Raw genomic sequence first — 57,671 nt, 5'->3', positions numbered from 1 at the left:
GAGACAAATTCAACCTATGAAGACAAAGAAATAATCGTAACAGGTTATTTCCCTCAATTAATGAATGAAGATAGCTATCGTTTTACAGGACAAATAAAGCAACATCCGAAGTATGGAACACAATTTCAAGTGGAAACGTTTGCAAAAGACGTTCCTGAAACTGAACAAGGAATTATCCATTATTTATCGAGTGATCTATTCCATGGAATTGGTCGGAAAACGGCTGAAACCATTGTGAAGAAACTTGGCAAAGATGCAATTCGACTCATTTTAGATGACCCTGAAGCACTTGATGTAGTTCCACGGCTTGCCAAAGAAAAGAAAGAGACGATTCGCTATACTCTTGAACAAAATCTTGGCTTAGAGCGTGTCATGATTCAATTGAATGGATGGGGTTTCGGACCACAGCTCGCTATGCGAATTTACCAAACTTATCGTGAAGAAACGATTGACGTGTTAATGAAAAATCCTTTCCGTCTTATTGAAGATGTTGAAGGTGTTGGGTTTCACAGGGCGGACGAACTAGGTTCGAAATTAGGTCTTACTGGTAAACATCCTGATCGTATCAAAGCGGCGATTTTCCATTTATTAAATGCAGCATCTCTTAGTGACGGGCATGTGTACCTCCATGCAGAACATATTTTGCCGAACGTCAAGCAATTGCTCGAGTCTAGTCAATTTGAAGAAGTCCCTTTTGACGCGATTTCGACAGCGTGTATGGAACTAGTTGAAGAAGGGAAATTGGCGGGTGAAATGTCTCGTTTCTACTTACCTTCCTTGTATTATTCAGAGGTAGGAATCGCCTCAAAACTTGAAACATTACTAACTGAACAACAAGAAAGAACGGGTTTCCCGACTTCTGAAATAAGAAAAGCTTTGGGTGATGCGGAAGAACGTCTTGGCGTTACCTATGCAGAAACACAAATTGCTGCTATAGAACTTGGTATGAATGCTTCCGTTATGTTATTAACAGGAGGTCCAGGTACAGGGAAGACGACGGTTGTTCGTGGCCTGGTTGAAGTATACGCGGAATTACACGGCTTAACACTCGACCCAAAAGACTATGCGAAAAAGCAAGAACCTTTTCCAATTATTTTAGCGGCACCAACTGGTCGTGCTGCCAAGCGCCTAAATGAATCGACAGGTCTGCCATCCATGACAATACACCGGTTACTAGGCTTTACTGGGCAGGAAAAAGAAGAAGAATCTGAAAGAGATATTAAGGGCAAATTGATCATTATTGATGAAATGTCGATGGTCGATACATGGCTAGCACATCAATTATTAAAAGCCATTCCTGAAGGTGCTCAAGTTATTTTTGTTGGCGACCAAGATCAGTTGCCACCAGTTGGACCAGGTCAAGTATTGAAGGATCTACTTGCGTCTAAACGCATTCCAACAGTTGAACTGACGGATATTTATAGACAATCTGCAGGTTCGTCGATTATTGAACTAGCGCATCAAATGAAAAAGGGACAATTACCTCACAATATTACCGCTAAAACATCAGATCGCTCCTTTATACAAGCGGGACCGGACCAAATAGCGAAAGTCGTAGAACAAGTAATTAAAAGTGCTTTAGCAAAAGGTCACACGATTAAAGAATTGCAAGTACTGGCACCGATGTATAAAGGTCCTGCAGGTATTGATGCATTAAATAAAATGATACAACAGATGGTCAACCCAAATGACACAAAGAAGCGCAAAGAATTAGTGTTTGGCGAAACTACTTATCGGATTAACGATAAAGTGTTGCAACTTGTGAACCAACCGGAAAGCCAAGTGTATAACGGAGATATGGGTGAAGTGATTAGCATTTCTAAAGCGAATGAAAATGTTGAAAAACAAGACTTGATGATAGTTTCTTTCGAAGGCATAGAAGTGACCTACCAGCGCAATGATCTTGGACAACTAACGCTTGCCTATTGTTGCTCGATTCATAAATCACAAGGGAGCGAATTCCCTATTGTTATCATGCCAGTCGTCCGCAGTTACATGAAAATGCTGCGACGTAATTTGTTGTACACAGGAATTACACGTGCGAAGAATTTCTTGATTCTTTGTGGTGACGCAGATGTCTTTAAATTCGGAATTGAACGCAATGACGATTTAGCTCGATTAACCTCACTAAAAGAACGATTAAGTGAAGAAAATGTGCCTGTAACGGAACCAATTGTTGAGGATGAAAAAGCGAATGAAGATGAAGGGCCAGTGTCGTTGACTGCTAGCAATCATTTGAACATTCACCCGTTGGTAGGCATGAATGGAACAACACCTTATGATTTTTTAGAAGAAATCGCTAAATGAATAGATTGGACAAAAACACACGTTTATTTACATGTCATGTATTCAAACGTGTGTTTTTATTTTATAGATTTTGGTCGATAAAGGAAATGAAAGGGGTCTACTATGATAAAAGCAGTTATTTTCGATTTTGATGGACTAATTATTGATACAGAGACTGTGTGGTACGAAGCGTTTAGGGAAGCCTTGTACCAATTTGAAGTGGACTTGACCATTGAACAATTTGCGTTAGTTATTGGCACAGATGATGCGGTATTGGATAAATATATTTTGGACAATATAAAAGAGTCTTCAACTATTTCTGAGATTAAAGAATTGGCATCGAAACTATTTCACGAAAAGATTGGTCAGCCTATTTTAAGAGAGGGTGTGTTAGATTATTTAATCACAGCCAAAGAAGCGGGTATTAAAATAGGTTTGGCTTCTAGTTCAAAAAGGAATTGGGTAGAAAAATTCTTGATGCAACTTCACATCCTTCCTTATTTTGAGGTTATCAAAACAAGGGACGATGTAACGACTGTTAAGCCAGATCCAGAACTATACCTGCAAGCCATTAAAGCGTTAGGTGTGCAACCGGAAGAGGCAGTTGCTTTTGAAGACTCATTGAACGGGTTAAAGGCAGCTCGTGCGGCAGGTTTGAAATGTGTTATTTTCCCTAACCCGGTAACAACCAACTTAGCATTCGAAGATTTCAGTTTGAGGTTGTTTTCGATGGCAGAAAAACCTTTGGAGTTTATCCTTAAAGAGTTAAATAAATAGTTTTGTTGGAATAACGAAAGAAAACCGAGTAATTTCATATTCTTAACAAAAGAGAATTGACACACAGGCAATTATTTTTTATACTTCTAAACAAATGAATGAAAACGTTGATAGAGAAAGTACATCTTTGAAGCTTGTACAAGAAAAAGGTTCCTTGGCTGAAAGAACCTTCAAGTTTATGGATGGAAAGCTACTCTTGAGTGCAACTAATCACTGCCGTAAGCCGCGTTAAGGCATAATCGAGAGACAGCAGAGAACTTCTGCTGTAACTAGGGTGGTACCGCGAATTGAAGCCTTCGTCCCTTTTTTAGGGATGAGGGCTTTTTCTGTAAAAAATTATCTTTCTTTAAAGATAATTTATGTTTAGTTTCAAGCGATGGTGTCGAACTAAACGAACGCTTTACGCTTTTCTAACTTAAGGAGGAATTATTTATGAAAACAGCAGCACAAATTCGACGAATGTATTTAGACTTCTTTATTGAAAAAGGACATGCACTTGAACCAAGTGCGCCGCTTGTACCGATTAACGATAATTCTTTGCTTTGGATCAATAGTGGAGTCGCAACATTAAAAAAATATTTCGATGGGCGCGTGATTCCTGAAAATCCACGGATCACGAATGCTCAAAAATCTATTCGTACAAATGACATTGAAAATGTAGGGAAAACTGCTCGTCATCATACGTTTTTTGAGATGTTAGGAAACTTTTCGATTGGCGAATACTTCAAAAAAGAAGCAATTCATTGGGCGTGGGAATTTTTAACCGACAAAAAATGGATGGCTTTTGATCCAGAACTATTATCTATAACAGTCCATCCTGAAGACGAAGAAGCGTATGCAATTTGGCGAGATGAAATAGGGATTCCTGAAGAACGTATTATTCGTTTGGAAGGGAACTTCTGGGACATTGGCGAAGGTCCAAGTGGTCCAAACTCGGAAATTTTCTATGATCGAGGCGAGAGTTATGGCAATGACATAACGGATCCTGAAATGTATGCAGGTGGAGAAAATGACCGCTATTTAGAAATTTGGAACTTAGTGTTCTCTGAATTCAACCACAATCCGGATCACACATATACGCCACTTCCTAAGCAAAATATTGATACGGGAATGGGTCTTGAACGTATGACATGCGTCGTACAAAACGTACCTACGAACTTTGATACAGATTTATTTATGCCAATTATCAACCAAACACAAGAAGTCTCTGGTAAAGAATATGGTAACGGTAGTGAGGATGACCTTGCGTTTAAAATCATCGCAGATCATACGCGCACTGTTGCTTTTGCTATAGGAGACGGAGCACTTCCTTCCAATGAAGGTCGAGGATACGTGTTGCGTCGTTTATTACGTCGTGCTGTTCGTTTTGGTAAAAATTTAGGGATTGATCGTCCATTTATGTACACTTTAGTGCCGATTATTGGGGAAATAATGAAAGACTTTTACCCAGAAGTTAGTGCGAAACAAGAATTTATTATGCGTGTTATTAAAAATGAAGAAGAGCGTTTCCATGAAACTTTACAAGATGGTCTTGGGATATTATCAAATGTCATTTCAACACAACAAGCTGCAGGCTTAACTGTAATTCCAGGAAGCGACGCATTCCGTTTATACGATACGTATGGTTTCCCGGTAGAGTTAACTGAAGAATATGCAGAAGAAGCAGGAATGACAGTTGATCATGAAGGTTTTAAGAATTCGCTTGAAGCACAACGAACTCGTGCTAGATCTGCACGTAAAGATGTAGACTCTATGCAAGTACAGTCTGAAGTGCTAGGTAATATTAAAGAAACAAGTACTTTTATCGGCTACGACACAATCGTAAGTACTGCTAAAGTTTTAGTCATCGTAAAAGACGGAGAGCTTGTGGAACAAGCACAAGAAGGCGATGAAGTTAAAGTTATCCTAGATCAAACACCTTTCTATGCTGAGAGTGGTGGTCAAATTGCTGATCACGGTTGCATTGAAAACGACTTATTCAAAGCATTTGTCAAAGATGTTCAAAAAGCTCCGAATGGCCAAAATCTTCATACGATTATTATTGAGTCTGGAGAAATGACCGCTGGTGCAGAAGTAACGGCAAATGTGGATCAAATATTACGCAAATCAACAGTGAAAAATCATACTGCTACACATTTATTGCATCAAGCATTAAAAGACGTGTTAGGAACTCATGTAAACCAAGCTGGTTCGTATGTCGGTCCAGACCGTTTGCGATTTGACTTCTCACATTTTGGTCAAGTGACTAAAGAAGAACTTATGACAATCGAAAAACAAGTAAATGAGAAAATTTGGGAAGACATTCAAGTAGTTACTGGATTCCACGGAATTGATGAAGCAAAACAAATGGGCGCCATGGCACTATTTGGCGAAAAGTATGGGAAAATTGTACGTGTTGTTTCTATCGATCAGTATTCACTTGAACTTTGTGGAGGGTGTCACGTAACGAATACTTCACAAATTGGATTCTTTAAACTCGTAAGTGAAAGCGGGATTGGTGCTGGAACTCGTCGAATTGAAGCAGTAACTGGTAAAGCTGCTTATCAACTTGTTAAAGAAGTAGAAGGTGTATTAGAAGAGGCTTCAGCAACTTTAAAAGCTAATCCAAAAGAATTGGTTGCTCGCGTTCAAGGATTGCAACAAGAACTTCGTCAAGTTCAGCGTGAAAACGAATCACTATCAGCAAAAATTGCTAATAGCCAAGCTTCTTCTATTTTAGAACAGGCACAACAAATTGATGGTGTAACCGTTTTGGCAGCACGCGTACAAGTAAAAGATAATAACCAACTTCGTCAAATGATGGACGACTTGAAATCTAAGATGACTGAATCTGTCATAGTATTAGGTTCATCTGAAGGCGAAAAAGTCATGTTGATTGCTGGTGTAACAAATGACTTAAGTGGTGGAAAATATCATGCAGGAAATATTGTAAAACATGTTGCTGAACAATGTGATGGTAAAGGCGGCGGTCGTCCAGATATGGCTATGGCTGGTGCAAAAGATTCGTCGAAACTTGAAGCTGCGTTACATTCTGTGTATGATTATGTCGAATCCGTTTAATTAATAGTTGAAATCGGTTATACTTAACAAGTATTATAAATATGCTTGTACAAGACAATTAGATTTAACTCCGAAAGCGTGGTGCTGATCATGAATTCATTTGATAAAACGATGAAGTTTAATTTTCCGGAAGAGTCTATGGAACAAGAAGTAAAGCAAGTCATGCTTCATGTCCATTCGGCGCTTGAAGAGAAAGGGTATAACCCAATCAATCAAATAGTCGGTTACTTACTTTCGGGTGATCCGGCATATATTCCTCGCCATCAGGATGCAAGAAATTTAATCCGAAAGCTTGAGCGGGATGAAATCCTGGAAGAACTTGTTAAGTTTTACATCAAGAAGAATAACGAGGCATAGTGTATGAGAGTAATGGGATTAGATGTTGGGACGAAAACAGTAGGTGTTGCAATTAGCGATGCTTTCGGTTGGACAGCCCAAGGGATTGAGACTATCAAAATTGACGAAGCAAATGAAATATTTGGCATCGAACGAATTGCTGAACTTATGAAATTGCATGAAGTATCGTCTTTTGTAGTTGGATATCCAAAGAACATGAACAATTCGATTGGCCCGCGTGCTGAAGCATCAGAACGCTATGCGGAATTGTTACGTCAAACATTCGACAAACCAGTAGTTCTTTGGGACGAACGTTTAACTACATCGGCTGCGGAAAAAATGCTCATTAGTGCAGATGTCAGTCGAAAAAAACGAAAAGAAGTCATTGATAAAATGGCTGCAATGATGATTTTACAAGGCTATTTAGATAGTCAATCTATTAAGAGGTGATCGAACATGGACCACGGACAACAAAACATTACAGTAGTTGATGATAACGGTACTGAACAATTATGCGAGATACTATTTACTTTTGAATCAGAAGAATTCAGCAAATCTTATGTACTTTATTATCCAATAGGTGCTGAAGAAGATGAAAACGAAGAAATTGAAATTCATGCTTCTGCTTTTACTCCATCTGAAGACGGTAACGACGGTGAACTTATGCCGATCGAGTCTGACGAAGAGTGGGCAATGATCGAAGAAATGTTAAACACATTCTTAGAAGAAGAAGAAGAAGAAGAAGAAGAAAAATAATCTTAACCTAAAATAAGGCGGAATGATGACAAATCATTCCGCCTTTTTCTTTTTTGTAAAAATCTTGTATAATAAATGTCAGATAGAAGGGGGTAACCCATGGAAAAAGAATCAAAGAAAGACATTATGTTTAATCGAATGAAAGAAAAGAAAAAAGAGGTTAAAATCGTTAGACGTATCGTCCTTGTGATTGTACTAATTGTATTAATAGTTGGAGGAATTGCCGGCTACAGCGGATACACATATGTCAAAAGCGCATTGCAACCAGTCGACAAAAATGCAGAAGACACCATTCCTGTAAATGTCGAAATTGGGTCGAATCTCGATTCGATAGCAACGTTACTTGAGAAAAATGGAATCATTAAAGATGCTCGTGTCTTCAAGTATTATGCGAAGTTTAATAATGAATCAGATTTCCAAGCTGGTAAATATGATTTAGCTAAATCTATGACACTTGATGAGATAATGCAAAGTTTAAAAACCGGAAAAGTCTACCGAGAACCAATCTTTAGCATGACAATTCCTGAGGGACGAACTCTTGAAGAAATTTCGGTACGAGTGGAAGAAAAAACGTCGTATAGTGCAAAAGAATTTATGGATCTTGTAACAAACCAAGAATTTATCGATGAAATGATAGTTAAATATCCTGATCTATTAACTGATGAGATTAAAGGGAAAAGTTTGCGTCATGACTTAGAAGGATACTTATTCCCAGCAACTTATTCTTATTATGAAGAAAATCCTACTTTGGAATCTATTGTTGATGAAATGTTAAAAACAACATCTAAATCGATTACACCATATGTGGAAAAACTTGAAGAAAAAGAAAAATCAGTCCATTGGTTACTGACCTTCGCATCATTACTTGAAGAAGAAGCGACTGCAGATACAGACCGAGAGACTATCGCAAGTGTCTTTAATAACCGAATGAAAGCGGACATGCCTTTGCAAACAGATCCAACGGTTCTTTATGCACTAGGTGAACATAAGGATCGAGTACTGTATGATGACTTAGAAATTGACCATCCGTATAATACATACAAAATCCAAGGACTACCACCAGGTCCAATTTCAAATCCGGGAACAGCATCCATCGATGCGGTGTTAAATGCTTCAGACACTGATTATTTATTCTTCTTGGCTGATAAAAAAGGCAAAAACCATTTCTCCAAAAAATATGAAGAACATTTAGAGAAAATCGAAAAATATTTACGTTAAACAAACAGCATTGTCAGATCCAGAAGGGAAGCCTATCGCTTTCCTTCTTTTTTTATGATAAGATTGGGTGTAATTTTTGTGGATTAAAAGGAGTAAAAATGGACATGACAACTTCACATCCCTACATCACTACTTATATTAAGAAAAGGTCAGATTTTCTTTCTAATATGGAACAATTCGCTAAGGAGCAACACATTCCCATAATGGAACTCGTTGCGATTGAATCACTTTTGCAATTTTTACGAATGCAACAACCGAAATCTATTTTAGAAGTTGGTTCTGCGATTGGTTATTCAGCGATACGAATGGCATTAACATTACCTGAAGCTGTTATAACCACCATTGAAAAAAATGAAAGTCGTTTTCAGCTGGCTTCAACCTATTTGGACCAAGCTGGATTGACGGGCAGGATTCAAATAGTTCATGGCGATGCACTTGAAATTGATATGAATAATTTTAAGCTAAATCACTATGATGCTTTATTTATTGATGCTGCAAAAGGACAATATCAACGTTTTTTTGACAAGTTCTCACCACTCGTTCCAAGCGGTGGTGTTATTTATTGTGATAACATGCTCATGCATGGTTTTACAGAAATAGATATTAAAGAAGTACCAAGAAGAAAACGAACGATGGTCCGTAATCTGCAACAGTTTACACAGTGGCTTATGAACCATGAAGAATATGAAACAACATTCCTACCAATTGGTGATGGAATCACGATTAGTATAAAGAGGTGACAATCATGAAAAAACCAGAATTACTGGTAACACCACATTCTGTGGCCCATATGGAACAATTAATTGAGGCTGGTGCAGATGCTTTTTTAGTTGGGGAACAACAATTCGGATTACGTTTAGCAGGAGAATTTACAATAGCTGATATTGAAAAATTAGTTAAACTTGCTCATGCTTCGAACAAGAAAGTATATGTGGCAATGAACGCCCTCTATCATAACGATCATATCGATTTATTGAGTCCCTATATGGAAAAACTAGCTTCTTTCAAAGTGGATGGAATTACTTTTGGAGATCCAGCAGTGGTTATGGTTAAAAGAGAAGCCAACCTGGATATTCCGCTTCATTGGAACACAGAGATGACGGCTACAAATTGGTTCACTGCTAATTATTGGGGTAAGCGCGGTTCAAATCGTGCCGTTTTGGCTCGAGAATTAAGCATGGATGAAGTAATAGAGATTAAAGAAAACGCTGAAGTTGCTATTGAAGTACAAGTACATGGAATGACATGTATGTTTCAATCTAAACGTTCGTTAATAGGCAATTACTTTTTGTACCAAGATAAGGCAATGGAAATTGAGAATCGTACCAGTCAGAAAAACATGTTTTTACACGACAAAGAACGACACAATAAATACCCGATTTTTGAAGATGCAAATGGCACACATATTTTCAGTCCAAATGATATGTGTATGATTGACGAGTTAGGCGAGCTAATTGATGCTGGGATTGATTCCTTTAAAATAGATGGAGTATTGCAAGAGGCTAAATATGTGACGAAAGTAACGAATCTTTATAGACAAGCAATTGATGCTTATATGGAATCATCTGCAGTATATGATGAAATAAAAAGTGATTTATTAACGGAGATTGAAGAAATGCAACCGGAACTTCGCCCACTTGATACCGGATTCTTCTTCAAAGAAACCGTGTATTAAGGAAGGGAGAATTTAAATGGCAATGCTACAACATGACCGACTTAGTAAAATTATTGATGGCAAACGCGTTATAGTTAAAAAGCCAGAACTCCTCGCTCCTGCAGGAGACTTAGAGAAACTTAAAATTGCCGTTCATTATGGTGCAGACGCAGTCTTTATCGGAGGACGTGAATTTGGATTGCGTTCTAATGCAGGGAATTTCTCAATAGCAGAAATGCGTGAAGCAGTAGAATTTGCAAACAGTTATGATGCAAAAATTTATGTGACAACCAATATTTTTGCCCACAATGAAAATATGGACGGTTTAGCAGAATATTTAATGGATATTGAATCGGCTGGTGTGACTGGCATTATTGTGGCTGATCCATTAATTATCGAAACCTGTCGTAGTAACGCACCGAAACTTGAAATTCATTTAAGTACACAACAATCATTATCGAACTGGAAAGCGGTGCAATACTGGAAAGATGAAGGATTACACCGTGTCGTCCTTGCTCGTGAAACGAGTGGCGATGAAATTCAGGAAATGAAAGATAAAGTTGATATTGAAATTGAAGCTTTCATTCATGGAGCTATGTGTATTGCCTACAGTGGCCGCTGCACATTATCAAATCATATGACTGCTCGTGACTCAAATCGAGGTGGCTGCTGCCAATCTTGTCGTTGGGATTACGATTTGTATGAAGTGACAGACGGAGAACAAGATGCACTTTTTGCAGATGGAGACGCACCATTTGCTATGAGTCCGAAAGATTTAAAATTAGTTGAATCGATTCCTCGTATGATTGAACTCGGTATCGACTCGTTGAAAATCGAAGGGCGAATGAAATCGATTCATTACGTAGCTACTGTGGTAAGCGTATACCGAAAAGTAATTGACGAATATTGTGCAGATCCAGAAAACTTCCGCATCAAACGCGAATGGTTAGAAGAATTGGAAAAATGCGCAAACCGTGACGCAGCTAGCGCTTTCTTTGAAGGAGAACCTTCATATGAAGAACAGATGTATGGCATCCATGGTAGAAAAACATCCACTGACTTTATCGGTCTCGTGATGGATTATGATTATGAAACAAAAATGGTAACCCTTCAACAACGAAATTATTTTACAAAAGGTCAGGAAGTAGAATTTTTTGGACCTGGTATTGAAAATTTCCGCATGACCATTACAAATTTATGGGATGAAAAGGGGAACGACTTGGATGTAGCACGTCATCCTTTGCAAATTGTCCGTTTCAAATCCGATATCCCAGTACGACCAAATAACATGATGAGAAAGGAGCTTGTACGATGACATTTAAGCGCCCGATTGTTATTGGTATCGCTGGTGGCTCTGGTTCAGGGAAAACGAGTGTTACCAAGGCTATTTATGACGTATATAAAGAAAAATCAGTTGTAGTAATCGAACAGGATTACTATTATAAAGATCAAAGTCATTTGGAATTTGAGGAACGTCTCGCAACGAACTATGATCATCCTCATGCATTTGATAACGAACTACTTATAGAACATATACATCAACTTTTGAGCAGACATGCAATTGAAAAACCTGTATATAATTACGAAATTCATACACGTTCGTCCGAAAAAATTGTAATTGAACCACAAGATGTTATTATATTAGAAGGTATTTTGGTTTTAGATGATGAGCGCTTGCGCGAATTAATGGATATCAAATTATTTGTTGATACAGATTCTGATTTGCGTATTATTCGACGCATTATGAGAGACATCAATGAACGTGGCCGTTCCATTGAATCAGTAGTCGAACAATACCTATCAGTAGTGCGACCAATGCATAATCAGTTTATTGAACCAACAAAACGATACGCAGACATTATCATTCCTGAAGGTGGACAAAACCAAGTTGCGATAGATTTGATGGTTACAAAAATTAAAACAATTCTTGAATCTGATATCATTGTGTAATATGATGTGTAAAGACTGACAATATTATCTAAATAATATGCCTCATATTCAGACTCGACAAGGCATATTATTTTTATGAGCTAGCTAGCAAGTAGTTGAAGGAGTGAAAGTAATTGGCAACTGAAAAACAATATCCAATGACCGTTGCTGGAAAGCAAAAGTTAGCGGACGAATTAGATTTTTTAAAAACAGTTAAACGTAAAGAAGTAGTGGAACGTATCAAAGTTGCAAGAAGCTTCGGAGACTTATCGGAGAACTCTGAGTACGATTCTGCAAAAGAAGACCAAGCATTCGTTGAAGGGCGTATTGTAACCTTAGAATCTATGATTCGTAATGCGGTCATTATCGAAGGAAATGGGCAAGACAACGATATCGTATCTTTAGGAAAAACAGTTTCTTTTATTGAAGTTCCAGATGGCGAAGAAGAAACTTATACAATCGTAGGATCAGCAGAAGCAGACCCAATTGAAGGGTTAATTTCAAACGATTCTCCAATTGCAAAAAGCTTAATCGGCCGTTCAGTCGGAGATCAAGTAAAAGTGCTAACACCAGGCGGCGAAATGGACGTTAAGATTACGTCTATAAATTAATATGAATTTTAAATCCACTCCCTAATTGCTGGGAGTGGTTTTTTTCATTTTTACTTTTCTTGATATGCTCTTTTAAAGCATAGTATAATACGAGACTTAACTTTCCGACCATTCAACATGTGTTTCCGACCACTCACGGATAGTTTTCGACCATTCGCCTGGAGATAGACAGCAATCCTCTCCAGGAAGACATTAATTTCTATGTACATCGATTACATGGATTCAAAACCTTTTTCACACAAACTTTCATTAAAATGAAACATTTCTTTAATCTGTTCGTCTAATTTGTCATGACCATTTATGGTATCATGCTGTATATAAGGGGGAGTACGCAATGGAAAACACACAGCGTCGATATACCTCAAGAAGTAATCGACCAAATAAACCAAATCGAACGAACAAAATATTAAATGTACTTATAGGTATCGTTATTGTCCTAATTGTGATTACTAGTGGATTCATTTTCCTCGGTAATGATGATGCTGAACAAGCTAAATCACAAAAATCCGAGTTAGACGTTAGCCAGGCGCAAGATGAACCAGGAGCAACAGGTGTACCCGAGTCAGTTGAATCTTCAAAAGATGTAAGTTCTAAAGAAATTGGATCTGACGAAGATAAAACCGAAAAGAAATCTTCTAAAGAGGAAACTACTAAAAAAGATGCAACGACCGGAGGTACAGTTACTTCAAAACCTTCAGATGACCCAATCGTTGCTGAAAGAGTGGTAAATACCGCTTGGAAACCAGTTGGTACAGAACAAAGTGGTGAACATACATCTGTTTATAGTGAAGGGCATGTGGATTGGACGGAAAAAATAAACGCCATTGCATATACAACAGGCTTATCAGCGGATAAAATGATTGTATGGCGTATTCAAAATGGTGGAGATCCTCAAAAATCCATCGGTGTTGTTTCATCAGAAAATAAAGAAGATAAATATCGTGTGTATTTACAATGGGTAGACGGCGAAGGCTGGAAACCTGAAAAAATGGAAACTTTAAAAACATTAGACGGCGCCTATTGACTTTCGGCGCCGCTTTTATTATTTTTAGGGAAGTGTTTTTCCACCACAGTAAGTGGATAAAAATTATTCGAATATCAGTTTTTTAAAACATGGTCTGCACTGCTGATTGTGCAACTTATGTTTTCTAACCAGAAAAGAGGCGGACATAAATGAAAATAGCAGTTATTGGCGCGATGGAACAAGAAGTTGAAGCATTACGTTTAGCAATTGAAAATCCACAAACTTCAGTCATCGCAAATAGTGAATATACAGAGGGTACATATGCAGGTCATGAAGTGGTATTACTGAAAAGTGGTATTGGGAAAGTAAATGCTGCGATGTCTACAGCCATTTTACTGCATCACTTCAAACCAGATGCTGTGATTAACACAGGTTCAGCTGGTGGATTTGATTCTTTATTAGAAGTAGGAGCAATTGTAATTTCTGATGAGGTTAGACATCACGACGTGGATGTAACAGCATTCGGTTACGAAATGGGACAAGTTCCTCAGCTTCCTGCAGCGTTCATGTCAGATTCTAAACTTCGTAAACTTGCAGAAGAGGCAGTAGAAGAACTAGGCCAACATCAATTTGCATCCGGTCTAATTGCAACAGGGGATTCGTTTATGAGTGACCCAGCACGTGTTGAGAGCGTTCGAACACATTTCCCTCACATGAAGGCAGTTGAGATGGAAGCAGCCGCTGTAGCGCAAGTATGTCACCAATTCGACGTACCATTTGTAGTAATCCGTGCGTTGTCAGATATCGCAGGAAAAGAATCATCGATTAGCTTTGATGAATTCTTACCAACTGCAGCTGAACATTCAACTCAAATCGTCTTACATGTTATCAGCAAATTATAGAGTTCAAGTTAAATATTTAGACTGTTGATTGGAGGCTCTTTCGATTTCCAGTGAATCGTAAGAGTTTTTTTCATGTTTAAACAATTGGTATAACTTAACTAAAGCACGCTTTTCAATTCGAGATACATAGCTTCTTGAAATATTTAATTGCTTAGCAATTTGTTTCTGAGTCATGGGCTCGAATTGATGTAACCCATACCTGCGCTCAATAATTTCGATTTCCCGTTTTTCTAGCCGGTCCAAGTGTCGATATAGCCTTGCCATTTGTTCTTTTTGTTCAAGGGTTTGTTGTGCGGTATCATCATCGGTTTGTAGAAGATCTGTAATTTGGAGTGAATGGCCATCTTTATCGGTACCAATCGGTTCGTAGAGTGATACATCTTTTTGTACTTTTTTTTGTGAACGTAAATGCATGAGAATCTCGTTTTCAATGCAACGTGCTGCGTAAGTAGCGAGGCGTGTTTTTTTATCAGGTGTGTAGCTAGCTACAGCTTTCATTAATCCGATTGTGCCAATAGAAATGTAATCATCGAGTTGTTCGTGTTTTGGATGGAATTTTTTGACGATGTGTGCGACCAAACGCATATTACGTTCAATTAACTCATGTTTCGCTTCTTCATCACCAGCTAAACATCGCTCTACATATATGGCTTCTTCTTCAAGTGAGAGGGGTTTTCTAAAAGCCTGACCTTTCAAATAACCAAGCACAGCAGGGATTTCTATCCACAGTTGTAGGACAGCAGACAATAAACTACTCATGATGCGTGCACCTCCATGTCGTCTTTTGTCACTATATGATAGCGGTTCTAAATGCATGAAAAAAACGACCGCAATTTGCGGTCGTTACACTTTTTTTAAGGTGAATGTACTAATCATTAATATGGCTAAAATCGGTAGGAGAAACATATAAAAAACTGGAGCAAATACAGACAATCCAAAATACGACAACGTCAGTAGGGTTCCTGCGGCGGTAATAGGTAGTCCGGTAAAGTAGCCATCTGATTCCATAATATTAAAGCGCGCTAAGCGAAATGCTCCACATGCAATATAAATGATCGTAAGAACCATTCCAGCTGTTCCAAATTCATATAAATCAACCATATAAATAAGAATTGCAGGAGCAACGCCGAATGAGATAATATCACTCATAGAGTCAAGCTGTTTACCAAGTTCGGATTCTTGACCTAATTTACGAGCAACCATCCCATCAAAACGATCGAGCAGAGCTGCAATAAATATAAACAGAACACTGTAACTATAAGATTCATTTAAAGTAGTCATGATGGAAGCACCACCAAAAGATAAATTACCAATGGTGATCATATTGGCTGTTTGGGATTTCATTTTTTTAATTGTGTGATCCAGTCGATGAAATAGAAACAATGGACGAGACTCCTTCGTGTTTACAGTATTAGTTCATTATACTTCTTTCAACTTAAAAAAGGTAGAGCATATTTAGAACAGGAGGGATTAAGTGAAACAGAGAGTGTACCAATCACTAATTGAATTAACGAATGGCAAATGGTCTTCCCTAGCGATACAACGTTTTGCTAAATCACCAGTGAGTCGCAAAATTATTCCATCATATATACGTACATACCGAATACAAATGGGTGAGGTTTCACAATCTATTGAGGCGTTTCCAACATTACATGATTTTTTTATTCGAAAAATCGATTCTCAACATCGACCAATCGTCGAGGGTGAAATGATTGCCAGTAGTCCTGTAGATGCAAAAGTAGAATCTATCGGTTCCATAACGTCAACTGGAACATTTTTAGTGAAAGAAAAATCGTATACTCTAACTGATCTCCTCGGCAATGTTGAGCATGCCTCTAAATATATTGATGGCACATATATTGTGTTTTATTTGAGTCCTGCCGATTACCATCGCATTCATAGCCCGGTTGATGGTCATGTCAAACAACAAGTTACACTCGGGGAAAAATCATATCCAGTGAACCAAGCGGGATTAACTTATGGAAAAACACCAATTAGTGGGAATTATCGTCAAGTTACACATTTAGTATGTCCAAATACAAAAACTTGCGCTGTCGTAAGTGTGGGAGCAATGCTTGTCAATTCAATTCAAATGACAAACCTATCCCGAGACTGGAAAAAGGGTGAAGAAATAGGTTATTTCACATTTGGTTCGACTGTAGTTTTACTGTTTGAAAAAAATGCGTTTCACGTGGATTCATCTATTATTGCAGGAAGTCGAGTGCGAGTGGGTGAGAAAATCGGTAGTATGTTATAATCATTACAGAAAAAAGGTTGAACGGAGTGTGTCACGGTGTATAGAAAATTTTTACCAAATGAATTTGTGAAAAGTGTATTTGACATTTCACCAGAACGATTGCTCGAAAAAGGGATTCGTGGAATCATAACAGATTTAGACAATACACTTGTCGAATGGGACAGACCAGAGGCAACACCTAAATTGGTGATCTGGTTCAAAAGTATGAAAGATGCAGGGATTCAAGTAACAATTGTATCTAACAACAATGAACTACGAGTTAAATCTTTCGCAGATCCACTCGGAATTCCATTCATATATAGAGCCCGTAAACCAATGGGTAAAGCGTTTCTTAAAGCACTGCATACAATGGATGTAAAACGCGAAGAAGTGGTCGTGATAGGCGATCAACTATTAACGGATGTTGTTGGAGGTAATCGGATAAAATTGCATACCATTTTAGTATTACCTGTCGCTAAATCAGACGGTTTTTTCACCCGATTTAATCGATTGGTTGAACGACGAATTTTTAAAGCGTTAAAAAGAAAAGGATTTGTGACTTGGGAGGAAGAAGTTTGACAACTATACCAACTTGTATCGGATGCGGTACTCAAATACAAACATTAGATCCAAAAGAACCTGGATTTGCACCACCTTCAACATTAGAAAAAGAAGAAATGATTTGCCAACGTTGTTTCCGATTGAAAAATTACAATGAATTACAACCGGTTTCATTAACAGATGATGATTTCTTACGTATTTTAAATGGTCTTGGTAATGAACAAGGACTAATCGTTAAAATCGTCGATATTTTTGATTTCAATGGTAGCTGGTTACCTGGTTTACACCGCTTTGTTGGGAATAATCCAATTCTACTTATTGCCAATAAAGTAGATTTACTCCCGAAGTCAGTTAAGAAACATCGGGTTATCAAATGGTTACAACAAGAAGCTAAAAAACTCGGCTTAAAACCAGTCGAAGTCATGTTAGTTAGTGCTCATAAAGGCACAGGTATGGTTGAAGCAATGGAAGCAATAGATCGCCTTCGAGAAGGAAAGAATGCGTACGTAGTGGGTTGTACAAACGTTGGTAAGTCAACATTTATCAACCGTATCATCAAGCAAGTGACAGGTGAAAAAGAAGTGATTACAACTTCTCACTTCCCAGGAACCACACTTGATTTAATTGAAATTCCTTTAGATGATAACCAATCATTATATGATACGCCGGGGATTATTAATCACCATCAAATGGCGCATTACTTAGATTCATCTGAACTCAAATGGATTACTCCGAAGAATGAAATTAAACCTAAAATATTCCAGTTGAATGCTGGACAAACTTTATTTTTAGGTGGTTTAGCTCGATTTGATTTTATGCAAGGTGAGCGAGCATCATTTACTGTTCATATTTCAAATGAATTAAATATCCATCGTACAAAACTCGACAATGCGGATACCTTATATGCAGAACATTTAGGTGGAATGCTAGCACCACCTTCTGCTGAATTTAAAGATAAATTCCCAACTTTAGTACGTCACGAGTTTTCAATTAAAGCTGAGAAGACGGATATTGTGTTTTCAGGTTTAGGATGGATTACTGTCAATCAACCAAATGTGGTTATAGCAGCGTATGCGCCTAAAGGTGTGGAAATTCAAATACGTCCATCTCTTATCTAGGAGGCATCTGATTTTGAAAAAATGGTACGCAGTAATTGGTGATCCAATCTCTCATTCAATGTCACCAAGTATGCATAGTCAATGGTTTTCCGAATTAACAATTGATGCTACGTACATTCCAGTGCACGTCAAAAAAGAAAAACTAGCAGATGCAGTTGAATCATTAAAATCTCTCGGTGCAAGTGGCTGGAATGTAACCATTCCGCATAAAGAAGCCATTTTGCCATTTTTAGATCATATCGATTCCTCTGCCGAAATAATGGGCGCTGTGAATACAATAGTTGTTGAAGAGAATGGCACATTAACGGGGTACAATACAGATGGCAATGGTTTTGTAAACTCTTTAGAAGAAGCAATGGGGTCGAATCTGCAAGAACTACCGATTCTGATTATTGGTGCTGGTGGTGCTGCAAGAGGAATTGCATTCGCTTTAAAAGAAAGAGGATATGTGAATCTTGCATGTGCAAACCGCAGTTTTTCAAATGCACAACGGTTGATCGATGATTTGAAAAGTGGTCGTGCTTTATCTCTTGAACAGGCAGAGACTGAACTTGCAGACTTTCAAATTATCATTCAAACAACACCAGCGGGCATGATAACATCTAATGTTGATATGCCGTTGTCACTAAAAAATGTAACATCTTCAGCAATTGTTGCAGATATTGTGTATAATCCAATATTGACGCCATTTTTAGCTGAAGCAAAAGATCGAGGAGCACGTTGTTTAAATGGAGTGGGCATGTTTGTGCACCAAGGAGCATTGTCATTTCATAAGTGGACAAATCGCAAACCAGATACGAAGCAAACTATAGAGCAAGTCGAACAACTATTAGGAGGTCCACATGTTAACAGGTAAACAAAAACGTTTTTTACGAAGCGAAGCTCATCATTTATCAGCCCTTTTCCAAGTTGGTAAAGGTGGAGTAAATGAACATTTAATTAAACATATTGAAGAAGCTATCGAAACTCGTGAATTAATTAAAATCAGCATTTTGCAAAATTGTGAAGTTGATAAACAAGAAATCGCAGATCAATTAGCAAAAGAAACAAAATCATATTTAGTTCAATTGATTGGTTTAACGGTTGTATTATACAAACCATCTAAAAATAACAAAAAAATCGTCTTGCCTACAAAAGGCTGACGATGAAAAAGGTGTGCATTTTTGGAGGAACATTTAATCCGCCACATATTGGACATTTAATTATGGCAAATGAAGTGTATCATGCACTTGATTTTGATGAAATTCGATTTATGCCAAATGCAAAACCACCACATAAAGAAGTAGTTCAACTTGCTACAGGAGAGCAACGACTTCACATGTTGAAACTTGCGATTGAACCGTTCTCCTATTTTTCAGTAGAGCCAATTGAAATAGTGCGAGGTGGGTTGTCTTATTCGTTCGATACGATGATTGAATTGCAGAAACAAGAACCGCAAACACAATTCAGTTTTTTGATTGGTGCAGATATGATTGCCTATTTAAGTCAGTGGTACAAGATAGATGAGCTTGTGAAACAGTTCCAATTGATTGGTGTACGTCGTACAGGCTACGATGAAAAGTCGACATATCCTGTCACTTTAATCGAGGCACCATTAATTGATTTGTCTTCAACGATGTTAAGGAATCGTGTAAAAGATGGAAAAGATGTCACTTTGCTTATTCCTGAAAATGTACAATCCTATATTCGTGAGGAGAAATTGTATGAATAAAGACGAATTGTTAAATGCTATACGTACAAGAATGCCTGAAAAACGTTTTGTGCATACTTTAGGTGTAATGGAGACTGCCATTCAATTGGCTAAAATGTATGAAGTAGATGAAAAAGAAGCCGAACTTGCTGCTATTTTGCATGATGTAGTGAAATTTGCTGATCGAGACTGGTTGCAACAAACCATTATTGAACAACAAATGGAGCCTACACTTTTAACTTTTCATCATGAATTGTGGCACGCTCCAGTGGGTGCATATGTTGCCCAGCAGGAATTTGGTGTTACCAATCAAGATGTCTTAAATGCAATTTGCTACCATACTACTGGTCGTAAATACATGTCCAAACTTGAAAAAATCATTTATTGTGCTGATATGATTGAACCCAATCGCCAATTTCCAGGTGTCGATGAATTAAGACAGCATGTAGAACAAGGACTCGAATTATTAATGAAGGCTTGTGTAGTGCATTCCATTCAATTTTTAATACAAAAAAATCAACCGGTATATCCGGATTCCATTCATTGTTACAATGTTTTGGTTGCGAAAGGAAAATGACTGAATGACAGAACCAACTTTATTAGAAATAGCTTATAAAGCAGCAGATGACAAACGTGCAGAAGATATTATCGTATTAAATATGAAAGGTGTATCTTTGATTGCGGATTATTTTGTAATTTGCCATGCAAATTCTGATCGCCAAGTTCAATCAATTGCAAGAGAAATGGCAGACCAAGCGGGACAAGCTGGTTATGATGTAAAACGTTTAGAAGGTTTTGACGCGGCACGTTGGGTATTAGTAGATATGGGTGACGTTGTTGCACATGTATTCCATAAGGACGAGCGTCAATTTTATAACTTGGAACGTTTATGGGGAGATGCACCAATAATCGAAGTAGATTTACAAGCATAATGTCTAGCTATAAAGAGTTTGCATACATTTATGATGCTTTAATGACTGATATTCCTTATGATAACTATGTGCATAAGGTGGTTTCATCGATTGAAAATGTTAGAGGCAAATCTTTATTAGATATTGGCTGTGGAACCGGAGTCCTGTCTGCAAAATTTGCAGAGCAGGGTTTTCTTGTTCAAGCTGTAGATTTGTCAGAAGAAATGCTTGCGATGGCTTCTGATCGTTTTCAAAAAGAAGGATATAACATCCCGTTATTCCATTTGTCAATGACAGAGTTAGAAGGCTTTCACGATGTGGATGTAGCTATACTAGCTATTGATTCAATGAATTATCTGGAGGATGAAAATCAAGTTCTTCAAACACTTACAGGCGTCTATCAATCGTTAACATCAGGTGGTCAGTTATTCTTTGATGTTCATTCACTTTATAAAATGGATGAGTTATTTTTAGATGGACCATTTACATATGAAGATGAACAAATCGCCTATATTTGGCATACGGAAGAAGGAGAGCATCCGCATTCTGTTTATCATGATTTAACATTTTTTATGAAAAACAAAAATGGATCTTATGACCGTTTTGAAGAAAGTCATTTCCAACGTTCTTTTGAAATTGATATGTATGTTGACTGCTTACGTCAAGCAGGTTTTTCGCAAGTGAAAGTATCAGCAGACTGGACGAATGAATCTCCAAAGAACAAAAGTGAACGTGTTTTTTTCCATGCAACTAAGTAAATGTTGCATGGGATTTTTTTGTTTAGCTTTGTTAAATTAAATATTGCTGTTGATCTTCCGCAAAACAGCTACGCTTTCCTAAGGCGAGCGCCAAGACTCCTCAGGCCAACAGGATGTTGGTCACGAAGGCGTTGCCACACGATGTGGTGTTCTTAGGCTTCGTTCCTTTTCGCTTCTGTGGGGTCTCGACTGTCTCGCTATCCCTCAGGAAAGACATTGGCCGAACTTATTCGGTCAATGTCTTTGCGACGAGTAACCGCAGGAGCATATGGGTTTCTTCGCTGTTTTGCTCCATATAACTTCATAGCAAGCTATGTTATCAATTACTGTTCGTTTTGGTGATTGTAGTGCAAGACGGCGACTCCAGGGGGATAAGCATGTCCAGGTGAGACCCCCACAGTGAACGAGTTGCGCAAAAGTGTTTTGCACAATTCATTTGCGACGAAGCTAGCGAAGCGATGCAACGCACTTCTGTGTTTCGGAGCTAGCGCAGCGATGCAGAAACAGGAGCAGCGTTTTTTCACGCGAGCGAGGAGGCTTACGGACTGCCCGCGGAAAACGTCCGCCTGTAACGGAAATCAACAGTATAGTTAAATAGAAGAAAAACTTTCCAATTAAACGAATTTCGTTTATAGTATGGGTAGCTCTATAAGAATTGCTCCCTGTAGGAAAGGATGACCCAATCTGAATCCTGCATGGCTAAAAAAACATTCAACTAAACTCGCGCTTGGAAGTGCTGTAGTGATTTTGTTTGTTGCTTTGTTTAAACCATTTTCCCAAAATCCTGCCCCCCCAATTGCCGGTACGCTCGAAACGATCCAAAACCCCATCCCAAGTTCAATTCCAGCTGAAGAATCATCTGAAACAAAACCAATCGATAAAGAACTAAATGAAACTGTTGTCGTCGATGTAAAAGGCCAAGTTCATAATCCAGGTGTTTATTCATTGCCAACTGGCAGCCGTGTCCTAGACGCGCTTCAACTTGCAGGTGGCATACTACCCACTGCAGAAGAAAAGGCGTTGAATTTTGCTTCTAAATTAGTCGACGAAATGGTCATTTATGTTCCTTTAATTGGAGAAACTGAAGTGCCACTGACCATTGCAACTTCACCTAGTACTTCAGAATCCCAATCTTCACTCGTCAATATTAATACCTCAGATGAATCGACCTTGATGACCCTCTCAGGAATTGGTCCTTCTAAGGCTAAAGCTATTATTGCTTTCCGAGAAGAGAAGGGCCTATTTAAATCGATTGAAGATATTAAAGACGTAACAGGCATTGGTGATTCAACATTTGAAAACTTGAAAGATTTTATTTCGGTCAATTAAAATCACAATCAATTGACGTAAGAAACGTGTTCCTACTAAACTAAAGAAGAGTTTAAAATCAGGGGGCGTTTTTATGGAGCGAATAACATGGGATCAATTCTTTATGGCACAAAGCCATTTACTTGCACTTCGAAGCACTTGTACAAGGTTAGCAGTAGGCGCGACAATCGTTCGTGATAAACGAATAATGGCAGGGGGTTATAATGGTTCTATTTCAGGTGGAGACCATTGTATCGACCAAGGATGTTACGTAGTAGATCATCATTGTGTCCGCACGATTCATGCCGAAATGAATGCCTTACTTCAATGTTCAAAATATGGTATCTCAACGAATGAAGCGGATCTATATGTAACTCATTTTCCATGTTTGCCTTGTACGAAATCTATTATTCAATCGGGAATTCGACGTTTATACTACGCCGAAAACTATAAAAACAATGAATATGCGATTCAATTATTATCGCAAGCAAATATAGAAGTCGTCCATGTTCCTTTCGATGAACGAAAAATCGATTTCTTAAGCGATAAAAAAATTACTTTGTATTTAGATATGCTTCAAAAATTAAGAGAGAATGGAGTTTCTGCTGAGGAATTGGCTTCATACGAAGCGCAGGTGAAAGATCTATTTGGCAAAACTATTGGAACCATCGGTTAATTTATTTAGCAATTGCAGCAATCCTTTCAACAGCTGCAGCATTAGGTTCACTTTTTATTCTATTACTACACATAATCATTATCCTGTTGTTTATCTGGAAACGCTGGCCATTCGTATTTATTTTTAGTTATGTACTGACGGCTATTTTTTTCCTAATCTTTACTGAAGATAAGTTGACTCCTGTTCATTTCGTAGTCGAGCAGGACAGTATATTGAAATTGACTTCCACATACACCATTAATGGCTCGAAATTACGTGGGTTTGTCATTTCTGAAGACAAGGACAAATGGTATATCACATATACGTTTACTTCAGAAGAAGAGAAGATGATGTTTGAACAACAATCTTTAACCGGGACGAAGTTTAAATGGACTGGACAAGCTGCTGAAGTGCCTCTGCCAGCACATGACTATGCGTTTAGCATGAAGACGTATTTAACTAGTCACGGTGCAGCAGGAATGTTGTCTGCTTCATCCTTTCAAAAAATCGCTGATCCAAGTGGAGTATTTGGCTGGATTGCTGAAAGACGCTTTCAAATGGAAAAACAGATTGAAGCCTATTTTCCGCTTTCCCTTCAACCAGAAGCTAAATCCTTACTACTCGGCTTGCAAGATGATATGGATCCTCAACAAACACGCGCTTATCAAATACTCGGAATCACTCATTTATTTGCGATTTCAGGGTTGCATGTGGCGTTTTTAACATTCATTTTTTATCAATTGATGTTAAGACTCATGATCAGGAAAGAAATTGCGGTATGGTGTTTGCTAATTTGTTTACCTATTTATGCATGCTTAGTTGGTGGAGCACCATCCGTGTGGAGGGCAGTTGGAGTTGTTGAAATTCTGCTTCTATCTAAACAAATGAATCAACGACTATCTATCGAAGATGCATTTGGTCTAAGTTTAATAATTTTTATTTGCTTACAGCCGGGAGTTATCTTTCAAATTGGTTTCCAACTATCGTACTTAGCTGCCGCAGCGTTACTTTATTCATCTTCTTTTTTAAAATCTCAAACGACTGTTCTTAAACAATCTTTTTGGATTACATTTCTTTGCCAGATTGGGGTATTCCCAATACTTCTCTTCCATTTTTACGAAATATCATTATCCTCCTTTATCGTAAATTTAGTATTTGTGCCTTTATTTTCGTTCGTTATTTTACCCATCAATTTAGTATTGTTCCTTCTATCATTTGTCATGCCATTCCTTTTAGAGCCCCTATTTATGATTTACGAACCATTACGCTTGGGTTTGACAACGTTCATTTTAAAAATCGCGTCGATTCCTTATCAACTATGGAATCCAGGTAAACTGTCCTTATGGCAACTTATTATGGCATATATAGGTGTTGTATGTTCGTTCCTACTATTAGAACTTCGTCATTCATTGAGCAAACTTTTGCTCACTCTAGGATTACCAGTTCTTATAATACATGCAACACCATTTCTCGATACTTCCATAGAAGTCTCATTTATTAATGTAGGACAAGGCGATGCAACTGTTATCGAACTCCCACATCAGCAAGGTGTTATCCTGATTGATGCAGGGGGTTTACTACGGTTCGATCAACCTTTTTGGAAGCAAACTGACACGCCTTTTGAAATTGGTCGTGAAGTTATTGTGCCTTTTCTAAAAGGTCGAGGTATTCGTCGAATCGATACGTTTATTTGGACACATGCAGATAGTGATCATGTAGAAGGTGCAGAAGAAATATTAGAAGAAATAACAGTGGAAGAAATCCATGTAACACCAGGTGCGATACATTTACCAACTTTACAACTAGCCTTTCAAACAGCATTAAATAACAAGATTCCAATAAAAGAGCAAATAGCGGATTTTTCATGGCAAGTTGGCGATACACATCTTATGTATCTTTCTCCTCAAGATACGAACTATAAAGGAAACGATGATTCACTTGTCTTATTTATGAAGCACGGAATATTTACTGCTTTGTTTACTGGTGATTTAGAAAAAGATGGAGAAGAGGATATGCTAAGGAAGTATGAGGGGATGCGGAACATTGACATCTTAAAAGCAGGGCATCACGGAAGTAAAACGTCCAGCTCAGCCGAACTTATAAACAAAGTAAACCCTAAATTAACTATTTTTTCAGCTGGGAAAAACAATCGTTATGGCCATCCCCATAAAGAGATATTAGATAGGTTCAAAGAAAAGAAGTTACCTACATTGACAACTTCAGATGTAGGCTCTGTGCATATTCGTTTTCATAAAAAGGATATGACGATACGGACGACATTAGAAAAAGGCATAATAAAAAGAGACTTATCACAATGATGAGTCCCTTTAGGTAGTTGATTTCGCAATCAAAGAAAAACATCAGCTTGCGCTCAAAGAGGGAGCAAGCTGTGAATTTTTCTAATTACTTATGTTGTAATAAAGTCAATTACAGTCGCAATGGTGAAAATCGCTGCAAAGAAGACAAAAGATACAACGAAACCAATACCTGAGTCAACTACATCGTTACGTCTGGTTTGGACATTCTTTTCAAATTCGTTCATTGCTACCCCTCCTATATTCAAATTAATTATAAGTGATTACTTAGAAAAAATCCATAAACAACGAGTTTTTTTCCGGGATTTCAAAGGAAAGACACATTTTGTTCAAACCCCTGCTTAATAAGATTTAAGGTATACTATAATAGCATGTGTTATTAGGAGGTTTAATATGTTTTCAAAAGTATGGAAAAAGATTCAGCAAGGTGATTTCAGTCCAATTTATCTTCTTGTCGGAACAGAGCATTACTTCTTTGACGAAACGGTTCGTCGCATAAAAGAATCGCTCAATAAAGATGGAGAAACGGATGTTCTTTACTTTGATTTAGATGAAGTGCCGGTTCAACACGTAATTGAAGAAGCAGATACGATTCCATTTTTTACGGACAAAAAATTAATTATCGCGAAAAATGCCTCTTTTTTAAAAGCAACGGAAAAAGGGAAAGAAAAAATAGATCATGATTTAAAAGCATTCGAAAGTTGGGTGCAACATCCTTCTGAAACAGCGATTACTATTTTTATTGCTCCATATGAAAAACTGGACGAAAGAAAAAAAGTAACAAAACTGATGAAAGAAAAAGCACTATTACTCGTAGCTAAACCACTGGAAGGTAATGATTTAGTCGTGTGGGTTAAATCTACAGTCGGAAATGAACACAAAGTAATGACAGATGAAGCAATTGGCCGTTTAATTGATACCGTTGGCCAAGACCTTGTACAATTGCAATCAGAAATACATAAAATGGCTACCTATGTGGGTGAGCAACAAGAAATCACAAAAAGCGACGTTGAGTTGTTGATGACACGGACATTAGAACAAGATGCATTTCAGCTACTGAATGCTTACTTACGTGGAGACACCACTACTGCATTAATGGTTTACCATGATTTGTTACGACAAAAGGAAGAACCGATTATGTTAACAGCGTTGCTTGCTTCTCAAATACGGTTAATGTCTAATGTACGCTATTTACAAAAAAAGGGGTATCACGCTCAAGCTATCGCAAAACAATTAAAAGTAAATCCATATCGGGTGAAATTAATTGTCGAAAGTAGACAACAAGTGGGAGAAAATCGTTTACTAGAAGTTTTACACAGACTGGCTGGGGCAGATTTTCAATTAAAAACGAGTAGTGGCAGAAGAGAACGAATACTAGAATTATTTTTAATGAATAAATTATAAGATAAGGATTTGATTCGCTGGAAAGGCGAGTCAGATTCTTTTTTAATGAAGTTCTAGTGCGGGTGATGTAATTAGGAGGAAATTGGATAGTTGCGACGATAGCACAAGAAGTTACGCCAATACCACCAGAAGTTGAGACTATAGCGCTAAAAGGTACCAATTAAATAGCTAAAATCTATATTTTAACCAAAAAAAAAACCAGATTCGAATTTCGAACCCGGTTTTTCATTTAATTAAGCTTTTTTCATTAACTGTGACTTTTTACGAGCCGCAGTGTTTTTATGCATTAATCCTTTAGAAGCTGCTTTATCTACTTGCTTGATAGCAGTTAGGATAAGGTCTTTTGCGTTTTCTTCGTTGTTAAGAGAAGCATTTTCAGCTTTCTTAACTGCTGTACGCATTGTAGATTTTGTGTGAGAGTTTTGTGCGTGAGCAGAAGCATTCGTTTTTACACGTTTGATTGCAGATTTGATGTTAGGCATGTTCTTCACCTCCTAAAAAGTTATTCTTTCCGATACACTTCGTATCTCTTCGTCAGTTTCGCTCGTTCACATGCTCACGTACAAAAGTACGCTCCGCTGTTCCTCACTCACTTCCTCGACCTACTCGTGTCTCAAAAAGAATTTGAGAATGATAGATTCTCATGTTGAAAACTTTGCGCAATTAAATAGCGCTGTTTGCTTTAAGTATTAGATAATATTCTCAATACAACAAGCATTATAATATCAAATCAAAAGTTAAATTGCAATAGATTAACGCAAAGAATATTTACTTGACACCTTGGGCAAACTTTTCTTGAGGTGATAATAATGAGTAAATTAAATTTAATGCGGACAGATTTAATAGATGAAGCGACTGAAGTTGTTCAACATCGAACAGAAAAAGAGAAAGATACCTTGTACGAAACACCAGGAATCCAAATGAACGAAGATCGTAAAGGAAGGGTTCTCATTACGCATATTGAAACAGATGCGAATGGTGCTGAAACCATTGGAAAAAAAGAAGGAACGTATATTACGTTATCAGTTCCCACATTGACAGCAGAGGACTCCGACGGCTTTGAGCAATTAGAACAACAATTTATTTTATCGTTGCAAGATATCCACCATGAGTTAAAGTTATCGCCACAGTCAAAAATCCTGGTAATTGGTTTAGGGAATCGAACAATTACACCCGATGCAATTGGTCCCCTAGCCATCGATCGTTTCCATGAAGAAATGTTCTCTTTACCTTTTGAACACGGTCAAGTCGTTTTCTATGCACCTGGTGTAACAGGACAGACGGGTTTAGAAACGGGTGAATTTGTAAAAGCCATTTCTGATAAGGTGAAACCTGATTTAATACTCATCATTGATGCATTAGCTGCACGGAATCAAGATCGTCTATGTAAAACCATTCAACTCACGAATACCGGAATCCACCCAGGCTCAGGTGTTGGTAATGCACGTAATGAAATATCATTCGAATCTCTTGGCGTTCCAGTAACTGCAATTGGGGTTCCAATGGTAGTGGATGCTCCAGTACTTGTAGTGGAAGCAATCGAAACTGTATTTAAAGTTATCTCAAGCCAAATTGGAGCTGCGTCAAATCCATCATCAGCTCTCTCAGTAGGATCTTGGTTAAGAAGTACAGACGAGCCAGTAAACGTAGAAGCAATTAAACCTATTTTTGGTGAATGGACTTCGTGGTCATCTGAAGAAATTCGAGGTTTATTACAAGAAGTATTACCACCCCATCATCAACAATTATTTGTAACACCAAAAGAAACGGATACTTGGGTGATCAGACATGCTGAAGTGATTCAATCTGGTGTTACTAAATGGTTGCAAGACGATGTTTTTGGTTCTATCTCACCTTAATCCTACGTAAGTTGTAGGAGGAGGGGTGAATTATGCGCAAAACAATGCAGAAGGTCATGAGTTTCTATCTTTTTTTATTTTTACTACCAATATTGCTGATTAAACTCCCTATGCTCGCTTTTGGAGTAGATGCACCAAAGAAAGTTGAAACACAACCAGTAGCATACGCTGCAAATGTGACAAAAGAAATTTCAAACAATACCCCGGAAGAAATATCTGTGGAAACTGATGGAGACCCTATAAGAGTTTTGTTGTACTTCACACATATCCAGGAATCCTATCAGCCAATAGTAGAAAAAAAATATGGCTTAAAAGCCGTTAATTATCATCCTACTGCAAACATATCTAATGTAAGTGACCTTGTTGTTCAGCATTTTCAATTAAACGGGGATTCTGTTGATGTTTTGGAATTTGATAATATGAATAAAATGCAGATCTCTGGTGCTTATACGAAAATCAGACCTTATTTGCAGAAACAATTGGCTGAAAATCAATATGACGTACTGCTTGATCTTCATCGTGATTCCATCAAACGAGAAAAGACAACTATTAAGAGTGGTGGAACAACCTATGCTCGGTTGACATTTGTTGTAGGAGCCGAACATGTAAACTATAAAATGAATGAAGCCTTTTCCAAAGCAGTTTCAAATGAAGTAAATAGACTCGTTCCAACCATTTCCAAAGGAGTCTTGGCAAAAACTCATGATACTGGAAATGGCGTCTATAATCAGGATCTATCAAGTCACGCATTATTAGTGGAATTAGGTGGCATTGAAAATACAGAAGAGGAAATAAATCGGACTATTGCCATACTTGCAAAGGCGATTTCTGTCGTTTTTGAAAATAACACAGCAACCTAGTGAAGCGTGTTCACTGCTATAATTTTAAGCACTTTAACGTGCTTGAAAACCTATATATATCAACGGTTTGAGGGGGTGGGGCTATTCATTAGCCCCAATTTTAGCCCCACTTTGCAAACTCCGACTAAATAATGCAACGGATTCTGTTTCCAGTTCCTTCAAAACATGACCATAGATTTTATAAATCATTTCCACGGTATTTCCTAAACGTTTGGCTATGACTTTCACGTTGTGACCGCTGTTTAACAAGAAAGTACAATGGGTGTGTCTTAAACCATGAATTGTTATGTTTTGCAAATTGGTTCTTTCTTTAATTTTATTAAAGTTGTAAAGTGAGCTACTACTCGATATAGGTTCCCCTGAATCCTCATTAATAAATACATACGTTTCATCTTCTAATTTTTTACCTTCTGAAAACAACACTTGTTTACACCATTTCTTATAGGTTTCTAATTGATTAATAACGACTTCATCGACTAATATTGTTCTATAGCTGTTTTTCGTCTTGGGAGAGCGTATACTTTTCTCGTCCCTAGTACGTTCCACAGTGATCGTATTGTTTTTGAAGTCAATATTTTTCCATTGTAAGCCTATAGATTCACCACGCCGTATCCCTGTATAGGCTATCGTTAGAAAAAGAGAATAAAATGTAATGTGCTCATGCTTTTTAGCATCGTCCAAGAATGTACGTAATTCGGATGGTGTTAAAAAGTTTTCTTTTTCTTCGTGCTGGATTTCGTTATTTGTGGCTACAGTTATTTTTGTGAAGCGATTACGTTGAAGTATTTCTTCCTCAACTGCAGCGTTAATAGCAATTTTAAAAGTGTTATGCCATAAACGTATCGTATTTGGGTTGTATTTGCCTTCTAAGACGTTTAAAAATTCTCGTTGATAAATGAGTCTATCTATTGTTTGAAGCTTATATCGACCCAGTAGGGGCTTTAAATGCAGTCTTATTACATGTTCCCTCTGAATACGTGTACTAATTTTCCACTTCATTTCATTGGAGTTGTACCATACGTCAAGCCATTGACCGACCGTCATTAGTTCATGTTTAACTTCTTTATATCGACCACTCATCGTTGCAGCCTTCACTTCTAGGAGTGATTTAAGGGCTGCTTTTTCTGTTTTAAATCCACTTTTCTTCTTCTCTTTCCGCTTTCCAGTCGAATCATAATACTTATGACGAAACATCCACAGTTTATTTTCATTCGCATTGAAATAAAAATAAATCTCAGGTTCTTTACCGGATTTGTGTAACTTCAACTTACTCAATTCCTTCCATAGCTATGGCGGCGTATGCACAGGAATAGGTAAGTGATAAGTTTACTTATTCATCTTCATTAGTATCAATATCATATTCATGGTTCAAAATGTAAAAACTTTCTCCACTTGCAATTCTTTTTTCGTTATCAACATGTTTTCTTTTTAATTTCTTCATATTCTTTTTCTATTTCTTCATCTGATGGATAATTTTTTTCTTTCCCACCATATAGAGCAATTAACATTTTTATGTCTTCATTGGTTAGTTTGTGGTCACTGATATAAAAATTTCTACGACTATCGGTTAAAAAATCTTCTAAACGCACATGTATTTTTTCTTGATATTGCTTTATATTCCAATGTTTTTTTTGCCACTTAGTTTCAGCTACTTCATATGCTGCAACTTCTTCGCGTGTAAGTTCACTAAAAGGATTTCCTGATAAAAGATATTCTGTAGAAATATTACCTAGTTCCGCAATTCTCAGAAGACGTTCATTATTCGGTACTGTTAGACCCTTTTCCCATTTTGACACAACGCTTTTATTTGCATCTAGAACCAGCTTGCCAAATTCCTCCATTGTCATTCCCATTTTAATTCTTATCATTTTGATTCTTTCATTTAAACCTTTTCCAATAGTACTCAACATATGGCCTCCCTTTAATAACTAAATTAATAATACTACAAGTATCATAAAGTGTCATTATTTCGTTGACAGTATCATTATGTATCATATATCATAAAAGTATCACAAAGTATCACGATATAAAGGAGGTAAAAAAGATGAAAAAAATCACACTAACTGTTCGTGAGGTTTCTGAATTATTAGGCCTATCCTTAACAACTGTATACTCTATGGTTCAAATGAGTGAAATTCCACATGCTCGATTGAAAGGGAAGATTCTTTTTCACCGTCCAACAATTGAAACATGGTTGATTAGTGGGGCTAAGAAAGAGGTTGAAAAGGTAGAAGAGTAATCCTACTTAACGATTGGAGGTGGCGAATTAATGATTCCGGGACAGGTGCATGTGCAGCTTGATGAAAAAGCAATTAGAAATTACATCCAGCAACAAATAGATCAACAGATACACGATACATTGTTGATGGTTGACCTTGAAAAGCTAGTCGTTATTACTTCAATGAGTAAACGATTCTTAGAAGATGAGATTCTTTCAGATCCACGTATGCGACTTATCGAAAGAAGGAAGGCAAGAAAACGTTGGTGGTTGTATAAGCCGGCTATAGAAGTAATTCAAGAAATTACTGAAAATTGGTAATAAATTAAGCGCTATGGCGGCGTATGTACAGGAAAAATAAAGTAGGCGAGACAGTGAATCTTGAATAAGGACACGTCACAGGAAGGATGTGATGACATGGCAATACTTGAAAAAGAAAAAATACTTATGGTTGCTGCTGAAAATATACCCATAGAATTACAACTGATACCGCAATTTGTACTGTGGCGTGCTGAGTGGAATGAAAAAAGAGAACAATTCGACAAAATTCCATACCAAATAGATGGTAAACGAGCGAGTTCTACAGATAATATCACCTGGAGCACATTTGAACAGATTTTTAATACCTATGAGGAATCCAGTGAATATGAAGGAATTGGGTTTGTCTTAACAGAGAAGGATCCGTATGTTTGTGTGGATATAGATAACTTGAAATCGATTGAGGACTTAGATGAGTTTGCAAACGAAATTGTGAATATGTCCTATGCTGAGCTTTCTCCAAGTGGAAAAGGTATTCACGTTTGGCTTCGTCATAACCTTGATAAAAGCCGACATAAAAATAAAAACGATAAAACAGGTTATGAAATTTATGGTCAAGGAAGGTTCATTACGTTTACTGGGGAGGCTTTAAATTCTTTACCTATAAATGATGGCGGGGAGCAGCTAAATAAATTTTTAGACAAAGTTTTAAAACGCGAACAAGTTCAAACTTCTATAATCCAACGCAATGAAAATTTTGGACGAGCTGCACTATCAGAAGAGGAAATTATTAAAGTGGCTTGTAGCAATCCAAAAACAGGTGAGAGATTCAAATGTTTTTTGAACGGAGGTTGGGAGCCGAAGTACCACAACGATTTTTCAAGTGCAGATTTAGCTTTTTTAAACGATCTAGCATTTTGGTGTAATTGTGATTATCAAATAATAGACAGTATTTATCGAAAATCATCGTTAATGCGTGAAAAGTGGGATAGACCACAAAATGGCACTACATACGGCAATGAACAATTAATGAAGGCGATTAATGAATGTGCTAATACATTTATTCCACCAAAAGGCGACGAAGTTAAGCCAAAAGGTCCTTGGTGGCGTCAGAATGGGAATGGTACTTTTTCATTTCTACATCAGGTATTAGCAAAAGAAGTGTTGAAGAAATACAATATCGTTCGTTATCCAAGTCCACACAGCGACTTATACTATTTTAATTCTAAAAAAGGGATATATGAGCAAGATAGATCAGGACGTCAAATTAACGGTATTACACGTAGTTTTGATGAGGAATTAAAAAATGGTCAAATAAAAGAGGTCCACAATTATATACAAGACATGTCTCCAGTGATCAATAAGTTAAATGAAAATTATATTGCATTAAAAAACGGCATTTTGAATTTCGAAACCTTTGAAATTGAGCCATTTAATCCTAGAATTTTTATTTTACAAAAAATCTCTGTTAAATATAATCCTAATGCTTATGATTCTTTTGTTGAATCGACTTTAGACAAAGTGACAAAAGGACATGCCCCAAGCATTGAAAATGTTAAAGAAATTTTTGCATGTGTCCTATATACAGGTGTATTAGTTCCTAAAATCCATTATCTACTTGGTCGAAGTGCTCATAATGGGAAATCTTCAATTTTAAATTTAATTCATCAAACATTCGATAAGGATGGTGGGAATATTTCTGCAGTAACTCCTCAGAAATTATCCAGTAGTACATTTGCTGGATCGTCCATATATGGCAAATTAGCAAATATTGTGGATGATAATCCAGAATCCTTAATTGAAGATAGTGGATTACTGAAAACGATTGTGACAGGTGGATATGCAGAGATTGAGAGAAAAGGACGAGATTCTGAAACGGTCCGTCTTAGTGCGACTATGATTATTGCTAGTAATCATTTTCCTAATCTGAATGAAAGCGGTAATGCAATTAATCGCAGGTTAAATATTATTCCTTTCGACCATGATTTCAGTAAGGATGACGAATGTTTACCGGATGAAGAAAGCATGAGATTAATCGCAAGCGATTCAGCAAGTGAGTATGTTTTGAAACTTGCGGTAGATGCCTTAAAGCGAATGATGAATAATCCCTCATCAGAAAAATTAACAGTAAATGAAAAAGCGTTTGAAGCTGCTAGCGCATTTGCTGAACATAACGATCCAGTCGGAGATTTTTTCCACGAGTTTGATGAACAGTATTTTATTGAAGTGCGAGGTTCAAGAGCTATAAAAGATTACGAGGACTGGTGTAGAGAGAATCGTATTACGCCAATGGAAACGAAAAAATTCAAAGAAGTAGTGAATACTCGTTACAACATGGAATGGAAAGATAAGTCCGTAAGAGAAAGTGGAATGTGGAAAACTGTTAAGGGTTTTAAATCCAAGAACAAATAACAGCAATATGGTAATGAAAGAGCAATAACTTTAGCAATATGAGAAATCTAGTAATAGCAAGGAGTTTAATAGATTTTATTGCTATATTGCCGTTATTGCCGACTTTTTAAAAACTCTTTTATATAGGGGGGAACAGCATTAGACATACCCCTTTTTATTTATTTCTTTTTTATTAGCAATAAAGCAATAAATATAATAAAAGTATAAAAAAACATAGATATATCAATGGTTTTTCTTTATTGCTGAATCGGCAATAAGTCAGCAATAAGAGCAATAAAAAAAGGAGGATATAAAAATGACAAAAATTAATATTGTCACACTCAAAGAAACAACACTTCAAAAAACACCAGAATTATATTCAGTTGTTGCAAAATGCATCATTTGCAAGGGAAAACATATTCATGTTGCTGAAGAAGGGAATGTTGTGGGGCATTGCATCAATTTACCGTATCCAACATCTTACGATTTATTTATAGATCGTGAAAATGTTGAAAACCTCCGATTAGCAGAAAAGTATAGCGTTGATCTTCTAAATAGTAATTGTGGAGCTGAATAACATGAATACTCTTGAATGGGTAGGCAAGATGGGCACGTATGAATGGGTAATTGACAATATCAATTTTAGGAACAAAATTGATGCTTGGATACAACGATTATCAGATGGTAGCTTAACAGATCAACAAATACCAGTAGTCAAAAAATACATTGGAGAACTTATTCAGGGTGAAACAGAATTCATAAATTTAGTCACAGAATTTAAAGGTCGGGGCAATCAAATTTTAAAATTGAAATATATTGATGGCTTAACGCTTGAAGTGATTTCGGTGACGTTAAAGGTAGATGATTCTGTGATTGCAAAAAAACATGCCAAAATTACATAGCCATTTAAAGAATTAGATGGCATGAAAGAACAGTTTCAATTGTTCAAGGAAGGTACAAAGCGCAGAAAGGGATGGGTGAACTGAATGAATTTATGGATAGGGGATTATTTGAAGTTACGAAATGAAATTCATTACTTGCAATTTAATCTAACGGACAAGTTACTTGTCGCTGAAGATATTAAAGAAACCCAACTAATGCTGGATGAATATTTGCAACGTGAAGGCCAATTTAAAATTATCATAAATAGTTTTGTAGGATTAGAGAGCCAGATCCTAAAAAAGAAATATGTAGATATAGTCCTAATTATTTTAGGAATAAACACGCAAAAATTTTGATTGTTGTTTCAACGTTTGAAACTATATATGAGCAACTTGAATTGTTTAAAAAGAATTTCCCTAGAGCCAAGAAGTAAAGTGAGGTGTGCTACATGAATCAGTCAGACTTATCCGAAGCATTTGGGTTGCAAATAGGAGCGCTAACCATTGGCACAAGATATGAGATCAACAGTGAGTCGGAAGAAACCATGGACAATACTGAAGTGCGGATTCGAATGATTATGTATAACTTGTGGATGGATGCGCAATCAAAGAAGCTGGCTGACTCTTTAAAACGGAAACAGGCCGAACACTTTGAACAGTTGTATGAATTTAGTTATGGAGTATCTATGTATGATACCGAGCAATATACACCTAGAGATGCTGGTTCCCTTGCACTCAGGATAATTGATGAAAAACAGGCATTCATTAAACGCAATGAGCGCTTGATTTTACGGCATGAAAGATTTATAAAAATCACTAATAGTCTTGATTACTCTTCTAAACGAATACTGGTTGATTACTTTGAATTTAGAAAGAAGATTGATTATGAGTTATTGCGCAACACATTAACTAAGCATCTGAAAACAATTGAACGCATTTATAAAGTGGATGAGGATTCAAAAGAATCCGATGCTGATAATCGTGAAGATGAACTTCAAGATAAATTGGGGCGCAAAAGGTATTTGATAAATCGCAGGAATGTTTATATGACACCTGAAGAGTATGTAGTACATTCAGAAAAAGAAAAAGCAGAACGGATTAAATTTTATGAACAAGTAGGACTGTCTATGCCATGACAACTGAGCGATTGGGGATATTCAATCTATGAATGAAGTTAGATGTCTCTTCTTTTATTGTGGCATAAATTAGAATTATATTAATTCCCAGCCAAATCTATCCGACATAACAGTAAAATACAAGCAAAAGGAGTTGGAATTAAATATGTACCATAATTTATATATTGCTCGTCGTGAGAAAAGAGAAAAACAAAAGGATTTGGCTGATTTACTAGGTATTCACAAGCAAAGTTATTTTCCGAAAGAAAATGGTAAGTCTGAATTCACTTTAACTGAAGCGAAAAAATTAGCGAAGCATTATTATATGACCTTAGATGAGTTGTTTGAAAATGATTGAATATGGTAGTGAACTCATGATAAAAGTGATATAAAACGGGTTGTGAGGAATTAATCTTTTGGGATACAAAAGAGTTAAAGAGCAGGGTAAATGGTTGTTTCCGAACTGCTCAAGTATCTTGAATCAATTCGGGTATCTATCCACAATTTACAGGTTTGTGCGAGAGCAGGAGATGCCCTTTAAACGAATTAACACGCAAATTGAGTATTTTTCTATAAGGAAGAAGGTGCACGGAATGAAACAGCGTATTAAAATAATCTCAATGTCGTTGGACGGACATGACATACCTATTACACCGGATTTATCCGAGTTGTTAAGTGACCCAAGTTGTTGGAGTACTGAACTTTACGTAGAACCGGCTTTTCTAAAGGATTATACAAGTCGTACCGAGAGAAATGAGAATGGCAATTTGGTCACTATTTACGAAAAGAGAGAGAATCATGGTATTTGTACTGTGCTCAATTGCTGAAAGTTTGTTGTTAACCTGACCTTGATTCTTTAAGAAAAGATTTCCACAATTTTGAGGAGACCAGTCCAATTTTGGACCTACATCAATTTGATGTAGGTCTGCCGGATTATCGGCAGACTTCAACTTTAAAGGTTAAAAATTATGGATAGGAAGACTAATAATGTTAGAAGGATTTCTTCCTCTTTTGTCGAATGGTGGATGTGAGAAGAGGGATAACTAAATGGATAAAAACAAAGTAATGGAGAACCTGATTACTAGCTAGGGGATACCCGAACACCTTGCCGAAAATAGACATCATATTATCTTTAAATTTGATGATAATGAGCTAACTGATACAAGTGAAAAGGGTTATCATTGCAAAGATGGAGATGTGAAGTTTTGTCTTTATGACAAGAGATCGGAAATGGTTTTATTTTCGATGGATTTTCATAATAATAGAAAAAACTCAAGATTTCTTAACATAATTCAAAGCTCTGACCTAAAATCTTTCGAAGGCATAAAATTAGAGTTGTTGTACGTTCATGATGATTCAGACAGAAAAAAAGGGTTAGCTAGTTATTATTTTTGCAAACTGCGAGAGTATGCAATTCAAGTAGGAGCTAAGCAGATACGTGTTAAGGCAATTGCAGATGACAAGAAATTTAAAAAAGGGAGCAAATTCAATGCTCTTAATCAGAAAGAGTTAGAAAACTTCTATATTAAGAAAGATACTCCTGAAATGGTTATAAAAATTTACTGTAATTATAATAATTCGCAGAGGTAATTTTATATTTATTTGAGAACGTCCACTTGGGCGTTCTTTTCGTTTACCCAAAACAAATGAATAAACGCTATGCAAAAGCATCTCATCCGAGGTGCTTTTTCTATGCAAAAAAGGAGTGAGATGATGGCAGATTTGCTCGAGACGTTTGAAAAGGTTAAGAATCACGAAGAACGAATATTAATTCTGGAAGAAAATGATTTAAAACATGAAGAACGTATCCGAACTGTGGAAGGGAATTACACGAATTTAGAAAACACTATTTTAAAGAGTCACCAGTCCCATCAAGATTTTTTCCGTGACACTTTATCTAAACAGTGGGATCTTATCAAGGCACGAGATGAAAGCAAAGATAATGATCGTAAACGTGGTCATGAAATTGCGTTGACAGACCAAGAAATTAAGAAAACTAATTAGGAAAGATTGGGAGTTTGTAGGGAAGTCGACAATCGCAGGTGGTTTTTTATACTTAATCGCAGACAAATGGTTTTTTTAATAAGAGGAGGAAATTAAAATGACAAACGCACCAATTAGCAAAATGATGATTTTAAGAACAGCAGTTTTATTACTAGGTTGGTTGAAATCAATATTTAGTATTGCAGGGTCATAGTCCATTACCTTTTAATGATGAGGAAACAGAAGCAGGTGTGAATGCAGCAATTACATTCCTCGCTTCTTTGAATCCACTTCAATGCTTCTTCTTCTGAATCTACATTCCACGCCCAATATTCAGCTGCATATGTTCCTCTAATCGTTTTTGTTTTTCCTTTAATTTCCTAATTTGTTGTTCAATCGTTAAAATCTTTTCAAAGTTATTTTCCATTTCTCTTTCACTCCATTTTTGTTTTATATATAAAGATATTAACATATATATAAAAATAATCAATAGTAAATGAAAAAATATGGTACAATATATCCGAGGAGTGAAAGACGAGTGCCCATTTATACACCACTAAAGTGGTGCCCTGGGTTTTGCCTTCGGTCAAAAAGTTTGTCGCCTTCGGATATATAAAAGAAGAAGTAAAAAGAGGGGAGGGATTTAAGATGAGTTATTATATGCTACGAGCGAACGTGATTAGTAAAAAAACACAATCTGTAGTAGCAAGTGCCAGCTACCGTAGTGGAATGTCATTGTATTCAGAACGTGATGAAGAAATCAAAAACTTTCGTACTCGTGGAGTAGCACCTGAAACGTTCATCTTAAAACCCGACCATGCACCTGAATGGACGCTTGACCGTGAAAAATTATGGAATGAAGTAGAGACAAAAGAAAAAGCTTGGAATGCTCAATTAGCTCGTGAGGTTCTCATTGCTTTGCCACTCGAACTCAACCATGATCAACAAAAACGTCTCGTAGAAACATTTGTTCAAACTCATTTTGTTGATGAAGGAATGGTGGCCGACGTCGCCATTCACCGAGATAAAGAACACAATCCGCACGCACATATCCTATTGACCGTTCGTCCATTTAAGGAAGATGGCACATGGGGTGAGAAGAAAAGAAGAGTGTATGAACGAGATGAACGTAGAGAAATAAAACGGACAAATGACGGAAAAAAGATTTTCCAAACAGTATCGTCGACGGATTGGAATCATCGAGAAACGTTGGTGAAGTGGAGACTTGCTTATGCTGAAACCATAAATGATTCTTTTCTAGAAAACGACATCAACCAAAAAGTATCTGCGCTTTCTTTTGAAGACCAAGGCTTGGAGAAAATCGCAGAAGTTCGTTTGGAGCGAAATGAATATCAATATGTTAAACGATTAGAAGCACAGGGGAAAGAAGCTACTACTTTTTATCATCAATTAAATCAAGAAATTCGAAAAACAAATCAAGAGATTTCACGTCTTGAATCCAAAATCGTGTCGCTCGCTGCACATCAATCTACACCATCGGTGGAGAAACTTCTTCACCTGGAAACAAGTCTCGTAATGAGTCAACTTGAACCCGAGTACATGAAGAGTATTCATTTCTTGCAAGGGCGTTTGAAACAAGAAGTGAACTTCACAAATGTCCGTCAGCATCTGGACGGATTGTATCGTTGGAGAGAAAGAACACTTGAACCAAAGGAAACGGAAATGACGGTTACGCATGCATTACTTGATGCTGTAAATAAAGCGTATCATTCCCAAAATAAAGATTTTCTTCAGTCACAAGTCTTCTCAATGGATCGATTCTATGAACAATTTGTTCCTCTTCTTGAGACATACGAAGATACAGATGGAGTTCGAGAAAAAGAAGCCAAAATACAAGACATGTTACTTGAGCATACGGAACGAGTTTACAATGTATGGTCACTCATTACACATCGTACATTCAATGAGGTTTTCCCGGATCTTGCGGAAGAATTTAAATGGAATGATCGTGTGCTTCTCACTAAATCTGACATGCTTGAAGCACTAAAACAGAATAAGCTGGAGCAAGTACCTTACCCTGAAGAAGTCTCTGAAGTCTTAGCGATTGCAGAAATCGAACAACTCGTTGTAAAAAGTGATACGTTAAGCAATACCATTCGAATTCAATCGCTAACTCGCAATAAGTTGGGTAAAGAAAAAGATGCGCTTATTAAAATGCGGGGAGAACCTGAAAAGGTGTATCAGCTCTCTATCAAGGTAAATACGATGCAGCAACTGTTAACACAAAGCAGTCGTAAAGCTGAATTGGTAAACGAACAATTAGGGGTGCTCCTTCGCCACACATTTGCAGATGAAAAAGAAAGCACACTTAAAAAGTTGGATGACTTGCCATTCCAAGTAAAAGCAGACATTTTGCGATCTTACAAAGATGATTTGAAGAAAGGATTCATTCCGTCTTTGCGGACTTGTGTTCGGTTCGCTACTGCGCGTGAAACCGAAAGGGCAGACAAGCAACAAGCATATGAGAAAACTCAACACAATTCATTTTTCAATCGATTATCAACCGCACAGAGGGATATTTCACACTTTGTCGGTGGACGAGCATCGAGCGAATTGCTTGAGCAATTAATTTTTCAATCCAGTTCTTCTCATGCTTCAAAACAAAGTACAAATCTCTCATCCAAACTAAAAAGAAAAACGAAGAACCAACGTATCCGTCAGCTATTAGATTTAGAAGTCGACTTATAGAAGGGTGGAGGAAGAATGGCGAAACGAAAATTCCGAAAAGGCCACTTTCTCCTTTTTTTATCATCCATGGCAACTTCCTTCTTCAACTAACGGGCAGGTTAGTTGAAGAAGCTTCAGCCATTGAATAGATGTTTTACGGATTGATCCTCAAAGAATAAAGTAACATTTTCTGCCAATCATACGTCTAATTAGCGTATGGGTTTAAATTTCTTGATGTGAAGAAAAGCTTGTGATAAATAGTTCGCCACTTTAATAAAAATGAATAATAAGGAGTTGAGGATAATGAAAAAATTAATATTAGTTACATTAACTATGATTATTAGTGTTTCTTCATTCGGATGTAGTAACAAGGAAGTAGGACAGGAAATAAGTAAAGAACAATATAAACGGAAGTTCATAATAATTGACTCTGTTAACGAACCACTTCCTCCTGAAGCTGAAAATGTTGAATATATGCCAAGTGATATTGGTGGACCTCAATTAATTCCAAATGCTAAATTCAGTGATCCAATTATTATTACAAAAATGCCCTACTTAGAAACGAAAAGTGAAAAGAATACATCTAATGTTCAAAAATAAAAAGAATTCTATTTTAACTAACGGGTGCTTTAGATGAAGAACCGGCTGCCTTTACAAGGCGGCTTATTCTTATGGCCTAGATTTCAATCGTGTACCTATACTTAGTGTCGTATAGGTTACTGAACTTAGATTGTTGAACGAGTTCTTGAACATTAACGAAAGAGTTAACCCTGAGAAAACACTGTAAATATAGGGTGTTCATTAACTCCTGGTTTTCTGAACAAAACCTTGCAGATGAACCTAGTTGAATACTTCCCAATCGTAGTGTTATGTCAACCTAGGATGCATACGTGATACAATCCATTCGAGTAAGTGAATCGAGCTTTTACGGACGGATCATCTAATGAGGAAAAATTCTCTAGTAAAGGGAGGTATAGTAGTGGGAATTTTAATAACTATTTATTCAAATAAACATATTGGTATTGAAAAATATGCAAACTCATTTTTCGATTTAATGTTCGATAATGGACTTAAAATAGAGAAAATAGGATAGGACTATTTGAACCCGTCAAGCAGCCATTTGAAATAGAAGATGCAATTAAGATGTGGACTAAACAAGAACCAGGTGTATACGATTTTGAGACCAACAAAATGATTGGAAAAGCAGGAGGTATGCTAGGAAAGGGTAAAGGATTTTGGTTCAGTACTGATTGGTGGTTGGATCCAAATGAATTAAGTTTGAATCATTTAACCTTAGTCTTAAACAAAAAATTATTTAATCAAATAAAGAAAGATAATTTAACATTATTTGAAGACTTAGTATATAGTTTCGAAGCAATATACGGTTATGTAACAGAAGAAGAGGCTGAAGACAGGCAACATACAACAGGCACACTGACAGAAAGAATACCAGGAGTATTTTGGCTTAACTTCTTTTCTCCAGTTTTTGTAGACTACTTGAATAAAGATAATAATTTATTATTTGAATTTCCTTGGGAAAATATAAAAGACTTTAAAAAAGGCGGAGTTATTACTCAACTGACTGAAAGTCCTTTCGATAAAACAATAGTTGATTTGGAAAAAAAGGCACAGGAAGCATTAGGTTTAAGTAAATTTAATGGTAATGTAAATGATTATCCCAACCTACGGATTCTTTGATGCTTAGAAAGTTCTTTCTTGGGTACTTTAGTTGAATAACCAGCTGCCTTTAAAGTGCAGCTTTTCTTATGGATGGAGTAATGAAGTCGACTACTTCCTCATTCGCTTGTTATGTCAACTTAATGACGACGTAATAAAACCACGTTCCGAGAGGAAATAATCACTGACGCATCTACACCATTTCATTTTTAATATGTTAAAATAAGGAAAGTCGAAACATGAATGGCGGTGTTTTTCTGATAAAGAAATATCTGTCCTGGTTATCACTTGTCTTCTTGATATTATCTTTAATCCCTATTTTCGTTCTCCTATTCACAAATACTGGGTTCTTCGCGTTCGGTTTAGAAGGGAAAATTGGTCTCTTTGTTCTACCTATTCCAGCGTTAATTGGACTTATTTCGGGAATATTGGGTGTTAAGGGGAATGTGAGGTTTTACCTTATTTTTTTAAATATTTCTAGCATACTTTTTTACATTGTGCTAATTTTTATTGCTGTCTATGGATTTCAAGAACCTTAAAATAACAACAAGAATCAGCTGCCGTGAAAGGCAGCTGATTCTTGTTAAGCAATGGCGTCGAATACATCCAACGCCGCGTGTTAAGTAAACCTAGGATGTATACGCGACACAATCCAGTTAAGGAATTGAATTGATGGTTTGCGAATGGATCATCCCTTTTCTTCTTCAACTAACGGGGCAGTTTAGTTGAACAAGGTTTGGAAAGAATACCCCTAAAAGGGGTCTAAGAAAATGAAAAAAATAGTTTTTCTTGTCTTACTTTTGTTAATTTCAATTGGTGCTGTTGAGAAAGTATCTGTTCGTTCATTAGAATCAACTGAAGGTACATTTAAAGTCGATGAACAACAAGAATTATCAATAAAACAAGCGATTGAATTAGCATATCCTGCTGCTTTGGAATGGGATGAAAATGCACAATTACTCGATGCGATAAATATTGACTTAGATGATAAGGCTGAGAAGTCAATTGGAAGCAACGGGAAAAGAAAATATTGGAATATTATGTTTGGAGTACCAGATACTCATAAGAATTTTTTGGTAACCATTTATAAAGGGGAAATTGAAGAAAAAAAAGATTTAACAGTGGATGGTAACTCTCCTTATCCCAAAAAGGATTTTATTGCCTTAGAAGATATTAAATATGATTCACCAGAGTTACTTAAAAAAGCACTGAAAATAGGCAATATTAATCCTGGCAAAGACTGGGCTAAAGGCTATAATTTTATGCTTATTAAAGATCCAGAGACCAACATTACCATGATGTTAGTGGTAGGTTGGAATAGTGATGGGACAGAAATGAAAGCAGCGGGCTTTAATGCTTCAACAGGAGAATACATTAAACCTGATTTATAAGTTATTGTTCCTTATTAAGCTAACGGGTGCTTTACTTCAAGAAGGAGTAAAGCCTTTTTTCTTATTAAACTAAAGCAGCAGGATAGTTAAAGAACATTTAGGGTACGTTACTTTTAAAAAGGAGTAACCTAAATGAAAAATCCATTCTTAATAAGTTTGTATATGTTTATATTTTCGTCCATGTTATTAGTAAACCCTGTTTATTCACAAACTACACCTTCAGATAAAATTGAATATTTATATCCTGCAAATAAGGAAAAAGTTTTTGATGAAACTGTAGATGAATTTTACCAGGCATTAAGAGAAATAAAGTATCCTGTACATCAGGAGCTTTATCAAAGATATAAGCAGAAGCCAAAGCAACAGCAAAGACATTTGGATACTGTTCTTTTTAAAGAAATGCCTGATGCATCTGTAAATATTAGAAAAAAGTTTTTGTTTAATGAGGTAGAAGGATTAAATTATATAACTTCTGATGGAAATATTCTTCGTCCCTACCCTGATATAGATATTAACTACCATCAGACTGTTAGCCCTGATAGGCAAGTTTATTTCTTTTATTCCTTTAAAGACACAGAAAAAGAATTTAGAGGTAGATATGCAATTTATGATGTTGAAACAAAAGAAATGGTAGCAGGTGGAAATACTTATATGCCAAAGTCTCCAACTTACAAGGAACACTTACGATAAAGAAGGATAAATTTAGATCCAGGAAAAATAGCAAAAAGGTTGTATTCGTCTTGTTCAACTAACGGGTGCTTTAGTTGAACAACCGGCTGCCTTTTACGAGGCGGTTTTTTCTTATGACCTAGATTTCAATCGTGTACCTATACTTAGTTTCGTATAGGTTAGTGAACTTAGATTGTTGAACGAGTTAACCCTCAGAAAACACTGTAAATACGGGGTTTTCATTAACCCCTAAGTTTTGTTACATAGGTGTTTATAATTGAATGTACCTTTAATTCCATTCAATTCTGCTCCTCAATAAGGGCACAATCTCGAAAATGCTTTAAGTTGACACGACCATGTAATCTAAGAAAAGCCCATGTGCAACCCTCTCAAAATCACCCCGAAATGCCCACGTAAGACGTTCTAATGGATTATCCTGTTTACTATTACAAAATTATTTAAAGCCCGTAAAACCAACGCTGTAATGACTATAAGGGACAAAATAAAAAAGACACTGATAGACAGCACCCTTTAAAGTCATTGATAATCTATATTTTATTTTGTACGTCCCCCTAAGAAAAAAATTCTTCATGTTATTAAGTATTGAGGGAAGTACTTCCCAATTGGGGTGTTATGTCAACCTAGGTTGCATGTGTTATACAAACCGGTTCAGCAATTGAATCAATGGTTTGCGGATTGAAGAAGGAATAACCACTGATTAATTTACCAAGTGAATAAGAAGCATTTTTGAACTACAATTGTACTTATGATGGTCATCCACTCAGGTTATTCAATAAAAGTTCTTAGAATAATCTTTTAGTGAAAACAAAAAAATAAGCATTTAATATATGCTATATAAAACTAGGTGATGAGATGAATTGGATGTACATTGGAGTATCAATTATTATTTTAATCGGCACCATTGTTATTATTCAGGGGTTTAAACTTAATAAAATTAAGCATAAAAAGAAAGAATATATAAATGGTAATGCTGTCTACGGTGCTGGAGTAGTAGAAACGCTTGTATTATTTTTGCTATCTTTATTATTTAAATATGTCCCGTTCTGGATAATGAGAGTAGTTTTGATATTATTCGGTTTAGTTATTATCACTTTTGGTATGTTCATTTTATTATCTGGTTAATGTAACCAAAAACGATAACAAGCTGCCTTTTAAGGCAGCTTGTTTTATTGACTTAAAGCCCCCCTGTACTTCCCAATCCGGGGATTATGTCAACCTACTGAGGTTTTACGGACGGATCATCCAGTTGCTTGTTCAACTAACGGTCAGTTTAGTTGAACAAGGGTATTTTTAGATGCGTGCGGAAATAGTTATTACAGAGGTTATTCAATTCAACATTTTGGGGGGGAGTTAAGTTGAAAAAAATACTTACGGTACTATTTACAATAATGGTTTTAACAGCTTGTTCAGAAACGATTAACAATGACTATAAATTTGTAGGAGAAAGTGAACATTGGGAAGCTGAATACTCTTATAAAGGAACAGAAATATGGGGAGAAGATGACGGAAAAAGAACTTACTCTAACGAAGATAGCTATGAATTTGTATTAAAATACAAAGGGTCTTTAGAAGAGTTGTCTTACATAAAAAAACTTGAATACTCTTATAAAGTAAATTCTCTAGGTGAAAGTGGAACTCAGGAATACACTGAACCCCCAAGAGTAGTAATAATTAGTTCTAAGGGAAGTTCAAAAGGCGGGGCAAAAGTAGGTGAAGATGAAGTAATAAAAGTAAATGTAAAATGGGATGACTTTGCAGAGTCATTTGAACTGCATAATAAAAGTAAGTAACTTTATTGAACTAACGGGTGCTTTAGTTGAATAAGCAACCCAAAGAGAAATCATCTTTCTAAAAACAAGCTGAGCCCAATTCATATGCGAATTTGGGCTAAAGGGGGTCGACCAACAGGGAAAGAAACAATTCTCAACGATTCTGACAATACATATGTTAAATAGATAGACGGCAAAAAACTCCCACAAAAGCTTACCTGATAAAATAATAAAAATAAATATTTATTTACTGGGTTAAATCAATTATTCTTATGTAAGAACTTTCAAAAATATGGAAAGATTTTAAGTTGAAAGGTATCGGAGTCACATAAAAAATTCTAATAGGAAACTGATAACGGAATGCTTAATTGAAATTTGAAAAGGAGATTCAAAATGAAAATATTATTACGAGTACTTATGAGTACTGTTTTACTGATGCCTGTTACTTTTCTGCTGTTGCCTGTTCTTCACAACTCTGAGGCAGCAGATAATACATTTAAGGACATTAAAAAAATTACAAGGGATGTAGAGTTTTCCACTCTTAATGTGTATGATGATCAGCTCATTACTACGTATCGTGATTCAGCTCATAATCCTTTCATTATCTCTTCGTACAGCAAGACAGGTACGTTGAATTGGGAAACATCCGCAAGCGGGCCTTATGCAATAGCAGAAAACAAATTTGCAACGGTAGACCTGAATCATGATGCACTGTTTATTCATTCCACTGCTACTGGAGAAGTTTTAAATACTGGAAACTTTCCGAAGTTTTTTGATTTTGGTGCGATTTCGCGGGTGTATATGAATGAGAATTACATTCTTCTGTCTAAGGAACCGCCGAATTCCAGCAGTTTTTACGTTTACGACACGAAAGGGAATTTTGTCATGCAAGGCAAAGCTGACGGTTTTTACGGAGCAGCTCTATATAAGAATACGCTTGTGTATCAAGATTCCAAAGGCGTCCATTCGATCAATCTCTCTACCCGTAAAAAGTTGTGGGATGCGCCTTTGGAGACTCGTATGAAAAATGAACACATTCTCATGCCGATCGACAATGTTGTCTATGCCCAAGGTGTTGAAAAACGATCTCAAACGGATCCTCTACCTGCAAAGGATGTATTGCTTGCCATTAACGCGAACACTGGCGCTGTTCTTTATAAGAAGGACTTCGGCAAGTATGAAGAAACAAGGGCTCACGTTAAAGAATTCGGACTGCTCACGAGCCACGATTTAGAAGATATTCATAATTTCTATCATTTTGATGGAACCTTGAAAATGGGTCTTAACATGGAATCTCCAGCGATCAAGCAACTAAAGCAAAAATATAATATTTATGGTACTTATTATAATTCAGTACAGGACTTTGTTGCTTCAAAGGACGGACTTTATTACTTTAAACGTTACTCCGGGGTATATGATGAGTATGTTTTTTCATCCCTTAAAAGTCTAGATGAAACAGGAGCTGTAAAGTTTGAAAAAGTATTGGATGAACATGTGTTTAGTATCGCAACGACGGATTCCAACAAATTATTTGTGGCAAACGGAAAAGGACTTGGCTATTCCGGCGAATCGAATGAACTGAACGTCTACGATTCTAACGGGGCTTTATTAGATACCATCAAAACAGAATATATAAAACATTTACAATCAGACGGCTCCAGTTTATATGGCTATGGCGGCAATACGCTTTACATCTTTAAAGAAAGCGAACCGAAAGTCGTACCACGAATCTCCGGAACCAGCCGTTATGATACGGCTGTAGCCATTTCCAAAGAAGGCTGGAAAGTAGCTGATACGGTCGTGCTTGCCACTGCAGGGGATTTCCCGGATGCACTAGCGGGTGGACCGCTGGCATTCCAGGAGAATGCGCCGATTCTGTTGACGCGGACAGCTTATTTAACGAAAGAAACCAAAGCCGAGATCGAGCGGCTCGGAGCTAAAAAAGTGATCATTCTCGGCAGCCAGGGAGCCGTGTCGTTGGAAGTAGAGAAAGAATTGGAGCAAATGGGGCTGACTATCGAGCGGATTGGCGGCAAGAACCGTTTTGATACTGCGGCTTTAATCGCGCAACGTCTAACTTCCAATGAGGCGGTTGTGGCATACGGCTTCAACTTCCCAGATGTCTTGTCTGTTTCGGCATACGCCTCCAAAAACGGCATTCCGATATTATTGACACGGACCGATAAATTGCCGGTTGAAACCGAAGCGGCGCTCAAATCGAAATCGAAGACCCATGTGATCGGAAGTACAGGAGCGGTAGGGGAAGCAGTGTTTAAATTACTGCCGAACCCGGTGCGATACGGAGGCAATACCCGTTACGATACCGGCTTTGAAGTGAACAGCAAGTTGAAGATGGGCAATGGTAGGGCGTTCATTGCTACAGGGACGAACTTCCCGGATGCATTGGCTGGATCGGTCTTGGCGGCGAAGAACAACGCCCCAATCCTGTTGGTGAAGGGAGAAACCATCCCGGAAGCGACTGCGAAGCAACTCGCTGACTATGAATCCTATGCCATCTTTGGTGGAACGGGAGCAGTTGGGGAACCTGTCCGGAAACTATTGATCCAGCAATTGTATAAGTAAAGAGAAACAGGAAACAGCGGACAATCTACATGATTGTCCGCTGTTTTTAGTGCGCCCAGCATGGGCGTAATCTATAGGGTAAAGATCGGGTACCTGGTGCTAAAGCAACCCCGGAGGAAAACCTCCGGGGTATTTTCTGCATAAATCTCGCATATATCTATATAAAAAAATATTAGGGGTGTCGGATTGTCTTTATTCAAATCTAAAAAGAGAAGCCAACTGTAGCAAAATCAGTAAAACAGCCAGTAGAGCAACTAAAGCAAGTCAATCTTCCACTTGAAAGTATTTTAAGGGTTCTTAAATCTGGTGAAAAAATAGGTTTACCAGTAAAAGTGTCCTTTGGTACAGACAATCAAAGGATGGTTCAGTTAGAGCATCAAAATGTTTATTACTATCTTAGTGAGTGGGCAGATTGGACATTAAGAATCACGCTGCTAGATAAGGATAGTGCTGAAGAATTTGTTGTTTACGATGCACCACATGGACTACATGTTGACTGGAACAAAGACAAAATTGAGTTCAAGCACAATAGGACCTCGGTTGTAAAATGGGATGTAGACGGAAGTTGGTGTAAACAGATCACTGAAACTATTTTAGACTTAGGAAAGAAAATTGATAATAAAGAAGTCCAGCTCCAAAAAGAAGTAGAGGAACAGAAAAGAATAGAACAAGCTAGCAAAAATGCAGAGATTAGCGAGAAGGCTACACGCTTTGAACAAAAATGGAATAATAAATAAGAATCCGAAGGCAAAAACCTTCGGGTTTTCGTTCGGCGGTAGATGATTCAGAAATCCTTATATTGGATACAAGAGACGCTGCAATGAATCGATTAAAAGAACGAAGCAATAGTTGCAAATCTGGAGGAGAATGCCAGCCTTCCAGTGGACGATCTGATTTAATGAAAGCATCTTAAAGGGGATGCTTTTTTCCTTTTGTCTAAAATCTATTATGATTCATGAAAACTTATGTAAAGGAGTTAATCAATATTCCAGCTACATTTGTTGTAACCATAATTGCAGTTACTCTTACACTGGGGGCTGTTGGGCTAAAATTGTTCGGGGAATCAGATGATTAGTAAAAATCATAACCAACTAACGGGTGCTTTAGTCGAAGATCATTGGGCTACTTAAGCAGCTCTTTCTTACGATTAGTCAAGTATCTTAGAAACCTATATTCCTTATCTCTGAAGATATTATTTCAAGTGGATTGATACTTTTAATTATTGGACCATACCAAATAAAGCCTAATGATTTTTCGTTTTTTCACAAGGCTTTTTTATGTTAAACTGTTGCTACGACTGTACTAGGGGGCTAACCTGTAGTCGTAGTTTTGATTATGTGTGACAAGAAAGAAGACCGTCTTCAATAACTTGTTTACACATGCGATGGAGGCAACCTTATGACATTTGTTGTAGGGTTGCGTTTTTAATTTATCGTAGTACTCAACAAAGTGATTTCCACCGAATCGTCGCTGTTTAATCATATTCTGAACACTTAGATACATAATTTTACGTAGGTGCTTATTGCCGCGTTTATTAATTTTATCTTTTGCTATAAACTTCCCGGATTGGTACCGCCTGATATCAATCCCGGTATAGGCATTCAGTTGTCTGTTGTTGTCAAATCTCCGAATGTCTCCAATTTCTGCTATCATTCTGACAGCTGTGTTAGCTCCAATTGCTGGGATACTACGTAATATGCCATACTCTTCAAGCCTTTCGGCCAACGACTCCATCTTGCCGATACATTGTTCTTTCTGAAGGAGAAGCTCCTGAAACCGTTTCGCATATACACGAACTTGATCACAAACCACGTCAGTTGAAGACGCGGCTGGGTAAGATTGCTTTGCAGCCTCAATTAATTCAACAGCTTTTTCCTCAGCTTTGTTTACTGACATTCGTTTATTTGTATTTGAAAGTATTCGGTTTTTAATAATTGTTTTTGAATGATTCAAGACGAGATCTGGATGAGGGTATAATTGTGCCACATTTAAGAACAGTTCAGATTTGGTCGTAAAGATTTTCTCAAGTTCAGGAAATGTTTCCTGAACGACCTTATGCATCCGACTGCGGGTGACGCTCAATTCATCATCCAATTCGCTGTAGTGTCTCGATAATCGTTTTAATTGACGGTAAACATCATTTGACTCTGTTTCAATCCGTCTTTCGTGAGTAAAGTGTGTGAGTGCCAATTGATGTGCATCACTTCGGTCCGTTTTATGAATCCGTAAGGAATCGCATTGAAGTTTCGCTTCCAAGGGATTTAAAAGACAATAACTGTAGTTGTTCTCTTGCATGAAACGTTCCAGTGTTCTGGAATAGACTCCTGTAGATTCAAATACGATATGAGGCTGTTCTTCATATCCGTCAATTAAGTCATCGATAATCTTTTTAAGTTCCATAAATTCCGGACGCGTGTGCGCAATTTCCTTCTCCAACTGACATTTTTTCAGGGTGTTATATGGAAAGCTATCTCAAAAAGAAGGTGGGTGACTATTCATTAGGAATGAAACAGCACCTCCTTCTGGCGATTTCCATCTTGCCTCAACCGAAAGTGATCTTGCTTGATGAACCGCTCAATGGACTTGATCCGTCAAGTGCGATCTTAATAAGAAAAATACTCGGGGAGCTTGCAAGTGAAGGGGCGACGATAGTATTGTCTTCACATAATCTGGCCGAGGTGGACAAAGTCACGAATAAGGTGCTCTTCCTAAAGGATGGGAAGTTGACTCTTGTGGATACATCTGAACACGAGCGAATCGTCTACCGTCTAAGGGTTGTTAACAGTGAAAGTGGATTTGCGCTGATACAAGGATATGGGGAGAAAACATGGTTCGATAAAGGTCTAATCCATGTAGAGACGAAAACGCATCATCTGGCTCCAATCTTGGCTTTGTTGCATGAGGAAGGAATAACGGTCCTAGACATGGATAAAGTGACGAGTGGTTCTGAAACTCTTTACGAAGAAATCTTCCATAAAGATGAGGTTGGCGTATGAGTCTGCTGTTATTTGAGTTTAAAAAACTATTCCGCTCAAAGCTGTTTCTCTATTTTCTTGTTTTCTCGATAATTGCAGTCACCCTTCTATTTGTCCGCAACTTTTGGCAGCAAGAAAGTGTCCGGGCGGAGAAAATTACCTACTTCAGTAAGTTCGCACGAGATGTTTCGATGGAGCTGGAGGGGAACAGAAAAGTGTTAGAAGACAATCCTTCTCCTGAGCTTGAGGAACAAGTGCGGATTGGCAGTATGGTTTATTCGCAAATAAATGAGGTGGTCAATGCTATCCAGTCTCAGCATTCAATGGACGAATTGACGACGGAGAATACGCTCTACCAAACGGCCAAACAATATAAGGCTCTTGACGGGACATTTTATTTGAGTGAATCAGAGATGGACCGAGTGACACGACTCAATGACCAGCTGATTCGGGAAGGGTTGCCGAAGGAAGACCTCAAGTTGACAATACAACCACTCCTCTTTACTCAGCTGGTCCTGTCCTATGCATTAACAGGTTTTGGATTTTTGGCACTTTTGCTCATCCTTCTGTCATCAGTGACAGGGGAATACGAGGAAAAGAATATTCGACTCGTTTATACCCTACCTTTTTCACGAGCGCGTTATATGCTCATCAAACTCGGCAGTTTTCTGGTCGCAGGGGTGGTGTGGCTGACAATCGTCACAGTCTCTGCCTATACCCTTGCGTCACAGTTCACAGATGCTTTGGAGAACCAGTCAGCTTATCCGTTCGCAGAAGTGGAAGGGAACTGGATTCAGATTGCAGATGTGATACAGAATGGACTGGTTCTAGGAGGAATGGCTCTTATTTTGGTTCTGACATTCGGCTGGTTCATCGGCTATACGTTCCGGTCTACGCTGCTCAGCTATTTGATTGCCATTCTGGTGGTGGCAGGAGGAGCTTTGCTTGTGATAAATGGAGGACCTTTCCAATGGAATCCGTTATCTGCACTGCAAGTTCAACAAACCTTGATTGATCAGTATTCAACGCAATGGAGGATCTATCTTCTCCTTCTATTTTCCATCGCACTCCTAGTGATGGGGACACTATCAATCAATCGAAAGAGAGGTGTGTAAGATGCACACATTTCGTTTTGAAGTGAAAAAAATCTGGAAACGTAAGGGCACCTGGATTGCCATATTCATCTGTATCTTTGCTATCAGTGCACTCTATTTGTTCAACAAAGAGGCGGCCCGTGATATGGAAGAGACGAATCAAAATCTGATTCAAAATCGAATCGACCAATTCCATCAGTGGGCAGCCGAGGCAGATGCTACTGCAGTAAAGGCAAAACAGGAGGGAGACGCAGCGACTGCTGACGAACAGGCCTTCATGGCGGACCGTTTTGCAAAGAGTATAAAGAAATATGAGGAATTGAAAATCGCCTATGACAGCGGCGACTGGGATTATATTTACTCAGCGGATCTAGAAGGGATGCAACTGGTTGTTGAAAATCCTCAAGAGGCACAAGTCAGCATTGAGGAACAGCGTGTCGACCACTTCACCCTTCGCGCATCTTATGAAGAGAAACAGCAACTCCTTGAAAGAGGACTAATACCGCTAGCCCAGGAAGTCTTTTTTAATAGTCTCATGCCCACTCTATATAATGAATTCACAGGGTATTCTGCTGCTCAATGGGAACAGATGACGGAACGGTATGGGACGGTAGGGTGGAACATCTTATATCAATTCACGCAATACTTTTTAATCCCGATTACGATTCTTCTCGGAGCCTTCCTGTTTGGGAACAGCGTTTCGAGTGAGAGCATGCGGAAAAAAAGAGGGCTGCACTTTTTCCAGGTACTCCCGGTCTCGAAGGGGCGGGTGTTCATCGCAAAGTATCTGGTCAGCCTGATCCATACGATCCTTTTTACGGGTATGATCCTCATGATTCCACTTGGCCTCAGTCTAATGGATCGGGGCATCGGAAGTCTGGCATATCCAGTGCTGGTCTATGATGGTCCAGATCCGAGTGCCTTTGGCAACCGGACACCTGTACCCAATGGGGACTATGACACGTTCCATTTCATCTCGCTCAGTGATTACTTTATACAGGCTCTATGGATGACACTTTTGATGGTATTCTTCATCTATACGGTCTATTTCTTCCTTTCATTATGGATTCGGCATGCGGGGGCAACACTCCTGGTCACGGGCAGCGTATTGTTCATCGGGACAATGGTCGGCACATCCCCATGGAATCCATTCCAGTATCTAGATGTTCACCGTATTCTCACGCAGGAGAATCGTGTGCTACTAGTCGATAACCGATACACCCTCCAAAATGGACTCCTGGCACTTGGTTTGACGGGCCTAGTGTTATGGCTTTTGAGCTTTGGTAAGTACCATCAATTGAAAGTTAAATGATTTTCTGAATTTCACGTTTATGATGATAGGGGGTTGTGATTTATATTCCGATCAAGGAGCTGCAAAGACATCTCTTTTTTTTATTCAACTAACGGGGCAGGTTAGTCCAATAAATTATTGGACGATTTTGGTAACTGATAATATTATTAGAAAAGGTGTAATATTATGAAAAAGTATATTTCTGTTTAAATGATAGTTGTTGTCGTTGTTCTAATATTTAATGTCTATATCAACAAAGATGACGTTTATACCAACAATGGAGAATCGCAAACTGACCGTATTGCATCTGTCCTACAGAATGCAACAGAAACAGATAAATTCGGTATTTTCAGCGCTAGCATTGAACAAGGTGATGGCGGTACATTTCCTACGATAAGGATTGGAATGGACGAAACCAAAAGTGAACAGGAACTAAGGGAATATTTAGGGAAAAGTTTAGATAAATCAGATTTGAGACAATACAATATTGTAGTTTTTAAGAAAGACATACAAGAGTTAGAGAAAGAACATACTATGTTGGAGATTAATGGTATTGTATACGATTATATAAAGGAAAAAAATTATAAAGGAGTTCAAATTTATTATCCTTCTATTGAACCAGAACCAGTAATTAAAATTACTATTTCTGAGAACAATGAATTATCCAGCGAAGATTTGAAAACTGAGTTAGAAAATTTATTAGCATCCAAGGATTTCAAACTCTTAGTAAAAGATATTTCGTATAAAATACAAGTAATCAAATCTTAAACTATTTCAGGGCTTTTAGATTATGTAGAAAAGATAGAAGTGTACTTTTTAGGTCCTTCCTTCTTAAACTAACAGGTGCTGTAGTTGAAGGTCATCGGGTTGCTTAGCATCTCTTTTTCTTATTAAACTAACGGGGAGTTTAGTGGAATAAGGAATTATTTTTAGATTCTTTTACAGGATTTTTTTAAGAAAAAAATTAATCAGTTATATTCCTTTTCTTACAGGCGTAGCCTAATAAGGGAGGTGTCTGTGTGAAAAAAGGAAAACTTATTGTAATCGGCTTTGGTTCACTTTTACTAGTAATAGCATCGATGTTTATATACATCACGGCTTCAGGAAAAGTAAAAGAAGATATTAATCATGGTTCACATTTATCCAAGGAAGAAAAACATGAATTAGATAATCTAATGGGTCAAATAAGCAGAAGTTTACATGACGAAAATTATGGATTTGTTTTAGACCATGCTGTTTTACCTAATGAAAATATTGAAGTAATAGTAAAATTAGGAACCGAAGACGTTGATGAAAAGACCAAAAAAGAAATACAACAAATAGCAACTGACGTTATTAAACAAAATGATTTTGATTCTGAATTATTTCAATTTAACGTAACTAGTTTTTATAATTCAGAGAAAGAAGGAAATCGTTTTTCACAAAGGCTAAGTTATAATGATTTAATGGGAGACATAATGCAAACCTTGAGCGAAAAAGGCTTTGATATTGCTGTACAAGGTGAAGTTTCGTCAGATAAAAACGTTGAAATAAGTTTAGTATTAGCACCCGATAAGGTCGATGAAAAGACCAGAAAAGAAGTACAAAAACTAGCAATTGACGTTATAGAAAAAAATAACTTTGATACTGAATTATTTCAATTTAACATAACAAATTATACAAATGCAGAAGATTAGACGTCCCAAGAACCACAAAAATAGGTTACTTAACTTACTTTTTTATTTAAGTAACGGGTGGCAATCCCCCAAACTTCTAACACAAAAAAAGCCAACTCGTTTCTGAGTTGGCTTTACGGTTTTGCTGTCTTTACTTTGTTTCTTCTAATAGATAATTACATAAATCAACTTGAATATATTGATCTCTCAAGGATTTAATTAGATAAATAGGGTTCACATCAATATTTACATGTAACAATGCATTTTCAAAAGTGTCCATGGACACTGAAGGATTATCTCCTAACAATGATGCAATGACTTCTTGATATTTACCTTTTTGGTAAATACCTTCCCTTTTATCTCCTAAAGCATGAAGTATATCGAAAGTTACCTTTGAATCTTTTTCGCTTAAATCATGATTTATAATGAAGTGAAAATAGGTATATTGTTCAGGCTCTTTATCCAATGCTATTGTAAGCAATAATTTTTGATGATATTTCAATTTATTTAATTCGTCTAACATATTACAGTACCCAAAGTGCAATTGCCCAAGCTATAGAACCCCTTTTTATTTTATTATTTAACAATAACATTTATACCATACTTTTACAATTTTACTACCAAAGCAACTCAACATGATTTTTTTGTCGTTGAAATTAAAACGATTACTAGAATAAATACTTTTTTTATCTGCTGCCATGTAAGGCAGCCGAATCTTATGGAGTAATATAGTCGAATACTTCCTCATCCGCGTGTTATGTCAACCTATGGTGTGTCCTATACAACTGGGTTCAGCGATTGAATAGATGTTTTGCGGATTGATCCTCCAAGTATAAAGTAACAT

The 57,671-nt window shown here is 37.2% G+C and carries 60 protein-coding genes, 1 pseudogene and 1 other annotated feature (1 of these 62 running past the window's edge); of the genes and pseudogenes, 53 read left to right on the top strand and 8 right to left on the bottom strand.

Translation table 11 applies throughout. The annotated features are described in order from the left end of the window. The 14 genes from recD2 to mtnN form a co-directional block, all read left to right on the top strand. A protein-coding gene (gene recD2 / locus C8K15_RS10620; RefSeq protein WP_108586387.1) for an SF1B family DNA helicase RecD2 crosses the window boundary here: on the top strand, positions 1–2,307 show its 3' portion. It extends 117 nt beyond the left edge of the window; only the last 2,307 of its 2,424 coding nucleotides appear in the window; its start codon lies off the left edge, out of view; the stop codon is at positions 2,305–2,307. Between the two features lie 102 nt (positions 2,308–2,409). Beyond that, entirely contained in the window at positions 2,410–3,063 is a 654-nt protein-coding gene (locus C8K15_RS10615) for an HAD family hydrolase (protein WP_108586386.1), read from the top strand. 98 nt (positions 3,064–3,161) lie between these two features. After that, positions 3,162–3,370: a binding site (T-box leader), on the top strand. 125 nt (positions 3,371–3,495) lie between these two features. Continuing rightward, positions 3,496–6,123: an alanine--tRNA ligase gene (alaS, locus tag C8K15_RS10610; protein WP_108586385.1), complete on the top strand. Its 2,628-nt coding sequence runs from the start codon at positions 3,496–3,498 to the stop codon at positions 6,121–6,123. Positions 6,124–6,213: 90 nt separating this feature from the next. Then, positions 6,214–6,480, top strand: coding sequence for an IreB family regulatory phosphoprotein (locus tag C8K15_RS10605; protein ID WP_108586384.1), 267 nt, complete (start codon positions 6,214–6,216; stop codon positions 6,478–6,480). A 3-nt stretch (positions 6,481–6,483) separates the two neighbouring features. Beyond that, the gene (ruvX, locus tag C8K15_RS10600) at positions 6,484–6,909 is read left to right on the top strand and encodes a Holliday junction resolvase RuvX (protein WP_108586383.1); all 426 of its coding nucleotides are present in this window, start codon (positions 6,484–6,486) and stop codon (positions 6,907–6,909) included. Positions 6,910–6,915: 6 nt separating this feature from the next. Further along, complete coding sequence (locus tag C8K15_RS10595) at positions 6,916–7,215, top strand: DUF1292 domain-containing protein (protein ID WP_108586382.1); 300 nt, start codon at positions 6,916–6,918, stop codon at positions 7,213–7,215. A 99-nt stretch (positions 7,216–7,314) separates the two neighbouring features. Further along, entirely contained in the window at positions 7,315–8,433 is a 1,119-nt protein-coding gene (mltG, locus tag C8K15_RS10590; RefSeq protein ID WP_108586381.1) for an endolytic transglycosylase MltG, read from the top strand. A 104-nt stretch (positions 8,434–8,537) separates the two neighbouring features. Further along, positions 8,538–9,173, top strand: coding sequence for an O-methyltransferase (locus C8K15_RS10585; protein WP_108586380.1), 636 nt, complete (start codon positions 8,538–8,540; stop codon positions 9,171–9,173). 5 nt (positions 9,174–9,178) lie between these two features. Continuing rightward, on the top strand, positions 9,179–10,108 hold the full coding sequence (locus C8K15_RS10580) for a peptidase U32 family protein (RefSeq protein WP_108586379.1): 930 nt from the start codon (positions 9,179–9,181) through the stop codon (positions 10,106–10,108). A 16-nt stretch (positions 10,109–10,124) separates the two neighbouring features. Beyond that, positions 10,125–11,402 (top strand): peptidase U32 family protein, encoded by a 1,278-nt coding sequence (locus C8K15_RS10575; protein ID WP_108586378.1) that lies wholly within the window; start codon positions 10,125–10,127, stop codon positions 11,400–11,402. Further along, complete coding sequence (gene udk, locus C8K15_RS10570; protein WP_108586377.1) at positions 11,399–12,037, top strand: uridine kinase; 639 nt, start codon at positions 11,399–11,401, stop codon at positions 12,035–12,037. Before C8K15_RS10575 ends, udk begins: the two co-directional genes overlap by 4 nt. Positions 12,038–12,150: 113 nt before the next feature. Further along, positions 12,151–12,627: a transcription elongation factor GreA gene (gene greA / locus C8K15_RS10565; RefSeq protein WP_108586376.1), complete on the top strand. Its 477-nt coding sequence runs from the start codon at positions 12,151–12,153 to the stop codon at positions 12,625–12,627. A 334-nt stretch (positions 12,628–12,961) separates the two neighbouring features. Then, a complete protein-coding gene (locus C8K15_RS10560; protein ID WP_108586375.1) occupies positions 12,962–13,651 on the top strand; it encodes a YrrS family protein in 690 nt (229 codons plus the stop codon). A gap of 149 nt (positions 13,652–13,800) precedes the next feature. Continuing rightward, positions 13,801–14,493 carry a 5'-methylthioadenosine/S-adenosylhomocysteine nucleosidase gene (mtnN, locus tag C8K15_RS10555; RefSeq protein ID WP_108586374.1) on the top strand — a complete coding sequence of 231 codons (693 nt, stop codon included), beginning with the start codon at positions 13,801–13,803 and terminating at the stop codon, positions 14,491–14,493. A 3-nt stretch (positions 14,494–14,496) separates the two neighbouring features. Here the strand turns inward: mtnN and sigK are convergent, their stop codons facing one another. Further along, positions 14,497–15,252 carry an RNA polymerase sporulation sigma factor SigK gene (gene sigK / locus C8K15_RS10550; RefSeq protein WP_108586373.1) on the bottom strand — a complete coding sequence of 252 codons (756 nt, stop codon included), beginning with the start codon at positions 15,250–15,252 and terminating at the stop codon, positions 14,497–14,499. Between the two features lie 84 nt (positions 15,253–15,336). Continuing rightward, positions 15,337–15,876, bottom strand: coding sequence for a CDP-diacylglycerol--serine O-phosphatidyltransferase (gene pssA, locus C8K15_RS10545; protein ID WP_108586372.1), 540 nt, complete (start codon positions 15,874–15,876; stop codon positions 15,337–15,339). 91 nt (positions 15,877–15,967) lie between these two features. Here pssA and C8K15_RS10540 point away from each other — a divergent pair, with 91 nt between their 5' ends. The 12 genes from C8K15_RS10540 to C8K15_RS10485 all read left to right on the top strand — a co-directional run bounded on the left by C8K15_RS10540 (position 15,968) and on the right by C8K15_RS10485 (position 26,048). After that, positions 15,968–16,750 (top strand): phosphatidylserine decarboxylase, encoded by a 783-nt coding sequence (locus C8K15_RS10540; RefSeq protein WP_108586371.1) that lies wholly within the window; start codon positions 15,968–15,970, stop codon positions 16,748–16,750. A gap of 36 nt (positions 16,751–16,786) precedes the next feature. Beyond that, positions 16,787–17,308: a YqeG family HAD IIIA-type phosphatase gene (locus C8K15_RS10535; protein WP_108586370.1), complete on the top strand. Its 522-nt coding sequence runs from the start codon at positions 16,787–16,789 to the stop codon at positions 17,306–17,308. Continuing rightward, positions 17,305–18,408: a ribosome biogenesis GTPase YqeH gene (yqeH, locus tag C8K15_RS10530; protein WP_108586369.1), complete on the top strand. Its 1,104-nt coding sequence runs from the start codon at positions 17,305–17,307 to the stop codon at positions 18,406–18,408. Before C8K15_RS10535 ends, yqeH begins: the two co-directional genes overlap by 4 nt. Positions 18,409–18,421: 13 nt before the next feature. Next, positions 18,422–19,264, top strand: coding sequence for a shikimate dehydrogenase (gene aroE, locus C8K15_RS10525; RefSeq protein ID WP_108586368.1), 843 nt, complete (start codon positions 18,422–18,424; stop codon positions 19,262–19,264). Then, entirely contained in the window at positions 19,251–19,550 is a 300-nt protein-coding gene (yhbY, locus tag C8K15_RS10520; protein ID WP_108586367.1) for a ribosome assembly RNA-binding protein YhbY, read from the top strand. Before aroE ends, yhbY begins: the two co-directional genes overlap by 14 nt. Before the next feature lie 2 nt (positions 19,551–19,552). Beyond that, on the top strand, positions 19,553–20,119 hold the full coding sequence (locus C8K15_RS10515) for a nicotinate-nucleotide adenylyltransferase (protein WP_108586366.1): 567 nt from the start codon (positions 19,553–19,555) through the stop codon (positions 20,117–20,119). Continuing rightward, entirely contained in the window at positions 20,112–20,675 is a 564-nt protein-coding gene (gene yqeK, locus C8K15_RS10510; protein WP_108586365.1) for a bis(5'-nucleosyl)-tetraphosphatase (symmetrical) YqeK, read from the top strand. Before C8K15_RS10515 ends, yqeK begins: the two co-directional genes overlap by 8 nt. Before the next feature lie 4 nt (positions 20,676–20,679). Further along, the gene (gene rsfS, locus C8K15_RS10505; protein WP_108586364.1) at positions 20,680–21,030 is read left to right on the top strand and encodes a ribosome silencing factor; all 351 of its coding nucleotides are present in this window, start codon (positions 20,680–20,682) and stop codon (positions 21,028–21,030) included. Continuing rightward, positions 21,030–21,767, top strand: a complete 738-nt coding sequence (locus tag C8K15_RS10500) for a class I SAM-dependent DNA methyltransferase (protein ID WP_108586363.1) — start codon at positions 21,030–21,032, stop codon at positions 21,765–21,767. Before rsfS ends, C8K15_RS10500 begins: the two co-directional genes overlap by 1 nt. Positions 21,768–22,526: 759 nt before the next feature. Further along, complete coding sequence (locus C8K15_RS10495; protein ID WP_233260441.1) at positions 22,527–23,096, top strand: helix-hairpin-helix domain-containing protein; 570 nt, start codon at positions 22,527–22,529, stop codon at positions 23,094–23,096. 73 nt (positions 23,097–23,169) lie between these two features. Next, positions 23,170–23,751 carry a ComE operon protein 2 gene (locus C8K15_RS10490; protein ID WP_108586362.1) on the top strand — a complete coding sequence of 194 codons (582 nt, stop codon included), beginning with the start codon at positions 23,170–23,172 and terminating at the stop codon, positions 23,749–23,751. 86 nt (positions 23,752–23,837) lie between these two features. Next, entirely contained in the window at positions 23,838–26,048 is a 2,211-nt protein-coding gene (locus C8K15_RS10485) for a DNA internalization-related competence protein ComEC/Rec2 (protein ID WP_233260440.1), read from the top strand. Positions 26,049–26,137: 89 nt separating this feature from the next. Here C8K15_RS10485 and C8K15_RS10480 read toward each other — a convergent pair whose 3' ends face one another. After that, positions 26,138–26,272, bottom strand: a complete 135-nt coding sequence (locus tag C8K15_RS10480) for a YqzM family protein (RefSeq protein WP_108586360.1) — start codon at positions 26,270–26,272, stop codon at positions 26,138–26,140. A gap of 166 nt (positions 26,273–26,438) precedes the next feature. Between C8K15_RS10480 and holA the strand changes: the two genes are divergently transcribed. Further along, positions 26,439–27,449, top strand: coding sequence for a DNA polymerase III subunit delta (gene holA, locus C8K15_RS10475; protein WP_108586359.1), 1,011 nt, complete (start codon positions 26,439–26,441; stop codon positions 27,447–27,449). A 233-nt stretch (positions 27,450–27,682) separates the two neighbouring features. On the opposite strand, the gene rpsT is transcribed toward holA, so the two are convergent. Further along, complete coding sequence (gene rpsT / locus C8K15_RS10470; protein WP_024534454.1) at positions 27,683–27,931, bottom strand: 30S ribosomal protein S20; 249 nt, start codon at positions 27,929–27,931, stop codon at positions 27,683–27,685. A gap of 327 nt (positions 27,932–28,258) precedes the next feature. Between rpsT and gpr the strand changes: the two genes are divergently transcribed. Continuing rightward, positions 28,259–29,308, top strand: a complete 1,050-nt coding sequence (gene gpr / locus C8K15_RS10465; protein ID WP_108586358.1) for a GPR endopeptidase — start codon at positions 28,259–28,261, stop codon at positions 29,306–29,308. 32 nt (positions 29,309–29,340) lie between these two features. Next, positions 29,341–30,168, top strand: coding sequence for a stage II sporulation protein P (gene spoIIP / locus C8K15_RS10460; protein ID WP_108586357.1), 828 nt, complete (start codon positions 29,341–29,343; stop codon positions 30,166–30,168). A gap of 81 nt (positions 30,169–30,249) precedes the next feature. Here the strand turns inward: spoIIP and C8K15_RS10455 are convergent, their stop codons facing one another. Both C8K15_RS10455 and C8K15_RS10450 read right to left on the bottom strand, forming a co-directional pair. Next, on the bottom strand, positions 30,250–31,434 hold the full coding sequence (locus C8K15_RS10455) for a site-specific integrase (RefSeq protein WP_233260439.1): 1,185 nt from the start codon (positions 31,432–31,434) through the stop codon (positions 30,250–30,252). Between the two features lie 146 nt (positions 31,435–31,580). Then, positions 31,581–32,075, bottom strand: a complete 495-nt coding sequence (locus C8K15_RS10450) for a helix-turn-helix domain-containing protein (protein ID WP_233260438.1) — start codon at positions 32,073–32,075, stop codon at positions 31,581–31,583. A gap of 137 nt (positions 32,076–32,212) precedes the next feature. Here C8K15_RS10450 and C8K15_RS10445 point away from each other — a divergent pair, with 137 nt between their 5' ends. The 19 genes from C8K15_RS10445 to C8K15_RS10345 all read left to right on the top strand — a co-directional run bounded on the left by C8K15_RS10445 (position 32,213) and on the right by C8K15_RS10345 (position 50,549). Next, positions 32,213–32,407: a helix-turn-helix domain-containing protein gene (locus tag C8K15_RS10445; protein ID WP_108586355.1), complete on the top strand. Its 195-nt coding sequence runs from the start codon at positions 32,213–32,215 to the stop codon at positions 32,405–32,407. 30 nt (positions 32,408–32,437) lie between these two features. Beyond that, positions 32,438–32,707, top strand: coding sequence for a hypothetical protein (locus C8K15_RS10440; protein ID WP_108586354.1), 270 nt, complete (start codon positions 32,438–32,440; stop codon positions 32,705–32,707). Between the two features lie 96 nt (positions 32,708–32,803). Next, positions 32,804–35,056, top strand: a complete 2,253-nt coding sequence (locus C8K15_RS10435) for a phage/plasmid primase, P4 family (protein WP_108586353.1) — start codon at positions 32,804–32,806, stop codon at positions 35,054–35,056. A 295-nt stretch (positions 35,057–35,351) separates the two neighbouring features. Next, complete coding sequence (locus C8K15_RS10430; RefSeq protein ID WP_108586352.1) at positions 35,352–35,612, top strand: hypothetical protein; 261 nt, start codon at positions 35,352–35,354, stop codon at positions 35,610–35,612. A 1-nt stretch (position 35,613) separates the two neighbouring features. Beyond that, positions 35,614–35,937 (top strand): hypothetical protein, encoded by a 324-nt coding sequence (locus tag C8K15_RS10425; RefSeq protein WP_108586351.1) that lies wholly within the window; start codon positions 35,614–35,616, stop codon positions 35,935–35,937. Between the two features lie 84 nt (positions 35,938–36,021). Next, positions 36,022–36,273, top strand: a complete 252-nt coding sequence (locus tag C8K15_RS10420; RefSeq protein WP_108586350.1) for a hypothetical protein — start codon at positions 36,022–36,024, stop codon at positions 36,271–36,273. A 92-nt stretch (positions 36,274–36,365) separates the two neighbouring features. Beyond that, positions 36,366–37,052: a hypothetical protein gene (locus C8K15_RS10415; RefSeq protein WP_108586349.1), complete on the top strand. Its 687-nt coding sequence runs from the start codon at positions 36,366–36,368 to the stop codon at positions 37,050–37,052. 145 nt (positions 37,053–37,197) lie between these two features. After that, positions 37,198–37,389 carry a helix-turn-helix transcriptional regulator gene (locus tag C8K15_RS10410; RefSeq protein ID WP_108586348.1) on the top strand — a complete coding sequence of 64 codons (192 nt, stop codon included), beginning with the start codon at positions 37,198–37,200 and terminating at the stop codon, positions 37,387–37,389. Between the two features lie 887 nt (positions 37,390–38,276). Continuing rightward, complete coding sequence (locus C8K15_RS10400) at positions 38,277–38,621, top strand: hypothetical protein (RefSeq protein ID WP_158268295.1); 345 nt, start codon at positions 38,277–38,279, stop codon at positions 38,619–38,621. Positions 38,622–38,723: 102 nt separating this feature from the next. Beyond that, complete coding sequence (locus C8K15_RS10395; protein WP_146173651.1) at positions 38,724–39,035, top strand: hypothetical protein; 312 nt, start codon at positions 38,724–38,726, stop codon at positions 39,033–39,035. 627 nt (positions 39,036–39,662) lie between these two features. Then, positions 39,663–41,723 (top strand): MobQ family relaxase, encoded by a 2,061-nt coding sequence (mobQ, locus tag C8K15_RS10390; RefSeq protein WP_108586344.1) that lies wholly within the window; start codon positions 39,663–39,665, stop codon positions 41,721–41,723. Positions 41,724–42,005: 282 nt separating this feature from the next. Continuing rightward, positions 42,006–42,302: a hypothetical protein gene (locus C8K15_RS10385; protein WP_108586343.1), complete on the top strand. Its 297-nt coding sequence runs from the start codon at positions 42,006–42,008 to the stop codon at positions 42,300–42,302. 591 nt (positions 42,303–42,893) lie between these two features. Beyond that, positions 42,894–43,400, top strand: coding sequence for a hypothetical protein (locus C8K15_RS10380; RefSeq protein WP_158268294.1), 507 nt, complete (start codon positions 42,894–42,896; stop codon positions 43,398–43,400). A gap of 749 nt (positions 43,401–44,149) precedes the next feature. Further along, positions 44,150–44,770, top strand: a complete 621-nt coding sequence (locus C8K15_RS10370) for a hypothetical protein (RefSeq protein WP_108586340.1) — start codon at positions 44,150–44,152, stop codon at positions 44,768–44,770. Between the two features lie 132 nt (positions 44,771–44,902). Continuing rightward, positions 44,903–45,460, top strand: coding sequence for a hypothetical protein (locus tag C8K15_RS10365; RefSeq protein ID WP_108586339.1), 558 nt, complete (start codon positions 44,903–44,905; stop codon positions 45,458–45,460). An 852-nt stretch (positions 45,461–46,312) separates the two neighbouring features. Beyond that, complete coding sequence (locus tag C8K15_RS10360) at positions 46,313–46,582, top strand: hypothetical protein (protein WP_108586338.1); 270 nt, start codon at positions 46,313–46,315, stop codon at positions 46,580–46,582. 233 nt (positions 46,583–46,815) lie between these two features. Next, positions 46,816–47,250 (top strand): hypothetical protein, encoded by a 435-nt coding sequence (locus C8K15_RS10355; RefSeq protein ID WP_233260437.1) that lies wholly within the window; start codon positions 46,816–46,818, stop codon positions 47,248–47,250. Positions 47,251–47,622: 372 nt separating this feature from the next. Further along, positions 47,623–49,812, top strand: a complete 2,190-nt coding sequence (locus tag C8K15_RS10350) for a cell wall-binding repeat-containing protein (protein ID WP_108586337.1) — start codon at positions 47,623–47,625, stop codon at positions 49,810–49,812. A 332-nt stretch (positions 49,813–50,144) separates the two neighbouring features. Beyond that, positions 50,145–50,549 (top strand): hypothetical protein, encoded by a 405-nt coding sequence (locus tag C8K15_RS10345; protein ID WP_108586336.1) that lies wholly within the window; start codon positions 50,145–50,147, stop codon positions 50,547–50,549. A 565-nt stretch (positions 50,550–51,114) separates the two neighbouring features. Here C8K15_RS10345 and C8K15_RS10340 read toward each other — a convergent pair. Then, positions 51,115–52,272: pseudogene (locus C8K15_RS10340) on the bottom strand (IS110 family RNA-guided transposase); the annotation flags it as partial. A gap of 44 nt (positions 52,273–52,316) precedes the next feature. Here C8K15_RS10340 and C8K15_RS10335 point away from each other — a divergent pair. The 5 genes from C8K15_RS10335 (at position 52,317) to C8K15_RS10315 (ending at position 56,848) form a co-directional block, all read left to right on the top strand. Continuing rightward, the gene (locus C8K15_RS10335; RefSeq protein ID WP_233260435.1) at positions 52,317–52,808 is read left to right on the top strand and encodes an AAA family ATPase; all 492 of its coding nucleotides are present in this window, start codon (positions 52,317–52,319) and stop codon (positions 52,806–52,808) included. After that, positions 52,805–53,902 (top strand): ABC transporter permease subunit, encoded by a 1,098-nt coding sequence (locus C8K15_RS10330; RefSeq protein ID WP_108586334.1) that lies wholly within the window; start codon positions 52,805–52,807, stop codon positions 53,900–53,902. The genes C8K15_RS10335 and C8K15_RS10330 overlap by 4 nt, the downstream gene beginning before the upstream one ends. A 22-nt stretch (positions 53,903–53,924) precedes the next feature. Next, on the top strand, positions 53,925–55,193 hold the full coding sequence (locus C8K15_RS10325) for an ABC-2 family transporter permease (protein WP_233260434.1): 1,269 nt from the start codon (positions 53,925–53,927) through the stop codon (positions 55,191–55,193). Positions 55,194–55,382: 189 nt separating this feature from the next. After that, a complete protein-coding gene (locus tag C8K15_RS10320; RefSeq protein ID WP_108586332.1) occupies positions 55,383–55,940 on the top strand; it encodes a YolC/YozM family protein in 558 nt (185 codons plus the stop codon). Positions 55,941–56,191: 251 nt separating this feature from the next. After that, complete coding sequence (locus C8K15_RS10315; protein WP_108586331.1) at positions 56,192–56,848, top strand: hypothetical protein; 657 nt, start codon at positions 56,192–56,194, stop codon at positions 56,846–56,848. 130 nt (positions 56,849–56,978) lie between these two features. Here C8K15_RS10315 and C8K15_RS10310 read toward each other — a convergent pair whose 3' ends face one another. Next, positions 56,979–57,350 carry a DUF1878 family protein gene (locus tag C8K15_RS10310; RefSeq protein WP_158268292.1) on the bottom strand — a complete coding sequence of 124 codons (372 nt, stop codon included), beginning with the start codon at positions 57,348–57,350 and terminating at the stop codon, positions 56,979–56,981. Between the last annotated feature and the right edge of the window lie 321 nt (positions 57,351–57,671).

Source organism: Paenisporosarcina sp. OV554, from assembly GCF_003058165.1.
Taxonomy (GTDB): domain Bacteria; phylum Bacillota; class Bacilli; order Bacillales_A; family Planococcaceae; genus Paenisporosarcina.
The sequence above is the reverse complement of the archived record's forward strand: the minus strand, read 5'-3'. Positions and strand labels throughout refer to the sequence as shown.

Bases quoted from the DNA above. Each gene is read 5' to 3' on its own strand.
- C8K15_RS10335 (WP_233260435.1), top strand. From the start codon at position 52,317: ATGAAACAGCACCTCCTTCTGGCGATTTCCATCTTGCCTCAACCGAAA.
- udk (WP_108586377.1), top strand. From the start codon at position 11,399: ATGACATTTAAGCGCCCGATTGTTATTGGTATCGCTGGTGGCTCTGGT.
- mltG (WP_108586381.1), top strand. From the start codon at position 7,315: ATGGAAAAAGAATCAAAGAAAGACATTATGTTTAATCGAATGAAAGAA.
- C8K15_RS10330 (WP_108586334.1), top strand. From the start codon at position 52,805: ATGAGTCTGCTGTTATTTGAGTTTAAAAAACTATTCCGCTCAAAGCTG.
- yqeK (WP_108586365.1), top strand. From the start codon at position 20,112: ATGAATAAAGACGAATTGTTAAATGCTATACGTACAAGAATGCCTGAA.
- C8K15_RS10560 (WP_108586375.1), top strand. From the start codon at position 12,962: ATGGAAAACACACAGCGTCGATATACCTCAAGAAGTAATCGACCAAAT.
- C8K15_RS10320 (WP_108586332.1), top strand. From the start codon at position 55,383: ATGATAGTTGTTGTCGTTGTTCTAATATTTAATGTCTATATCAACAAA.
- C8K15_RS10575 (WP_108586378.1), top strand. From the start codon at position 10,125: ATGGCAATGCTACAACATGACCGACTTAGTAAAATTATTGATGGCAAA.
- C8K15_RS10360 (WP_108586338.1), top strand. From the start codon at position 46,313: ATGAATTGGATGTACATTGGAGTATCAATTATTATTTTAATCGGCACC.
- C8K15_RS10515 (WP_108586366.1), top strand. From the start codon at position 19,553: ATGAAAAAGGTGTGCATTTTTGGAGGAACATTTAATCCGCCACATATT.
- holA (WP_108586359.1), top strand. From the start codon at position 26,439: ATGTTTTCAAAAGTATGGAAAAAGATTCAGCAAGGTGATTTCAGTCCA.
- C8K15_RS10395 (WP_146173651.1), top strand. From the start codon at position 38,724: ATGCAAAAAAGGAGTGAGATGATGGCAGATTTGCTCGAGACGTTTGAA.
- rpsT (WP_024534454.1), bottom strand. From the start codon at position 27,931: ATGCCTAACATCAAATCTGCAATCAAACGTGTAAAAACGAATGCTTCT.
- C8K15_RS10365 (WP_108586339.1), top strand. From the start codon at position 44,903: ATGAAAAATCCATTCTTAATAAGTTTGTATATGTTTATATTTTCGTCC.
- C8K15_RS10410 (WP_108586348.1), top strand. From the start codon at position 37,198: ATGTACCATAATTTATATATTGCTCGTCGTGAGAAAAGAGAAAAACAA.
- C8K15_RS10605 (WP_108586384.1), top strand. From the start codon at position 6,214: ATGAATTCATTTGATAAAACGATGAAGTTTAATTTTCCGGAAGAGTCT.
- C8K15_RS10490 (WP_108586362.1), top strand. From the start codon at position 23,170: ATGGAGCGAATAACATGGGATCAATTCTTTATGGCACAAAGCCATTTA.
- C8K15_RS10385 (WP_108586343.1), top strand. From the start codon at position 42,006: ATGAAAAAATTAATATTAGTTACATTAACTATGATTATTAGTGTTTCT.
- C8K15_RS10615 (WP_108586386.1), top strand. From the start codon at position 2,410: ATGATAAAAGCAGTTATTTTCGATTTTGATGGACTAATTATTGATACA.
- ruvX (WP_108586383.1), top strand. From the start codon at position 6,484: ATGAGAGTAATGGGATTAGATGTTGGGACGAAAACAGTAGGTGTTGCA.
- C8K15_RS10370 (WP_108586340.1), top strand. From the start codon at position 44,150: ATGAAAAAAATAGTTTTTCTTGTCTTACTTTTGTTAATTTCAATTGGT.
- mobQ (WP_108586344.1), top strand. From the start codon at position 39,663: ATGAGTTATTATATGCTACGAGCGAACGTGATTAGTAAAAAAACACAA.
- alaS (WP_108586385.1), top strand. From the start codon at position 3,496: ATGAAAACAGCAGCACAAATTCGACGAATGTATTTAGACTTCTTTATT.
- C8K15_RS10415 (WP_108586349.1), top strand. From the start codon at position 36,366: ATGAATCAGTCAGACTTATCCGAAGCATTTGGGTTGCAAATAGGAGCG.
- spoIIP (WP_108586357.1), top strand. From the start codon at position 29,341: ATGCGCAAAACAATGCAGAAGGTCATGAGTTTCTATCTTTTTTTATTT.
- C8K15_RS10310 (WP_158268292.1), bottom strand. From the start codon at position 57,350: ATGTTAGACGAATTAAATAAATTGAAATATCATCAAAAATTATTGCTT.
- C8K15_RS10500 (WP_108586363.1), top strand. From the start codon at position 21,030: ATGTCTAGCTATAAAGAGTTTGCATACATTTATGATGCTTTAATGACT.
- C8K15_RS10350 (WP_108586337.1), top strand. From the start codon at position 47,623: ATGAAAATATTATTACGAGTACTTATGAGTACTGTTTTACTGATGCCT.
- gpr (WP_108586358.1), top strand. From the start codon at position 28,259: ATGAGTAAATTAAATTTAATGCGGACAGATTTAATAGATGAAGCGACT.
- C8K15_RS10430 (WP_108586352.1), top strand. From the start codon at position 35,352: ATGACAAAAATTAATATTGTCACACTCAAAGAAACAACACTTCAAAAA.
- mtnN (WP_108586374.1), top strand. From the start codon at position 13,801: ATGAAAATAGCAGTTATTGGCGCGATGGAACAAGAAGTTGAAGCATTA.
- sigK (WP_108586373.1), bottom strand. From the start codon at position 15,252: ATGAGTAGTTTATTGTCTGCTGTCCTACAACTGTGGATAGAAATCCCT.
- C8K15_RS10435 (WP_108586353.1), top strand. From the start codon at position 32,804: ATGGCAATACTTGAAAAAGAAAAAATACTTATGGTTGCTGCTGAAAAT.
- C8K15_RS10440 (WP_108586354.1), top strand. From the start codon at position 32,438: ATGATTCCGGGACAGGTGCATGTGCAGCTTGATGAAAAAGCAATTAGA.
- yhbY (WP_108586367.1), top strand. From the start codon at position 19,251: ATGTTAACAGGTAAACAAAAACGTTTTTTACGAAGCGAAGCTCATCAT.
- C8K15_RS10420 (WP_108586350.1), top strand. From the start codon at position 36,022: ATGAATTTATGGATAGGGGATTATTTGAAGTTACGAAATGAAATTCAT.
- C8K15_RS10580 (WP_108586379.1), top strand. From the start codon at position 9,179: ATGAAAAAACCAGAATTACTGGTAACACCACATTCTGTGGCCCATATG.
- C8K15_RS10400 (WP_158268295.1), top strand. From the start codon at position 38,277: ATGGATTTTCATAATAATAGAAAAAACTCAAGATTTCTTAACATAATT.
- C8K15_RS10480 (WP_108586360.1), bottom strand. From the start codon at position 26,272: ATGAACGAATTTGAAAAGAATGTCCAAACCAGACGTAACGATGTAGTT.
- rsfS (WP_108586364.1), top strand. From the start codon at position 20,680: ATGACAGAACCAACTTTATTAGAAATAGCTTATAAAGCAGCAGATGAC.
- C8K15_RS10585 (WP_108586380.1), top strand. From the start codon at position 8,538: ATGACAACTTCACATCCCTACATCACTACTTATATTAAGAAAAGGTCA.
- C8K15_RS10425 (WP_108586351.1), top strand. From the start codon at position 35,614: ATGAATACTCTTGAATGGGTAGGCAAGATGGGCACGTATGAATGGGTA.
- C8K15_RS10380 (WP_158268294.1), top strand. From the start codon at position 42,894: ATGATTGGAAAAGCAGGAGGTATGCTAGGAAAGGGTAAAGGATTTTGG.
- C8K15_RS10445 (WP_108586355.1), top strand. From the start codon at position 32,213: ATGAAAAAAATCACACTAACTGTTCGTGAGGTTTCTGAATTATTAGGC.
- C8K15_RS10595 (WP_108586382.1), top strand. From the start codon at position 6,916: ATGGACCACGGACAACAAAACATTACAGTAGTTGATGATAACGGTACT.